Genomic DNA, 54355 nt, shown 5'->3' on the forward strand with positions numbered 1-54355 from the left:
AGGAGTTGCTCGCGTTCGACCCTGTCGAGTGCTGCGCGTGTGTTCGACGCCAGCACTCTCGCCAGCGTGACGCGCTGGTCTGCGAGTTCGCCCGGTTCGAGCGACCCGACGAAGAACACCCCGTAGTCGGGGATGGGGACAATCAACTCCTCTGCGATGTCGGTGTCCGGGTTGTAACGCTGTGGGTTCGACTCGACGTCGTCGTAGAGACGGTGTTCTTGGGATTCGAACACCTCCCACGAGAGACCCGTCCCTCGCGGAAGCGTCGGTATCTCTCCGAACTCTTGCATCGCTCGTTCGGTGAACGTCGTCGGAACGAGTGCGTCGAGCGAGTCGTCGTACAGGAGGACGCCGCTGAGTTCGTAGTCGAGTACCTCGACGGCGGCATTACAGACTTCCTCGGCGACGGCCTCTTTGCTCGTCGCCGCGCTCAACCGCCGTGTCGACACGTGGAGCGCGTTGAGTCGCTCTTCGTATCGTTTGCGTTCGGTGATATCGGACGAGAGGCCGACAGCACCCGTGACCGTCCCTGCGTCGTCGGTGATTGGCGTGATGGTGAACTCGATGACGCGTTCGCTGGTGGGTGACGAGAGCGACAGTTCGAGGCGCTCACCGGTACTCTCGCCAGTGAGGATGTCGTCGAGCGCGGCATCTATCTGCGCGTACTGGTCGTCGTCGAGCAGGCCGTAGTCCTTCGTGACCGAGATGTGCTCGCCGACGAGCGTCTCGGGAGACACGCCGACCCGTTCTGCTGCGGCCTCGTTGATGTACCGAATCGTCCGGTCTGCGTCAGCGACGTAGGCCCCCTGGTGGATGCTCTCGACGATTGTCTCGTAGCGCTGCAGGCGACGTTCGTAGGTTCGCTGTTGGGTCACGTCGCGTGACGTGACGACGAACCCGCCGACGACCGTATCTGCTTGGTTCGCGGCTACCGACTCGAGCCATCGCCACGACCCGTCTGCGTCACGGTGTCGGTACCGAATCGGCTCTCTGGTACCCGTCCCGGACTCTAGCGACTCGTCGAACGCTGTGGTGACTGCATCCCTGTCGTCCGGGTGGACCAGGTCCTCGATGTGCTTGCCGACTAGTTCGTCTTGGTCGAACCCGAGAGTTGTCTCGATGGACGGACTCTGGTACTTGACCCGCCCGTCGGTTCCGACGAGCGTCACGACGTCCTGGGCCAGTTCGATGAGACTCTGGAATCTGGCCTCAGTCGCCCGTTGCTCTGTCACGTCTCGCATCGTGACGACGACACCGTAGTCTCCGTGATATCGGATATCTTGGACGGTCACCGAACACTCGTGAACGTCGCCGTCGGTGTCGACCACGCGGACGTCGTAGTTCGTCGGAACGTCCTCTCCGCGGCGGCGACGCTCCGAGATGTCTGCGACCTTCTGCCGGTCGTCGGGGTGGATGATGTCCAAGACGGCGTTCTCTGCGAGTTCGTCGTCGTTCAGCCCGGTCAGTTCGGTGAGTCGACGGTTCCAAAACTGGAAGTCGCTGTCCTGGCCGATGAAGATGGCGTCGTTGCTCTGTTCGACGATGAGTCGATACAGCGAGTCACCGTCCCGAGACGTGGTCGCCCACTGCGAGAATTCGATGGCGCGTTCGAGACGGGCGGCGAGTGCGCTGGTGTCGGTGGTTGCAGCAGCGCGCTCGATGCCGATTCCCCCGCCGCGGACGGCGGTCGCAGTGGCACGTTCGGATTCGTCGACGAGGACGTAGACTGGAACCGGTCCCACGTGGTCGCGGACCTTCGAGATAAATTCGGCGTCGGAGTCAGCGTTGGCAACAGCGTCGGGTGTCTCGTCGCCCGCACGCTGGTCGGGGGGACAGACGCCATCGACGACGACACCGCCGACTGTCTCGTCGAGTACGTCGAAGACGGCGCTTCGCTCGCTCAGCGTCTCGGCGGATAGCCCGCGTCGTTCGATGCCGTCTCTGAGGAGAGCGGCATCCTCGCCAACGAGAAGGACGCGGGAATCGTTCATACAGGTACGATTTTCGGGGCCGATAAATATCTCACGCCCTCGATTGTCGGCGACGTCCCAGTCCACCGAGACGCGGACCGTCGGTTACATGCGTTCTCGAATAATCGTTCGTGATATGACCGACGAGTTCCCTGCCGACGCCGCGGCTATCGTCCAGCGGCACATCGAGGACGAACACGGCTATCTCTCGTGGCTCAATACGCGGGTCGATGCCATCGAGCGTGGCCGTATCGTGATGACCATCCCGTACGACGAGAAACTCACGAACACTGTCTCACCGCCGACCATCCACGGCGGTATCGCGGCGACGCTCATCGACACGGCAGGCGGCATCGCACTCCGAACCATGCTCGACAACCCACTCTCGGGAGGCGTCGCCACTATCAACCTCAACGTGAACTACCTCCGTCGCGCGTCGGGTGACCTCACCGCCGTCGCAGAGGTGGTTCGCGCGGGTGGGAGCGTCGGCGTCAGCACCATCACCGTCGTCAGTACCGACCCGAAGGACGACGCGGAAGTGGCGAGACGACAGTCGCCGTCGACCGACTGGGACGACGCCGTGGCCACCGGGCAGGGCGCGTATCGACTCTTCCGCGACTGAACTGTTCTCCCTCTCGCCTCACTCGAATTCGATTTCTCCGAGCGTCGTCGTCTCGCCGAACAACCAGTCTGCGTGGTCGACGGCGTACTCCTTGTGCGACTGTTCGATGTAACCGAGGGCGTCCGTGACGAGAATCGGTCGATAGTCGCGGAGCCCGGCGCTTCCGGCAGTGTGGAGGACACAGACGTTTGCGAGCGTGCCGCAGATGAGCAGGTCGTCGACGCCGTGGGAGTCGAGCCACCCCTCCAGTTGCGTCTGGTAGAACGCGTCGTAGGTGTGTTTCTCGACGACCAGGTCGCCGTCTCGCACGTCGAGCGCGTCGAGCAACTCGGCGTCCCACGTGCCCTCGACGACGTGTTCGCCCCAGCGGTCGAACTCGTCGTAGTAGTGAGCGTCGTCGAACTGCTCCGGTGGGTGCACGTCTCGCGTGTAGACGATGCGTGCGCCCGCTTCGCGGGCCGTCGAAACGAGGTCGGTGACGGCCTCGACGGCCGCGTCGCTCGCGGGCGAAAAGAGGCACCCGTCCGGGTGACAGAAGCCGTTTTGCATGTCGACGACGACGACTGCAGTCCGTGTCGGGTCGAGTGCCATACGTGGCCGTTGTGCCGGGACGACCAAAACAGTACGCGCGGTGTTCGGTCGTCTTCTGTCACCTCGGCCTCGCCACCGACCCGACGTAATCCGTCGGTTTCGCCGAACGTATCAGACAAGGTACTTCCCTCAGGAGGCTAAGAGTATGGTATGCGAACGACTGGCTACCGTGCCATCTTCGTCGCTGCTCTCTTGGTCCTCGCTGGGTGTGCTGCCCCCTCCGCGGCACCCGGTGCAACGAGTGGCGACACGTCTCCACCCGTGACGCCGGACCCCGACAGAGAAGGCTTCTCCGACCCCGACCGGGACGTCCTCGGGTGGGAGAACGGGTACTGGTACGACGAACCGATTGCAGTCGACCAGTCTGACGGCCTCAACGACTCCGAACTCGAAGCGTACGTGGCCCGTGGGATGGCGCGCGTCGAACACATCCGGGAACTCGAATTCCAAGAGTCGGTCCCCGTGAACGTCATCTCTCGTGACGACTACCGCGCCGACAACGCCAACCGCTCTGGGTCGCCGGACTCCGAGTTCAACCGCTGGAACGACCAGGTGTGGGAAGCGCTCTTCATCACCGGTGAGTCACAGGGCAGTGCAGACGCAATCTCGGAGACGACCGGAAGCGCCGTCCTCGGGTTCTACTCGCCGAGCGACGACGAAATCAAAATCGTCACCGACTCCACTGGCGCGCCGACCATCGACAACGCGACGCTGATTCACGAACTCGTCCACGCACTCCAAGACCAGCACTTCGACCTGACCGACGAGCGCTACCGCGGACAGACCCAAGACGGTGACCTCGCCATCGACGGTGTCGTCGAAGGCGACGCGAAACTCGTCGAACTCATGTACACAGACGAGTGCGAGTCCGGTGCGTGGGACTGCGTGGCCACGCCCGCCGCGGGTGGGTCCGGCGGGTCTGGCGGAAGCGGTGGTGGGCCGAACCTCGGCATCCTCCTCACTATCTTCCAACCGTACTCCGACGGCCCGGTCTACATGAACAGTATCTATCAGGAGGGTGGCTGGGACGCCGTCAACGACAAACTTCGCAACCCGCCCGTGTCGTCCGAACAGACTATCCACGTCACAGACGAGACGCCGACCCCCATCACGTTCGACGACGAGGGCACGAACGGGTGGACGACGTTCCCCAATCAGGGCGTCGAGGGGTCCGACACCGTCGGTGAGGCGTCTATCTACGCCATGTTCTGGTATCAGGCGCGGACGACCGGTGCCGAGACGGTGCGTCTCCAGACCATCGTCGAGACTGACCAGCAGTACGATACGTACAACTACGCCGCCGCGCCCTCTGACGGGTGGGGTAACGACCGGGTGTTCCCGTACAAGAACGACGCAGGGTCCGAGACTGAGTACGGGTACGTCTGGGTGACCCAGTGGGACTCCGACGGTGACGCCCGCGAGTTCCACGACGCGTATCTGAACATCCTCGACGCGAACGGCGCGACACAGCAAGCAGACGGCGTCTACGTCGTCGAGGACGGAGAGTTCAACGACGCCTTCCGCGTCGTCCGAAGCGGTGACCGAGTCGTCGTCGTCAACGGCCCGACGCCCGCCGACGTGGACGAGATTCGGCCGAGTCTCGCGTCCTGACGTTTCGACCAAACGCGTCCCGCCGTGACGCTTTTTCCTTCCTCTGTCCTTCACTCTCTATGAACCGGCCTCGCCTCGCCGCGCTCCTCTCGGCGCTTCTCCTCGTCGTCTCGGGGTGCGCCGCGCCCGTGATGAACCCCACAGCGACACCAGACGACGGTGCCGCGAGTGAGTGGACGTGGCCCGACGACCCGCCAACAGACCGACTCGGGTGGGAGAACGGGTACTGGTACAACGAGTCCATCGACGTGGACCAGTCTGACGGTCTGAACGCGACCGAACGCGAGGCGTTCGTCTCGCGAACGATGGCCCGCGTCGAAGTCATCCGCGAACTGGAGTTCACCGACCCCGTCCCCGTGGATGTCATCTCGCGCGCCGAGTACCGAAACGAGTCCGACATCGGCGACCCCCCCGAAAACGAGTCTGAGGCCCTTCACGCTGACTGGAACGACCAGGTCTGGGAGTCGCTCTTGTTGGTCGGCGAGGACCGGACTATCACCGAGGTGTTCGGTGACCTCTACGGCGGCGCAGTCCTCGGCTACTACTCTCCCTCGAAGGACCACATCGTTCTCATCAGTACCGACGGCGACCCGGTCATCGACCGGCGAACGCTCGCGCACGAACTCCACCACGCCTTGCAGGACCAGCACTTCGGCCTCGACGAGTCGCCGCCGACGCAGGACGAGCAACTCGCCGAGAACGGTCTGGTCGAAGGCGACGCGCGATACGTGGACCGACTGTACGAGGAGCGCTGTGCGGCGGAGTGGGAGTGCGTGGCCCGCCCGCCCGGTGCCGGGGCGTCCAGTGGGTCGTTCGACTACCCGGTCTTCTTGACTATCTACGCGCCGTACAGCGAGGGTCCAGAGTTCGTCACCGACCTGCGCGAACGCGGCGGATGGGAGGCAGTCGACGACGCCTACGCGAACCGGCCAGTCTCGACGGAACACATCTTCCACCCCGAGACGTACCCCGACGAACGACCAGTCGAGGTGACCATCGAAGACCGCTCGTCGGCCGAGTGGGCCAGATACGACCACGACCCGGTGGGCGACACCGTCGGCGAGGCGTCCATCTTCGCCATGTTCTGGAAACACGGTGCCATCGACAAGCAGAACCTTCAGCGTAACACGGGCAACTACTCGGCGTACAACTACTCTTCGGGCCCATCCGCCGGGTGGGCCGGTGACCTCGTCGTTCCGTACCGACCCGCCTCCGACGCCGACGCGACGGCGGACCCAGACCGCCGCGCCTACGTCTGGAAGACGGTCTGGGACACCGAAGAAGACGCACGGCAGTTCCAGACGGCGTACCTGACGTACACGCTCAAACTCCGCCTCGGGGCGACGTACGCCGCCGAAAACACCTACGTCGTCGAAGACGGTCCGTTCGCCGACGCGTATCGCGTGACGCGAGACGGCGACACGGTCACTATCGTGAACGCGCCGACTGTCGAGGAGTTGGACGCGGTCCACAGACGAGCATAGATTGAAGAAAAATCCTCTTCGACTGCTCGCTCCGATTATGCACCTTTTTCATCGGGCGCGCGGAATCGACGACCAATGACTGAGTTCGACATCGTCGGTCCCGAGGCCATCCGCGAAGGCGTCGCGACTGACGCCTACTTCGAGCGGACCGAGGCCACCCTCCGACACGCGGGCAAGAACCCTCGCGTCGTCGCCGAGGTGACAGCGGACCAGTTCCCCGACGGGGACTTCGAGGTGTTCGCCGGTGTGAAAGACGCCGCGGCACTCCTCGAAGGACACGACGTCGACGTGGACGCCATGTTCGAGGGCCAACTGTTCGACGGCGGCCCAGTGATGCGAATCGAGGGCGACTACCTCGAATTCGCTCGCCTCGAAACCTCACTCCTCGGATTCCTCTCGCACGCCTCCGGGTGCGCGACTGCCGCACTCGAAGCGCGCGTCGCCGCGCCAGACACCCCCGTCTTGTCCTTCGGCGCGCGCCACGTTCACCCGTCTATCGCCGCGATGGTCGAACGGAGTGCGCTCGTCGCGGGCCTCGACGGCTTTTCCCACGTCGCCGCGGGCGACATCCTCGGGAAGGAAGCGTCGGGGACGATGCCGCACGCACTTCTCATCGCCTTCGGGCGCGGAAATCAGGCGGACGCCTTCCGCGCCTTCGACGACGCGGTGCCGGAAGACGTGCCGCGTGTCGCACTCTGTGACACCTACGGCGACGAGACCGAGGAAGTCCTCCGCGCAGTCGAGACGCTCGGTGACGACCTCGACAGCGTCCGACTGGACACCACCTCGTCGCGCCGCGGCGACTTCCGCCACATCGTCCGCGAGGTCCGCTGGGAACTCGACGCACGAGGACACGAGGACGTTGGTATCTTCGTCAGTGGGGGCCTCGGCCCCGCCGAACTGCGGCACCTCCACGACGTGGTCGATGGATTCGGCGTCGGTGGGTACATCTCGAACGCCAACCCTGTCGACTTCGCACTCGACATCGTCGAAGTGAACGGCGAACCGGCGGCCAAGCGCGGCAAACTCTCCGGCGTCAAGCAAGTCTACCGCACGACCGACGGCGGACACCACGTCGGTCTGCGTGGCCGACCCGGCCCGACCGACGGCGAGTCACTGCTCGAACCGTTGATTCGTGACGGTGAAGTCGTCCGCGAGTTCGACCTCGACGCGGCGACCCGACGGACCCACGAAGACGCCGAGACAGTCGGATTCGGCGAGGAGTAGGTTCCTCACCCGAGAATATCTGTAATCTCTGCAGCGATGGCGGTTCCCCGTTCCTGATAGGTTTCACTTCCCGGTTCGTACCAGAACGGCAATCCCCCGACAGACCGACCCATCGCAATCAGTCGATAGAGGTCGCGGCCGGGCATCTCCGCCGAGAACGGAAGCGGGTCGTAGAGCGCTTCTTTGACGGCACTCGTGTCGGAGGTGAATCGCGTCAGGAGGTACTCTACGTTCACTGCCGCGAATTCGGCGGGTGCTAGCTTCGCCCGTTCGAGGTCGATAACGCCCGTTACCCCATTGAGTTGTTCGGGCGGAGTGCCATCGGGACTCAGCAAGTTCTGTGGGGAGAAATCCGTGATGACGACCGACTGGGCGGGCGTCTCCGGGAGGCGGTTGGCGTTCGCACGAAGATACCTCCTCACGTCAGGGACCACCGATTGGACCGCTTCGTGTGATGGTGGGTTCGAGTACAGTTGTGCGGCGTAGTCGAGGAACCACGAGCGACAGTCGTCGTACTCTCCCACCGCACATGGCCCCTCGTGGCGTCGTTCGTGGCTTCGAATGTATCCGTATCCCGCGGCAGCGTGGTCGGGGAGTGTCGCGGATGCGCCGATGACTTCTCCGAGGAGTCGAACCGCATCTGGGTCAGTGACGCGCGCTGTATCGAGGAACCCTGCGGCGAGTTCTTCACCCGGCAGAAACTCCATACCGATAGCCGGTGGTGTGGTCTCGTCGTCCAGTACGGCTCCGTACAGAGTCGGAACCGGAAGGTCAGTGTACGCGCCGAGCAGGCGGTATGCCGCGATGCCGGCGCGAAAGTGTGCCCGCGTCGAGTACGTCGCAAATTTCACGACCAATTTCGGTTCCGTCGAGTGGCGAGGAGTGACGAGGTACACCTCGTTGAACCCAGTAGAGACCGACTCGATGGTCCACGCGCCCGGCGGTGAATCGTCGCGTACGGGAATCGAATCGAGTTGTCGAAGGACGTGAACGACATCCGACGGGTCGGTCGTCGAATTCTCATTTTCCATACTGGGCTGACTCCGTGCGTGGGGATGGTCGATGCGTGCTGGCTGTCTTCGTCGTGTGGTTGTGTTGCTCGTGTGCCATCGTGGCGTATCGTATCGATGTCGCTGTTCGGTCAGCAATCGGTACAGAACGAGTCGGTCGGTTTCGACGGCCAGCGTCTGACTGCTATCTTACCAGCACATCAAACGTGAGCGGGTCCACCCGACGCTGTGGAGTCGTACACGCATCGGATTGACCACTCGGAACACGATTCAGTCTTAAAAAGCAACTGGTAAAAATGTGAGGGTGGAGACAGTACGCCTCACCAGCGCCGAGAAAACCGCACATGCACCGCTGTGTCTGCAAACGACGTGGCAATCAACTGTTGCGTAAAATTGCTCGGTGAACTTACAGCGCTTCGACGCTGCCGCCGTCGTCACGCTCGCGGAAGACCTGCCCTTCGAAGAGCGTAATCATGGTGTCGTCGTCCTGCCACGCCAGCGGCGAGAGGCCGGCCTTGCGGCAGGCGTTCGTGAGGAACTCTTCTTTCGACCAACCGAGCTCGAGTGGAAGCGTCGGGTACATCCACCCGTGGACGCCGCCGGCGTCGATGGCGACGCCGTGTTTCCCGAGTTCGATATCCGCGACAGGGTCGTTAGTCAGCGTATAACTGTTCACGATGCAGACGGAGATGTTGAGGTTCGGAAGTTCCGGTGCCTCGATTTCCGTCTGACAGGAGTCGCCGGACGATGCCTTGATGGCGGCGTCGACGATGGCGTGCCCCAGTTGGTCTTTGCCGCGATACGCCCCTGCACAGCCCCGAAGTCGACCACGCCCACGTGTCGACTTGATACGCACGAACGCCCCCGTTCGTGCGTAGAAGGCATCTCGCATGCTGCCCGGTTGTTCCCGTTGCCCGTGAAGAACGTACGATTCGACCGATTCCCGCGCCAGTTCGACCGCCCGCGCCCCATCCTCGTAGGTGAGGTGTACGGTCTGCGCCTCGGACATATTACTATTCAAGGCCTGTGGTGACTTCAACGCTTCCCTCGAATGTTAATCGATTGTTAGGTGGGTTAATGTCCACATAAGTACCCATATACGGGTCGTTCGACCGGACCAATCGAACCGCTTATCCGACGGACGCGGCTACAATACCTCGGCAGAGAGAGCCCAGTTCCCGTGCCCACTTCGGGCATGAGGAAAGTCCCCCCACCGTCTGGACAGGTGACCGGGCGCAAGCCCGGAGTCGGAGACGGCTGGCTCTGGAACAGAAACGACACCCCTCGACCCGACCGATGATGCGCGCGCGGCGGCCACCGGTCGCCGGCGGTGCGTCCGAGGTAACTCGGTCGCACGCGAACCGACCCGTGAGGGAAGGGAGATAACCCGCGAAGGGAAGACGGTCGAGAATGGATGGAACGGTGAATCCTCACCGGTGCAAGTCCGCGCCGTGAAGGTAGTCCGGACGGCACGCTCGGGTTCACCCGACGTGCCCTCGGGTTTCGACCCGAGAAGGACGCGGACGCTTAGCCGAATGCTGGGACGAACAGAAGGGGGCTTACTCCTCTCAGCCGATTTCGACCAGTGAGCGACTGCGCTGTCTCGTCACCCGTCTGACGAGGACAAACCTTCTTGCCATCTCCCCGCCCCTGTTCGCGTATGCGTGGTCTCCCGATTTTTGTCGTCCTCCTCGTGGCTCTTGCCGGGTGTACGGCACCGGTATCGCTAGACGGTGATTCGCCGACAACCGTCACTCCGACAGCGACGTCGACGCCGACGCCGGCGACACCAGTCTCGACCACCGATTCGACGGAGACCACACCAACGCCATCGACGACGGCCGAGACGACGACATCAGTATCCACCACGTCACCGCCAGCGACAGAGACGACAGCGCCACAGACCACGACGGCGGAACCTGAGGTAGTAACGACGTACCCGCCCGCGTCGGGATATGGTCCGTGGGGGTCTGACCCGGTTATCATCGAGGTACGTGCGCCGAACGACGGGCGAGATTACGAGACACTGGTCCGAGAGGCGACAGTGTTCTGGGAGCGAAACGACGCGCGGTACCTCGGCTACGAAGTCGAATACGCGGTGTCGTCCGACGTTCGAAATCCCGACATCATCCTCCAGTTTTCGGACACTATCCCCGAGTGTAGTGGACAGGCCGACGCCGTCGGGTGTGCTCCCTACATAACCGATGCCAGCCAAATCGACCGCCCGGAGACGGTCTACGTCAAGACGGGATTCGGTGACGATTCGACGGTCGAAATCGTCGAACACGAGTTGGGCCACACGCTCGGCCTCGCCCACGGCGACGAACCGGCCGACCTGATGAACGCGACGGGCATCCTCTTCACGCTCCCCCGGACGGACGCGACCGAGAAGGCGTTCCCGTGGGACGACCCGGAGTTCACCGTCTACGTGAACGAATCCAACGCCAAAGACCCCGACGGAGCACGCGAGCAGGTCGGACACGCCTTCGACTACTACGCTGCGGGTGCACCGGGAATGCCCGACAACCTCTCCTTCACCTACGTCGACGACCCCAAGGCCGCGGACGCACACATCTCGTTTTCCGACACCTCTCCGTGTGGGGCGGGGGCCGCTTCGTGTGCTGCCGTCACCGGATACGACCCCGACGGCGACGGCGCACTCGAGACCTACGACAGTTTCCGAATCGTCCTCGTGGACCTCGATACCGAGGCAGTCGGATGGCACGTCGGATACTGGACGGCCCACTACCTCGGTGCAGAAGACGACGCCGACAAACCTGACCCCTTCCAGAACGCCACGTACACCGAGCGTCGCAGTGAGTGGTGGGCCTAAGTCGAGCGGATAGTCGCTCGCGACGCGACGTGAATTGAAGTATTATCGAGACGAACGTCGGTGATGTGTCTCCCTCTGCGTCACGGTCGCCGCCGCCGACAGTCGTCTCGTGGTCGCGTCGCGACCAGCGCCGACTTGCCGATAGCCTCCGGTATGGCGCGACTGGTCTCGTCGGGGGAACGATTCTCGTCGCCCTCACTCTGGTCGCCGTCGCTGCCGCCGGTGCGGTCCGAACGGGGGAGTACAGACTCGTCGCGTTCGTGGTTCTGGCGCTCGTCTTGGGTGGGCCGTTCTCGCTCGTCGTCCTCGCGGTAGTCGCGTCACGAAGTCGACTACGAGACCTGTTTCCGGGCCTCGACGCGCTTCGACTCGGACCACTCGTCCTCGCAAGTGTCGTCGGTGCTGCTGCGGTGTTCGTCGCGTTCCGGTACCCACCGGTGTTGTTCGGGTACCTCGTCGCCGGTTTGCTCGCCGCCGTCGTCGTCTCGGCCCGGAACGCGTCCGGAACCATCGACGTCGAGACGGGGACGCTCGTCGTCCCGACGGGTACCGGCGAAGAACGGGTGTTCGACTTGTCGGGCCTCCGCTCTGTCACTAGACACCGAGTCGGCGGTGTCGTCGTATTTCGTCTCCGATTCGTCGGAACCAGAGGGTTGTCTGGCCCATCGTTCGTGTCGGTTCCCGCGGAGCGTGCCGAGGACGTCCGGGCGGCGTTCGAGGCCATCTCCAACCGGACGAGCGACGCGTCGGGCGTCTCCTCGGCCGCATCGGCCGTTCTCGCTGTCTTCGGTGTCGGGACACTCGCGCTGGCGGTCGGTTCGTTCGTCCTGTTCTCTCGTGGATACTCCGCCGCCGGGCGAACGGCCCTCGGAGTCTACGTCCCGTCGTTTCTGGCCTTCTTCGGTGTCTTGTTCCTCTTCGTCGCCGTCCGGTCACGTCGGTGAGTCCCTCCGGGTGATGTGGCCGAGCCATTCTTTGTCACAGGCCACATAGAGCGAGTGTGATTCCCACCGATAGGCATGACAACCAACACTCCTCGTTCGACGAGGAATCGTTCCGTGAGGCTCTCGCGGAGTTCGGGGGCACCGACGCGGAGCGCCGGGTCGTCGCACGCCAAGCCCGCGACCTCGCCGACTCGGGGCAAGCCGAAGCAGACCGTGGTGCGGCACTCACGTCCGACGAAATCATCCGAAACCTTCGCGACGCGCCCGAAGGAAGTCCGGCGACGCGCTGGAACTGGTGGCTCGGTGCACTCGAAGCAGCCTACGGGAGTTATCGAGAGTTCCAAGTTCGGCGTATTCCCAAGGCCTGACTCCACGTCCTCGCCCACATCGATTCCTGTTCTGTATTCCCACGGTCGAACTCACGGACACCACACAATTCTGTCGTCACGTGGAGGACGAACGCCAACATATTCACCACTGGGTGAGCGTTCAAAACCAAAGCAGATTACACGCTCGTTTCAGAAAGAGTGTGTAGCGCGTACGAACAACCTACCGGTGATGCCTACTCTACAATGACAGACAACTATGACGTGATTATTGCAGGTGCGGGCCCTGCGGGTGGACAGGCGGCACGAGACCTCGCCTCGCGCGGGTACGACGTGTGCGTCCTCGAGACCGAATCCCGAGACGAATTCCCCTCGCGGAGTAACAAGTCCACTGCAGGGACGTTCCCCTCGACGATGGCCTCTTTCAACATCCCGGACGACGTCGTCATGCACTTCACCGACGACGTAATCTTGGAGTCTCCGAACCACCACTACCGCCGACACCAACCCGGCGCAGTCCTCGAGTTCGCCGACTTCAAGAACTGGTTGGTCGAGGAGTCCGAAGCAGACGGTGCCGAGTACCGCTTCGACGCTCGGGTCTCCAAACCGATTATGGAGGGTGGCGAAATCGTCGGCGTCCGATACAACGGAGACGAAGAAGTCTACGGTGACATCGTCATCGACGCGACTGGCCCGAGCGCACCGTTGGCGAAGGCGCTCGACGTCTGTAACCTGCGACGGGAGAAACAAGCAATCGGTATCGAATACGAGTTCGAAGGGATGAACCTCGACCCCGATGGGTACGCAGACCTCACGGACACGATGATGCTCCGTCTCGACCACGACATGGCTCCGGGTGGCTACTCGTGGATTTTCCACACCGGCGAGGACACCGCGAAGGTTGGCGTCTGTTACATCCAGAACGACGGGCACCGAACCAACGCCAAGTCTGGATTCACCATCGACGACTACCTCCAGTACTGGGTCGACACCGACCCCCGATTCGAGGGCGCCGAGCGCATCGCGGGCAAACAGCACCGCGGGTCCGCACACATCCAACTCCCCGACCGGATGAGCACGGACAACTTCATGGCTATCGGCGACACCGTCCCGACGGTCGACCCACTCTGGGGCGAGGGCATCGACAAGTGCATGCGCTCCGGTCGTGCCGCCGCCGTGACCGCCGACCGCACACTCATGCACACCAACCGCGACACGTCCGCGTCGGAACTCGCCATCTACGACCAACTGTGGCGCGAGCGTGTGGCACCGAAGGTGAAAAACCGACTGTTCATGACGGAGATGCTCTATCGCGCGTCCAACGAACGCTACGACGCACTACTGAAAGACCTCCACCGCTTCTCCGAAGAAGAGTTAGACGCCGCAAACGGCGGCAACCCACTCGCGATGTTCCGGATGCTGAAGCTCGAAGACCTCTCTATCCTCGCTTCGACGGCGAGAGACTGGTTCTCGAACTAATCTGACTACACCTCACGCCTGGCCGCAGGCGTAGACGTCTCGTCCGACGCTCTCTTCTCGCCAACACTGTTGACTCCGGTTCTTCGTCGGTCACTCGCGTCCGTCGAGCACTGCGAGTGCATCGTCGAGGGCGGCACGTGCCGCGGCGACGTGTTCGTCAGCCTCGTCGTCTTCGGTCGCTTCGACGTTCGACAACAGGTGTTCGACGTGACCGAGGCGGGTTCGAACGACGTCGTCCGGGGGGAGTGGACCGACGGTCAGGTCACCGGTGACGGCCTCCGCTTCGCCAAGCCACCTGCTCGCATCTTCTCGAACGGGACGCGTCGCCGTCGCGGCGAGGTGGTCGTGGAGCGTCGTCACCAGCGAGTCGAGAGTGCCGTCGACCATACGCTACGAGAGGCCCTCGACGGAGAAAAACGTCAGTTCTCACCCGCCGACCGGACCGACGGGCAAAAGCCCCTCCAGTCGGTACGGGCCACCAATGCAACTTCAGTTCCTCGGCGGGGCCGGGGAAGTCGGTCGCAGCGCGATTCTCGTCAACGACTCGCTGCTACTCGACTACGGGATGATGACTGGGAACCCACCGCAGTTCCCCGTCGGGTCTGTCGACCCGGACGCCATCGTCGTCTCTCACGGCCACCTCGACCACGTCGGGACGGTCCCTGCGCTCCTCTCCGGTTCCGAGTGGCCGGCAGTCCACTGGACGCCGCCAACGTACGAACTCGCGCTCACGCTCGCGCGCGACACGCTCAAACTCCACGGCGGGACCTACGATTGCCCCTTCACCGAGACCCACATCCGCCGGATGACACAGCAGTCCGAACCCCACGACTACGGTGAGACGTTCGAGGCCGCCGGGCACGAGGTCACGTTCTACAACGCGGGGCACATCCCCGGAAGCGCCCACGTCCTCGTCGACGATGGGGAGACGCGCTTGCTCTACACCGCGGACTTCCACACCGACGACCAGCGTCTCGTCTCGGGAACGACCGACCGCCCGGACGCGGACGTGGTCGTCTGCGAGTCCACCTACTCGGACGTCGAACACGAAGACCGGGCGAGCGTCGAAGAACGGTTCGTCGAGTCGGTTCGGACGACCATCTGGCAGGGCGGCACCGTCGTCGTCCCGGCGTTCGCTATCGGTCGGACACAGGAGATACTGATGGTCCTCGACGCCCACGACATCGACTGCTACGTGGATGGGATGGGGACACAGGTGCTGAAGATGCTCCGCAATCATCCGGACTACGTCCGCGACCCGACTGCGCTCAAGCGGGCGAAGTCGAACGCGCGAATCGTCTCGGGGCGTGACGGCCAGCGTCGCCGTATCGCGCGACAGAATTCGGTCATCGTCACGACGAGTGGGATGCTCTCTGGCGGGCCGGCGATGACGTACATCCCGGAGATTCGCCAGGACCCGACGAACAAAATCTGTCTCACCGGGTATCAGGTCGAAGGGACACCCGGCCGCGAACTCGTCGAACGTGGCAGATGCGAACTCAACGGCGGCGTGGTTCCCGTCGCCGCCCGCGCCGAGATGTACGACTTCTCTGCCCACGCGGACAAACACGGCCTCCGCGAGTTTCTCGCCGACTACCGTGAGACGCCCGTCTTCGTCAACCACGGCGACCGCTGTGCAGCGTTCGCCGAAGAACTCCAGACTGATGGATTCGAGGCAGTCGCTCCCGACGTCGGCGCTGTCGTCGAAGTCTAGCTCGTCTGAAAAATCGGGACTCGGTTACGCAGGCTCGTCGTCTGACTCATCTCGAATCGACCGACTCGCAGCGACACACGCCGAGACGCGGAGCCGGGTTCGTTGCGGCCGGAAACGCTTGAATACGCTGAGTGGACCACCTGATGACGAGTTCGAAGCCATACTTTTAGGTTGGCCTAAATAATGATAGTCGTTTCGGTCAGCAGTCGTCGGAGCGTGACGCGTCTCGTGAACGCCGAGAGTGACGCTCGTCTGTCTTCTTTTCTTCTCTTTTCTTCTCTTCTCCCCTCTCCATTCCGTGCGGACAAACCGCTTGAACCCCCGTCTCACGCCACCTAGGCTGTGTCTAATGGTGTCATAGATTCTATAACTATGGCGGTTCCTCGCCTCTATCCTGTCGTTCAGACGAGAACTTCGGTCTCGTTCTCGTGCGATAGCCCGCTTGACCGCCCCTGCTCCCCGTCACTCGATGGTTCCCATTCGCCTCGTCGTCGTCGTCGCACTCCTCAGTCTTCCAGTGACGGCCGGTGCGGCGGTTTCGTTTTACCCTGCTGCCGTGGTTTCGTCGTTCGACGCCAACACCGGTGACGTCCCAGTGGTGGTGGACCTCTCCAGCGAGGCAGAGCGAACGCCCATCGAAACACTCGACGACGCCGAGTCGTACGTGACAGTGCCCAGTACCGCCAGTGTGGGTACGTCAACGCTAGTCCCCGAACCGACGTGGACGGACACCGACGCCGACGGCCTCACCGACCGTCTGGAAGTGTCGCTCGGAACGGACTCGACCGCCGCAGACACCGATTCCGACGGTCTGGACGACTGGACCGAGGTACTCAGACACGACACTGACCCACTTGACGCCGATTCGGACGGCGATTCTTTCTTCGACGGTACCGAACACCGACTCGGCCTCGACCCGACTGTCCCAGAGCGTCCATCCACGCTCGACACGGACGGAGACGGCCTCCCAGACGATATCGAACGGCGCATCGGGACCAACCGTACCGTCGCCGACACTGACGGAGATGGCCTCAGCGACGGGGCGGAAGTGTACGGCGCGCCGCGACAGTTCCCTGACGCTGACCCACTCCACAAGGACCTCTACTTCGAAGTCGACGCGTACCACACGGTCACGGTGAATCAGACGGCACTCGACCGAACTGCGGCATTCTTTGCGTCGGCACCGGTGGACAACCCCGACGGGACAACCGGCTTTGCGGTTCACTTCGTCGTCGACGAGACAGACCTCACGACGCCTCCGGCGGCGAACGTGCGTGACAACGGCGCAGTCACTGCGCACTTCGACGGGGCGGCGCGCGGGTACCTGTACATCTACCTCGCCGAAACCGTCTCCATCGGTGACCGTGGCGTCCGCGCCTCCGCTAACTACGGTCGCATCGCCATGGCGGGAGACGACCAGACTGACCGACTGTACGTCCACGAGATTGGTCACCTACTTGGCGTCCACGGGAGCGACGGCCCCGGCGTGGACTCCTACGAGGCGTCGGTCGACGAGTATCCGAGCATCATGTCCTACGAGTACCTCAACTCGAACCGAAAACTCCGGATGGCGGCGGGAGACGAATCGCCGAAGTCGAACGACGACTGGGACGACATTAGTCGGCGATTCGCCCGGTGGATAGACACCGCTGGCCTCGACTCGGAACCCGTCGCGAATCGACAGACTGCGTCGGATACGGCTCCACCCTCGCAGGCAACCGACCGCCACACCCGCGAGCAGCACGCTCGATTCCGCTGATTTTCAGGTCGTCAGTCTCGGCCACGCTCCCGTTCGAGACGGGCCTGTCGCCGGTCGAACTCTTCGTCATCGATGTCGCCGCGGGCGTACGCGCGCCGGAGTTCCTCGAGGGCGTCGTCGCCGCCGTTGTCACCGCTTACGACGCGGAACAAGAGGATTCCGCCGCCAGCCAGCACCGCGAGGACGAGCAGTTGGCCGAAGAGGCCCATGCCCCACATCCACCACGGGACGGACCCGCCGGTGCCACCGTGCATCCACGTGTCGTGCATCCATCCGCCGCCCCACCCCATCGGTCCCATACCGAAGACCCCGGACATCCCGAGGAGTGCGGGGAAGACGAATAGTGCAACGAGCGCGAGCAATACGATTCCAATGAGTCGCGTTGAAGATTGTGTCGTCGTCATATGCGTGTCACCTCGGCGGCGCTCCGCCGTCTACACATATCCTTACGTGTTCGACGTTTACGTCGTTTGTTGCTCTGTTGTTGGGCATTCCTCCACACGCTACCTTTGGTATCGAAAGCCCAGATGGTGTTCGAGTTTGCAAATGGGGGCTCGATGACCCGACATCCGCCGATCGGAGACGGTTCAGTGTTCACTCCACGAGCGAACGGAGCAAGACGATGAACCCGGCGGCGATAGCGAGACTCTCGACGGTGTGGACCTGCGTCAACGTGAGCGACGCCACCTGAAAGAGGACACCTTCGACGAAGACGCCGACAGTGATGAGTCCGAATCCGGCCGTCGCAGCACGGAGGTGCGCCGCACCGGTGGTTCGGTACGCTCGGTACGCGACACCCGTCGTTGCGATACCGACGACCAAGAGGACGAGGCGAGCGACGACCAGAACGCCAGTCCACACGTCGATCACGACTCGTCACCATCGATGCCGATACCGTACAGTGAGTAGAGGACCGAGAGCATGCCGAGCGCCACGACGCCCGTCTGGATAGTTCCAGCCTGAAAGAGCGACAGGCCGACGACTTCGAAGAGGACTCCCTCGAGGACCGCGCCGAAACTGATGAGCAAGAATCCGATGGCGACGAAGAGCATCGGTTCGCTGTCGTACTCGGCGTACCCTTTGTACGCTTGATACGCGATGAGGAACCCGAGCGCCATCGTGACGAGTTTTGCCACGACGAGTTCAATGTGCATACTCACTGCCTCCTGATGTCGTCCCAGATTTGCGTGAATCGCTCGGCAGGCGACGGTTCCACGTCGGTGTCGACGCGTATCTCGCCGTCGACCACGTCGATGTCGAGGTGCGTGAGTTTCGCCTCGTAGACGCTGTGGTGACTCCCGTCTGCGACGAGTTCGGTCTGCTCGACGAGTAAGTCGTGGGCGAGCATGTCGTCCAGTCGCCGATAGACCGTCGACTGTGCGACCCCACAACGCTCACTGAGGTCCTTGACGGACTGCGGTTCGAGACTCGCTGCGGCGAGAATCGACCGAACGTACTCGTCGCCGAGGAGGTCGAGCAGTTCGTCGGAATCTTGAGAGCCTGCCACACGCTTCTCACCAGAAGGTGGCTCGGTTTCCTACTTAAACCCTCTCCGGATTTGCCGACCCAGCAAAACAGCAGTGCTTCATAACCACTACCGAATCCAACTCTCACGTGTCGGGTGACCTATCATGACTGACCAACTCTCTCGGCGGCGCGTATTGAAGGCAACCGGCGGTCTGGCCGTGCTTGGCTTCGCCGGGTGTACCGGCAGTGCTGCACCGGACGCAGAAGACGACGGTTCGCACGACGAATCGAACCACACCGAGGAGTCGCACACCGAAGAAGCGACCACCGAGGAGAACGGCGACCACCACCACGAGGGTGGAACTATCGGTGACCCCGCCGAACACGCGACGGTCACGATGGTGACCGAAGACGGGGAGTACCACTTCCACCCGCACGTCGTCCACGTGGAGGAAGGTGGGACCGTCACCTTCGAACTCGAAAGTGGTACCCACACGGCGACGGCGTACCATCCCGACAACGACGCTCCGCGTCGCGTTCCCGAGGGGACCGATGCGTGGGACAGCGGGATGCTCTCGGAGGGCGGTGCGACCTACGAGGTGACGTTCGACACGGCCGGCGTCTACGATTACTACTGCGTCCCGCACGAGGCACTGGGGATGATTGGTAGCGTCGTCGTCGGCGACGCTCCCCTCGACGGCCCGGGGATGTCGGCACCGTCTGACGAGATTCCCGAGGATGCCCACGGGAAGATTACCGAACTGAACGAGATGGTCGAACACGGGGTCGGTTCCGGTTCCTCTGGCCACGACGATGGCCACGACGATGGCCACGGAGAGTAGTCACTGCGGACCTTCCTGAGGGTCCTCGTCTTTCCTGTCTCTTCGACCCACACGCTCGTTCTCGCGCCGTCGCACCGTCCGGTTCATACTTGACCTAGGATTGCGTCTCACCGGTATGTCCGGTAGAGTGAACGTTCTCGTCGTCGCCGAGAACGAACCAGTCTGTGAGCGTCTCGCGGCGTCCCTCCCTTCGGCAGTTGGCGACCAGACAACGACTGTCCACGTCGAGACTGCCGAGAGCATCGACGCTGCACAGACGACGCTCGAACACTCGCGTGTCGATTGTCTCGTCGTCTCGACGGAACTGACGAACTCCGAGGGAGAACCGCTCGCCTCTGCGTTGCGCACAGACGGTGTCCCACTCGTCTCGTTCGAACGGCCGAATCCGTCTTCTCTCGATATCGAAAATCTGGGACAGGTCGTCTACGATGCGGTCCAGAACACGGTCGGGTCGTTGGACCACCGAGCACTGTTCGAGGCAGTGAACGTCGGCCTCGCCGTTCGCGACCCAGACACGCTCGAACTGGTGGATATCAACCAGCACTATCTCGACATCCTCGGTACCACCCGGGACGACGTCATCTCGACGGCACCTGTCGAACTCACTGCCGACGTTCCGGGGTTCTCACGAGCAGACGCTCGCGCGGAAGTCGAACGCGCAATCGAGACGGGGACGAACGTGTTTCCGTGGCCAATCGAGCGACCAGACGGTGACCTCGTTTGGCTTCGAGTGAGTCTCTCGATTGCGGAACTTTCCGGGCATCGACGCCTCGTCTCGACGGTCCAAGACGTGACCGACGAACGGGTTCGCGAACGGGACCTCGAAGCGCTCAAGAGTGCTGTAGATTCGGTCGACGCCGGCATCGCACTCACCGAAGGAGATGGTCATACCTACATCAACGAGACTGGCGCGCACATCTGCGGGTATCCCGATTCCGAGTCGATGGTCGGTCTCTCGTGGCACGAACTCCACACCGAATCCGAGGCACAGCGACTTCAGGAGGAACTCTACTCCTCACTCGACCAGATGGGACGGTGGCAAGGTGAAGCGACGATTCAGCGGCCCGACGGAACGTCCGTTCCGGTTCGTCTCTCTGTCACCTCCCTCTCAGACGACCGGAACGTCGTCGTGTTTCAAGACCTCTCCAAACAGAAAGCACGCGAACGAGAACTCGAACGCAGTCGCGACTTCCTCGAACGGACTCAGCGCATCTCGAAGGTCGGCGGGTGGGAACTGGACCTCGAGGACGAGACGCTCGAGTGGACCGACCAGACGAAGCACATCCACGGGGTTCCGTTGGACTACGACCCGTCGCTCGACGACGCGGTTTCGTTCTACGCCGCAGACGAACGAGACGTGGTTCGTGAACTGGTCGAGCGGTGCCGAAACGAGGGGGCCGCGTGGGAAGACGACTTCCGCATTGTCACCGCCGACGGGACGGAACGCTGGGTTCGGACGCGCGGCGAACCGGTCATCCGGAACGGTCGCGTTGCCGCCCTTCGTGGGACGATTCAAGACGTTACGGCGCGCCGGTCCCGCGAACGCGAATTAGAGCGCACCAACGCCGAGTTGGAGGCGCTCAATCGCATCATCCGGCACGACATCAGAAACGACATGGCCGTCATCGTTGGCTGGTCCGAGTTACTCGAAGACCACGTCGACGACGAGGGGCGTGATATCCTCTCGCGGGTCCTCTCGACTGGGCGACACACCATCGAGATAACCGAGGTCGCTCGTGACCTCATCGAGACGATGAGTGGGGGCGCAGTCGAGACGCGCCCACTCTCACTGGCTGAGACGCTGAACCGCGAACTCGTCGTCCGGCGCGAGGCGTTTCCGAAGGCGACTATCGAAGTCGACGGGGAGGTTCCGGACGTCGCCGTTCGCGCGAATCCGCTTCTCACCTCGGTGTTCGGAAACGTCCTCAACAACGCGATTCAACACAACGGCGACGACACGACTGTCACTATCTCTGTGGACGTAGACAACGACGACGAGGTTGCTATCGTCCGAATCGCGGACGACGGAGTCGGTATCCCCGACAACAGAAAGTCGGTCGTCTTCGGGAAGGGTGAGAAGGGATTGGAGAGTTCGGGAACGGGCCTCGGACTCTACCTCGTCAACAAACTCGTCGAGTCGTTCGGCGGACGGGTCCTCATCGAGGACAACGACCCGTCAGGAACCGTCGTCGTCGTCGAATTACCACTCGCGACGGCGGCGTAAGGACGCGAAGTCGGGTCACACCACGTCTGTCGGGTCGTGTGACTCGGCCATCTTCGTCGCCGCGGCGGCGTACTCCGCCTGTGTCTCCTCGTCGCCGACGTGCCCTAACTCGTCTTCAGGGATGTCGAGCGCGGCGTAGGTGTCGCGGATGTCCGAGTCGAAACTCGTCAGTGACCGCTCTTTTCTGTGATACCTCGTCCCGTCTGTCGTCGCGTACACGAGGATGATGATGTTCTGTTCGTCGTCCGAGTACGTGCGCTCGACGAGCCACGTGGTGACTGTGTCCGACATAGCGGAGAGTACGCGTCAGAACTCCGTAAGCAGTCGGGGGATTCTCAGTCTTCGATTCCGAGTTCGTCGAGAAGGGTCTCCAACGTGTAACTCTGGAGTGCGCGGTGACTGTCTCGCATCGTCGAGATGACGAACGTGGAGTTCGTCCGCTCGACTTCGGGGACTGCCTCGAAGTTGCTGATGAGTCGTTCGACGCGGTCGGAGTCTGCGAGGTGGGCGACGACGATGAAGTCCGTCTCTCCCATCGTGAAGTACAGTTGCGTGACGCCTTCTATCTCCAGAAGTTTGTTTCCGACTTCTTCGTACGGCCCGCTGTAATCGGCCAGCACTTCCACCACGACGGTGACGCCGAGTCCAAACGACTCGAGGTCGATGTCGTAGAGGTCGTTCTCGATGACGCCGTCGTCTTTCAGGTTGTTCAACCGGTAGTGGATGGTCGATACTGGGATGCCGGTCGCGTCGTGTAACTTCTCGGGACTGCCGGTCCCGAGGTCCGCGATGGCCTTCAACAGGCGCACGTCGCGTTCGTCCATACCTACAGTGGGCAGGTGGTGGGACGTAAGTCCTTGTGCTATCCGTCATCTCCAACTGTCCTCTCTCGCTCTCGAACATTCACGGATTATTCAAACACCAGAACAGCAACAGACAGATTTCCAAATGAAAAATCCAACCAATACGATTTCTTTTGTAGAAGGATTTAACAACGTCGGCCCCTGACGGTTGAAGCAGATTCGACCATGACGCATATCTCTTGGAGAAACCTTCCGACGACGCCGCTGATGTTCGTCGCTCTCGCAGCGATGTGGGGGACGTCGTTCGTCGCCATCGAAGTCGGCTTGGAGTTCTTCCCGACGCTGACGTTCGCGGCGATACGCTACGAGGCCGCTGGCCTGATAATGCTCGCGTACGCCGTGTACTCGACCGACCGGTGGCGGCCACAGACCAGAGACGAACTGCTCGCGACGGCCATCAGTGCGGTGTTCATCATCGGTGCGTACCACGGACTGCTCTACCTCGGCCAGAACCACGTCCCCGGTGCCATCGCCTCGATTATCATCAGTCTCTCGCCCATCCTGACCGCCGTCTTCGCGTCGGCCATTCTCTCGGGCGATTCGCTCGGCAAGACGGGTGTCCTCGGCCTCCTCGCAGGCTTCGCAGGTGTCGTGCTCGTCGCCGACCCGGGCGTTGGCATCCTCGGCTCTGCACAGGGCCTCGGTATCGTCCTCATCTTCCTCGGTGCCGTCTCGTTCGCCCTCGGGTCGGTCCTCACCCGGCCGCTTCGAACGGACCTTCCGGTCCAGTCGATGCAGGCGTGGACGATGTTCGGCGGCGGTGTCATCCTCCACGTCTGGGGACTACTCCGCGGTGAGTCACTCGCCGCAATCGAGTGGGCACCCGTCGGTATCGCATCGTTCCTCTACTTGACACTCGTCTCGGGTGCGGTGGCGTTCCTGCTCTACTTCGAACTCTTAGACCGCCTCGGCCCGACGGAACTCAATCTCATCGGCTACCTCGAACCCGTCGTCGCGGCGGTGTTGAGTCTCGTCCTCCTCGGCCACGCCATCGAGACGACCGCGTTCGTCGGATTCGGCGCTATCTTCGTCGGATTCGCGGCGATGAAAAAAGACGCGCTCGTCGACGTCGCTGCCACGATTCGGCGGCGCGTCACGGTCTGAGCGTCGCGGTCGGTCGGCTCTGCGAGCCGATTCTGGGCATCTCTGCTACTCTGTTTCTGCGGGCCGTTTGACCCGCGTCCCGAGGACGTTCGCCACGCTCTCGCGGTGGACCAACAGGAACCCGGAGACGATGACACCGAACCCGAGAACCGTCCCTGCCGAGATGGACTCGCCGAGGAACGCCCATCCCGAGAGTGTCGCCACGATTGGCATCGCGTAGGCGACGAGGTTGCCGCGAACCGGGCCTGCCTCTGCGAGCAGGGCGAAGTACACCGGGTACGCTGCCGCCGTCGCTGGCATCCCCACGTAGAGGATTGCCGCGACGATAGTCGGCGACCACGCCACCTGCGAGGGAAGTTCGCCGAGTCCGAGACTGACGGCGTGAATTCCGACACCTGCGACGGCCATCGCCCACGCAGTCATCGGAATCGTCCCGATGGTCGGGGCAACGCGCTTGAGCAAGACGGTCCCGAAGGCGACAGAGAGTGCCGCACCAGCGACGAGTGCCTGTCCGACACTCCCACCGCCGAGGACGCTCTGTGGGCCGACGATGACGACGACGCCTGCGAGTCCGAAGAGGATGCCCACGGCGTCGACGGCCGAGATTCGCTCGTCGTCGAGGAGGAAGACGGCGAACATCGGCGAGGCGATGGGCAGGATACTGTACATGACTGCCGCAGCGCCCGACGTCGCGTTCTGCTGGCCGAGGAACAACAGGACGTTGTTCGCGCCGAGGACGAACGCGGCACTCACGAGGATACCGAGCACGTCGGCACGTGTCCGGGGACGCCAGTACCCACCGCGGACTGCGACGAGCGTCAGCAAGACGACGGCGGCGACGTCGACGCGGAAGGCCGCGAACAGGACTGGTGGAATCGCACCGATGGCCGCTTTGATGCCGACGAAGGAGGTGCCGAACAGCACCGCGGCGGCGACGAAGAGGACGAGGGTCCGGTGACGACTCACGCCACCACCCCCCGCGCTGTGGCCGGCGTTCGATTCGCCGGGTGAGCGCGGGAGGTAGTGAGGGGTCGACGGGCAATGCGTGGACGGCGTGAAGGCCTCGTCTTTAGCACGACCTATCGTTTGGCTCACTTCGCCATATGTCTAACGATTGGGTGTGTGGGTGGATGAATCATTACCAAACAGAGGTTGTTTCGGGACAATTTGAACCAAATCGAGAGAAAAGTAACCATGGTGCGTGTTGCCAGTGCCCCCTCTGGCTGTCGACTTGGTTCACTGGCGGGGCGGCGAATCAGGAGAAAATCAGGAGGTGTTGGTCAGTCGTCTCTCGCCGCTTCGACGCGGTCGGCGTGTTTTTCGAGGTCGGCCGCCAGCGTTCGCGCTTCGTCGGGTGACAGCGAAACGCGGTCTGCGTGCGGTGGCAGTGCGTCGAGTTGCGTCCCGTCGAGTTCGAGTTCGAGCGTCACGGCGTCGGGGTTCTTCCGCGGTGAGGTGACGTTGAGCACCGCGAACGCGGACTCGTCGAAGTCGTGACCCTGTGCGGTTCCGTCGACCAAGTCGAGGGTGGTGTAGGCGTTGACGGTGAGGATACGGTCTGGCATGGATGGGTGAGTGTGTGGTGGTGTCCGGAGTTACGTGTGGTGTCTGCGGGTTCCGTGTGTGTGGCCTCTGTCGTGCTCGCTTCGGCAGTCGTTCGCGTGCGCGGGTGAAGAACTATCCCGCGGTCGGCCGTCGGGCAGGATATGTCCACCCCCGACGTGCCGACGGAGGGAGAGACGCTCGTCAGAGAGCGAACGTTCACCACGGCGGAAGTCGACGCGTTCGCGGTCCTCTCCGGTGACGAGCAACCGATTCACACCGACCCCGACGACGACGGCCGACTCGTCGTCCACGGGTTGTTGACTGCAACGCTCCCGACGCAAATCGGCGGCGAACTGGAAGTCCTCGCCCGGTCGATGGAGTTCGAGTTCCTCGCCCCGGTGTACACCGGCGAGACGATTCGCTGTGAAGTGACACCGACCAGTGTCGTCGCTCGCGAGGACCGCTACGACGTCGAGACCGACATCGTCTGTCGGAAGGTGGCCGACGAGTCCGTCGTCCTCCGCGGCGGGTTCGAAGGCCTCATCTGGAAGTGAGGCGGTGGCCGGTAGTCAGTCGTCGCTCGTGATGGGCGTCCCGTCGGCCAGACTCGGCGCGGGACTCGCGTCCAAATCGTCGTCTTCGGCGTAGGGGTACCACGTGCGCTTCGTGTTGTGCATCATCGGGTCCTCGTAACTGGTCTCTTCGGGCTCGACAAGGTCGGCGAGTTCGTCGTCGTCATGTCGCAGGACGAACTCGCGGAACGTCTCGTCACCGTCGCGTTGGTCGTCGAAGTTGGCGAGGAGGTTCTCGATTGCGCCCGGCACCTCGTCCACGGGGACGCGCTGGGTGACCCAGCGGGTGAACTGCGGTTCTTCGCCGAGGCCGCCGCCGAGGCCGATGTCGAGGGCCTCGACTGGCTCTCCGTCTTTGCGAGTCTTCATGCCGCGGAGGCTCACGTCCGCAATCTGTGGCTGAGCGCACGAGGCCGTACACCCCGAGAGGTGGATGTGGAACTCGTCGATTCCGTCTGGGAGTTCGACGTTCTCCTTCAGCCAACGCGCGAAGCGCACCTGCCGGTTCTTCGTCTCTACGATGGAGAGCGAACAGAACTCGGTTCCCGTACAGGCGACAGACCCGCGCATGAACGGCGATGGCTCGGGCGAGTAGTGTTCGAGCAGGCCTTCGGCGAGGAAGTCGTCCAGTTCACCGTCCGGGATGTCCGGGACGATGACGTTCTGACGCTGGGTCAAGCGGGCCGCACCCGACCCGTACTGTTCTGCGAGGTCGGCGAGTTCCAACACGTCGTCTGCGCCCATCCGACCGACGAGGACGTTCAGGCCGACGAAGTTCGACCCGTCTTTCTGCTCGTGGACGCCGAGGAGGTCGTTTCGGCCCTCGCCACCGGCGTTGTAGGTGTACTGGTCACGCACGTCTTCGCCAGCGGTCTCCAGTTCGAAGTCCACGTAGTCCGCTTGGAGCGTCTCGCGCAGTTTCTCGGTGCCCCACTCGTCGACGAGGAACTTGATGCGGGCGTTGTAGCGGTTCTCGCGGTCACCGTGGTCGCGGAAGAGTGCAGACAGACCGCCGGCGACGGCCGAAGCGTCTTCTGGTGCGACCCACACGTCGATGTCGCGGGCGAGGCGCGGTTCGTTGCGGGCGAGGCCACCGCCCACGCGGACGTTGAAGCCGACCTGTTCTTCGCCGTCGATTTCCTTGTACGCCGGTTCGAGGGCGAGGTCGTTGATGTCGCCTTGCCCGGACCCGTCGGGCGTCCCCGTGACCGACACCTTCCACTTCCGAGGGAGGTTCGAGTGGTCGTCGTTCCCTTTGAACGTCTCGTTGAGTTCCTGAATCACGGGCCACGCGTCGACGACTTCGGTGGCGTCGTCGCCGGCCATCGGGTTCCCGACGATGTTTCGCCACGAGTCACCACACGCTTGCTGTGCGGAGAGGCCGTGTGCTTCGAGTTTCTCGAAGACTGCAGGCACGTCTTCGAGCTTAATCCAGTGCAGTTGAATCGACTGGCGGGTGGTGAAGTCGGCGTAGGCGTCACCGAAGATGGGGTTCGTTCCCGGCCCCGTCGCGTACTCTTTGGCGACTTCGCCGACGACGCGGAGTTGGCCGGGTTCGAGACGGCCGTTCGGCGTCCCGATGCGCAGCATGAAGTACGACTCCTGTCCGTTCCGCTGGTGGTACAGGCCCCACCACTTGAAGCGCTCGAACCACGCGTCTCGCTCGTCTTCGGGGATGAACTCCCACCCCTCTTCGGCGAACTGGAACAGATGCTCTCGTATCTCGGTACCGTAGACTTCTGACTTCCACCGTTCGACGTCCGTGGGCATTCGTACGAACTCCAAATATTCGCCCACGTAAGGTCCCGAGCGTACCGTCAACCCTTCCCGGTGCTGCCGAACACCGGAGAATGTTGCCGTCTACCTGTCGTCGCCGTCGTACACCGGGAGAACGGTGTTCTCACGGTCGATATCCGCGAATCTCCCGTCAGAGAGGCGGCCAACGGGAACCCACCCGGGGACGCCCGTCTCACCACACCCGATGCACTGGCCATACACGCTCGCGGTGACGGTTCGTCCGTCCACGCCGACCGAGAGGACGTTCTCGACGACGAAGTCTGGCAGGTCACACCCACAGAATGACGGGTCGTCGAGGCGCCAGAGTTCACTTACGCTCACTTCCCTCGCGTCGTTCACGGAGACCCACGCCCCGTCGTCGAGGACGCGTAGCGAGACACTCATACTCCCCACTCCGTGGTCCGAGTACCTATGCGGGACGACGGCCGCAATCCCCGCAGGAGGGCGCGACGGCCTGTCGTCACCGCACGGTGCCTTCGTCGGTCGATTTTGGTCGTAAAACCCTGTCCGAGGTAGTGGCAACCGGTTCCGATACCCGGGAGTACGGGTACACCTTACAGGTGCGGATTCCCTTATGCGTCTCCCCTCGTTACCGAGGAAGTGATGAGTGACCGCCGCACCGCCGCCCGACAACACGCCTCCGCCGACGCCGCTCCCGAACTGTTCGAATCGACGGAGGACGACGAATGACGACGGACGTCGAACTCGAACCTGAACCCGAGCATGCAGACGACGAAGACGACGAACGCGACCCCGCCGCCCACCTCGACGACCTCGAAGACGGTGCCGGGTGTACCGAAATCTGGTCGCATCTCTCGGAATCCCGTGAGGAGTGAGCGCTCGCGCGCGAAACTCGCCACGCAGGGGGACGTTTTTAACCGAGAACGCGAAATCCTCCCGTAGATGACGAACGACGAACACCGACGCACCAGTCGGGCCCCGGCCGACCGGCGAGAACCGGTCGGTGAACCGGTCGTCCGCGGTGACCCTGCCGTCACGGGTGACCGTGCCCGTGAGGCAGTCGGGTTCGACCCGAACGACCCGGCCAGTGTCGAGGAGGCCGCCCGCACAGTCCGCTCGTTCGCCGAATCGTCGGCGGGCGACGACCACGTCTTCATGCTCAGGGGTGCCGCCGCCTGTGCCGCACTGGTCCGTGGTGTCGGTTCCTACAAACAGGCCGCCGAGATGGCCGGCGGCGACGTCTCCGTCTCGTTCATCCGCAAGTGGGCGCGCGTCCACGACCTGCCGCAGTCGGTCCGTCGACACGTCGCGCGCGGCAACATCGCGCCGACGGCCGCGAAACACATCGCTCGCGTCCCCGGTGACGCTCGACTCCACCTCGCGTGGGCGACGCTGGACGGTGACTTGACGGTTCGAGAGGTCCGCCGCCTCGCCAGCGAAGTCAACGACGGCACGCCGGTCACCGACGCTCTCGCCGACCACGGCGTCGCCGTCGGAACGGTAGGCGTGTCGCTCCCACCGGACGTCTACCTCGAACTCCGCCGCCGCGCCTCGTTAGACGACACCGACCCGGGCGACGTGGTTGCCGAGGCACTGTCGGCCTACTTCGACTGAAGGAATCGTTGTGCCGTCTCTCGAATCACGTCGCGGGCAGTCTCGACTTCGGCCCACTCGATAGTCTCGTCGGGGAAGTGCGCTTGGTCGATGTTCCCCGGTCCGAACACGACGGTTGGGATACCCGCTTCTACGTAGAGTCGCGAATCCGCGCCGTAGGTCGCACCCACCGGTTCGTCGCCGAGCGAGTGGTCTCGGAGCGTGGCCCGGAGCGCTTCGACGACCGGTTCGTCGACGTCGACTTCGGCGGGTTCGAACTGGACGGAGAATCGCTCGAACGTCGGCGGGTGCTCGGAGAGCCATTCGTCTTCGGCGACGACCCGTTCGAGTCGCGCTTCGAACGCTCGTTCCACCTCGGCGACGCTCTCACCCGGTGCGACCCCCAGTCGCCACTCCGCGGTGAGCGTCCCGGCGACGCTGGACGCCCACGACCCCGCCTCGACGCGCCCGACGCAGATTGGCCACGGAACCGGGTAGTCGTACAGCGGGTGCGAGACGTGGTCGCAGCGTTCGGTTTCGAGGTCGAAGAAGGCCTCACGAATCGCCTCGAACTTCGGGAGCACGTCCACGCCGCGCCACCGTGAGGCCGCGTGTGCGGTCCGACCGGTCAGGTGGAGTCGCTTCATCACCGACCCTTCGGTGGCGACGACGGGTTCGAGTCGCGTCGGTTCGGCCACGAGTGCGGCGTCTCGGTCGAATGGGTACGGGTTGTCCAGCGCGGCGGCCGCCGCGCCGATTCCACCTTCTTCTTCGCCGACGACGCTCTCTACGACGACACGGCCGTCGAGTTCGAGCGACCCAGATTCGACTGCGTCTTTGAGGTCGAGTGCGGCGAAGACGCACGCTGAAAGTCCCGACTTCATGTCGGCGGCACCGCGGGCACTGACCGTCCCGGCGTCGTCGTCCCACCGCGGCAGGAACGGTGCGTGCGACCACAGTTCCGCGTCGGCGGGGACGACGTCGACGTGGCCGTTGAGGACGATGGTCTTCCCTGCGTCAGGGTCGCCGAACTCCAAGACTCCCGCGACGCTCGGGCGGTTTATCGTCACGATATCGTCGGAGTCGTCCGGAAACGACGGATGCTCGGCGAGTCGACGGGGGTTCGCGCTCCACTCGTACGTCTCGAACCCGAAGTCGTGCAGGCGGTTTTTGAACCACGTCTGTGCGGGCGCTTCGGCGTGGCCGACGCTCTCGAATCGGAGGAGCGTGTCGACGAAGTCGCGTAGGTCCATACATGGGAGACGGGAACGGGGTACAAAGCAGGTGGGGGAACGAAAATAAACGCTTATCAGTATCCCCACCCTCGAATCGGACGAGGGCTGGTAGCTCAGTTAGGCAGAGCGTCTGGCTTTTAACGGGGCTACGCAGGTTGCGTGGTTTCGGAAGACACCAGACGGTCGGGGGTTCAAGTCCCTCCCAGCCCGTTCTTACATTCGCGAGCGACAGCGAGCGATAGTCGAACTACTGGGAGGACTTGAATCAGGGAGCGAACGGAGTGAGCGACTGAGGTTCACGTCTCTCCCAGCCCGTTTTCACACACCTGAGTGATTTCTCCCGGTACAGTCTGTCTGCTGAGTGCCTCTCGCTGATGGCGTTCGCCGAGTCACCCTCGATAGCTCGTTGTGGCACTGCCGAGGTATTCCAATTGCTGATGGGTTTTTCGAGGCCGTGCTGAATGGTGAGCACCTAGTCAGCATCCGGAGTGTGGGTGTGGTGTGCCGAAGGACAACACCTCTAAACACGCATTCTCCGTTTTTTGAATATGCCCTCCAAAACGGCTGAAAAACTCCAGTCAATTCGCACCCAGACAGACCTCCAGACGTTGATTCATGCCCTCGCACTGATTGTACTTGCTGATATTGGATACTTCGTTTCTGATGGTAATGAACACTTTTTCCTGTTTGCCACAGTTGGAATTGTTGTCGGTATCATCGCCGTTAGTGCCGCCATCTCTGTCATACGTCGATTCTGATTCCGTCCGACCGTGGTTTGCAATGCTACGTGAATCGTGCCCGTCGGGTCGATTGACATCCCTCGGTGGTGCTGAACTCACCCTCTCTATTCAGCATGCCATTCTTTTCAGATTCCATATGATTCTGTCTTCTCTGTCATAACCACTTTCGCCGCACGGTAGACATTCATGTATAGTTGGCAAGTTGTGAAACCATGGAGGGTGTGACACATCCAAAACAACGTGGTCAGTGCAGTGAAGCCGCGGTTCTCTTCGAATTCGTTCGTACCGGCGTCACAGTATTGGAGCCATTTGGCGACAACGAGCGGTACGATTTTGTCATCCAACTCTGCGGAGAGTTCTATCGCGTGCAGGTGAAAACTGGACGGCTAACAGATGGACGAGTCCAATTCGAGACACGGAGTTCGGGTACGCTGACCCGACGAGTGAAAAAAGAAGGGTACGACGGTCAAATCGATATATTTGCCGTCTACTCTCCCGACCTCGAACAGTCGTACATCGTTCCCATCGATGAGGCACCAAATACCTCGATGGGTCTTCGTGTAGAAGCTGCACGGAAATCCTCACCGAATATCAATTGGGCCGAAGACTTTCTGCTGGCTGACTGGATTGACCGGAAGCGCTCGCTGTCAGATATGGACCACTGATTCGTGGCCTGTACGACTACTCTTCTCGCTGGATGTGTCCACTCGTCTGTGCCGGCTGAGTCCACTCGAGTACCACCATACTCGAGTGGCCTGCTCCGACGAACCCGACACACCACACCACTACCGTTCTTGCAACGTTGCTTCGACTGGCGGGGTAATCGAGACGAGTTCGTGGAACTCTCCTCGCATCCGAAAGCCGAGGACGATCTCTTCGACTTCGGTTGGTTCGTCTATCATCAGCCGAAAGCAGTCGTCAGTCACGTCTCTATGGCCTCCCGTGATATGTAGACTAGCTAACCTTATGTGATTTGTGGCCGACGACAAAGTAGCCAACTGGCTGGAGACGCGTCTCTCACGTGCTCTCGTGACGAAAAATGGTTGTCGAGGGCCGAACTACCCTCACCCTTGTTTGAACACGACGCCACCGCCAGTCTTCGGGTACTCCCATCTGACGTTGTCGTGGGGGCACCCGAACCGGCAGGTCCCACATTCGAGGCAGTTCTCGTAGGCGATGGATGGAACGCCGTCGCTATCTTCTTCGACTGTCCAGACCGCCGCCGGACAGACCTGCGTACACTCGTTCGACGTGCACTCGACGCAGATGTCCGGGTCCTTGACGCCGAGGTGTGACTCACCGGCGTCGCGGTACTTGACCGTGTAGAGACGGTCCTCGATGCTTACGTCTGGGACGTGGGGTTGTGCTGTGCTCATGATAACATCCTCCGGTAACGCCACGCACGCTTCGCCGCGCCGTACCACCCGCCGGCGGCGTCGAGGAGGCGGTCACGTGCCGCGTCAGTGTGTTCGTCTTTCGCCGTGCGGTCCATCTTGAAGTACTCCGTCTCGGCGTCGGCCAGTGCGCGCGGTAAGTCCTCGAAGAGGAACTTCCGGTCGTCCGCGATGGTCTGTTGGAACCAGTCGTAGTGCCGCAGGTTTTCGACCACGAAGGAGTCCTTCAGGTCGCGCGGATAGGCCGCGAGTGCTGCTTCGTCGCTCCGGCCGTCTGCGAGGGCGGACGCAATCGCCTTGCCGGCGTGGTACCCACTCTCGACGGCCATGTTGGTCCCTTCGAGGTGGACGCCGCTGTTCAGCACCAGTCCGGCGGCGTCGCCGACGACGACGGCCCCGTCGTGGACGAGGTCCGGCATCGCCTTCGCCCCGCCTTCTGGGATGACGTGCGCAGAGTATTCGATGCGTCGACCACCGCGGATGAGCGGTGCGACTGCCGGGTGCGATTCGAAGGCGTCGAGGGTCGCTTCGGGCGTCTGGCCGTTCGCGGCGTCTTCGATGCGGTAGGCCACACCGACGCTGACGGAGCGTTTGTTCGTGTAGACGAACCCGCCGCCGACCGCGTCGCCGACAGCACCTTCGCCGAAGTAGTTGTAGGCCGCACCGGCGTCGCCGTCGAGGCGGAACCGGTCGTCGATGGTCTCTCGGTCGAGTTTGAACACCTCTTTGACCGAGACGGCGACCGCTTCGCGCTCTTGGCGGTCTTTCAGGCCTTCGCCTTCGCTCACGAGCGAGTTCGCCCCTTCGGCGAGGACGACCACCGGAGCGCGAATCTCTCCGTCTGGTCGGTCGGTCTTCACGCCGACGATTTTCCGCCCGTCGCGGACGAGTCCCGTCACCGTCGTCTCGGTGATGAGCGTCGCGCCTGTTTCGACTGCCTGTTTGGCGAACCACTCGTCGAACCGACGCCTGAGGACGGTGTACGAGTCGTTGTGTGGTTCGTCGCGCCACGCGCCGGGCCGCATCGAGACGGCCGTCTCGTCACCGTCCGAGGTGAGCATCGAGAAGCGCTTTTCGGCGATGTAACGCTCTGTCGGCGCACTGTCGACGTCGACCAACTCGCGGATGGTCGGCGTGTAGAGCACCCCGCCGAAGACGTTCTTCGTCCCCGGTGCGGGGCCGCGTTCGAGCATCAGGACGTCGAGTCCTTCGCGTGCCATCGTCAGCGCCGCGGCGGTCCCTGCCAGACCCGCACCGACGATGATTGCGTCGTAGGCGTCGTTGTAGTCCGGCGTCTCGGACTGCATCTTCGGGAGTTGCAGGCTTCCGTTGGTCTCTTGGGCGCTCATACTGCCACCTCCTGTTTCTCGCGAATCATCGCAGTGAGTGCTGGAAGCACCTCGTGGAGGTCGCCGACGATGCCGTAGTCGGCGTGTTCGAAGATGGCCGCGTTCGGGTCGGTGTTGACGGCGACGACGTAGTCGCTGTCGTTCATCCCTTCGAGGTGCTGGACGGCACCCGAGATGCCGGCAGCGATGTAGAGATGCGGGCGGACGGTCTTGCCTGTCTGGCCGACCTGTCGGGCGGGTTCGACCCACCCCTCGTCGACGGCGGCACGACTGGCGGCGACTTCGCCACCGAGGGCCTCAGCGAGTTCGACGATGGGTTCGAAGTCACCTTCTGCCCCCGCGCCACCGGCGACGACTACGTCGGCGTCGGTGATGTCGACCACGTCGCTGACGACGCGTTCGATGACCGTCGAGAGTGTGTCTTCTTCGGTGACGACGACGTTGACTTCTTCGACGGCGGCCGCAGCGTCGACGTCGTCTTTAGTCGCCTCGCTGGCGTCGAAGACACCGGCGCGGACCGTTGCCATCTGTGGGCGGTGCGACGGGCACTTGATGGTCGCCATCGCGTCGCCGCCGAAGGTCGGGCGACTCGCGAGGAGGAGTCCTTCGTCGTCCACGGCGAGTTCGGTACAGTCGGCGGTGAGTCCGGCGTGTGCCGGGACGGCGACGCGGCCCGCGAAGTCGCGGCCGGTGTGCGTCCCGCCGATGAGGACGATACTCGGTTTTCGTTCTTCCACGAGTGCGCGGAACTGCTCGCCGTACGGGTCGGCCCGGTAGGGTTCGAACACCGGGTCGTCGGCGAGGAGTGCGTGGTCGGCACCGCGCGCGACGGCCTCTTCTGCGAGGTGCGAGACGCCGTCACCCATGACGAGTGCGATGAGCGATTCGCCCGTCTCGTCGGCGAGTTCGCGTCCCTTCGAGAGCAGTTCCCACGAGACGGGGGCCGCGTCCCCTTCGTGCTGTTCGACGAACACCCAGACGTCTCGGTAGTCGTCGATGTCGATTGTCATTCAGAGCACCTCCATGATGTGTTCGTACAGGTCGTCCACGTCGTCGACGCGGACGCGTTCGCGTTCGACCGGTGACGCCGTGTCCATGCCGCCGACTTTCGTCGGCGAGTTGGCGAGGCCCACTCGGTCTTCGATGCAGAGGTCCGAGGCAGTCCATTCGACCGGTTCGAACTCCGTCTCGGCGAAGATTTTCCGGTGGAGTCCGGCGGGTCGCGGCCTGTTGGCACCGAACTCCATCGCCACCACGACGGGGAGTTTCGCCGCGACACGCTCGTAGCCACCTTCGACGTCTCGTTTGCCGACGAGAACGTCCTCGTCGGGTCGCGGTTCGAGCGACTCGACGTAGGTGAGTTGTGACCACCCGTTGTGGGCGGCGATGCCGGGCGGTACCTGTCCGGTCGAAGAGTCGGTACTCTCTTCGCCGCAGATGACGACGTCGGCGTCGAGTTCTTCTGCCGCCCGCGCGAGTGCGAGGCTCGTCGGCCACGTGTCACTGCCGCCGAAGGCACGGTCGGTCAGCAAGACGCCACCGTCGGCACCGGCACCGACTGCCGTCTGGAGGACGGCCTTCGCCGGCGGCGGGCCCATCGTAATCGCAGTCACCGTCCCGCCGACCGCTTCGCGGAGTGCGAGCGCCGACTCGACGGCGTTGTGGTCGGGCCTGTTCAGGACCGCGGGCGCGTCGGATCGGTTCAACGTCCCTGTATCGGGGTCGATCGTGACGTCGTCCGCGTCGGGTACCTGTTTGACGCAGACGACGATGTTCCATCCGTCATTCATGATTGGACGGCGCCGTCGTACGCGGCGCTCGGCTCGAACTACGCGCTTTTAGACTACATACCGGGGACATCGTTCTCGAAAAATAGGAACGGAATAAGCGCTATTACCCCCTTCACGACGTATCCCCGTTCAGGAGGGTTACAATGTACACTCACATCCTCGTCCCCGTCGATGGTAGTCCAGAAGCCGAGAACGCCGTGGGCCACGCCGTCCACCTCGCCGACGCCGTCGGCGCGGAGATTCACGCACTGTACGTCGCGGGTCCCCACTCCGGCGACGAATCGGCCGACAAGTCGGTCGCCGAACGCGGACGGCGCGCACTCGAAGACGTTCGCGAACGCGCCGACGAACACGGCGTCACAGTGGATACGACCGTCGCCGAGGGTGACCCAGCGACGACCATCGCCGAGTACGCGGAGACGGGGGACGTGGACCTCATCGTCATGGGAACCCACGGCCGCGAGGGCGTCGACAGACTCCTGAATGGAAGCGTCGCAGAACGCGTCGGCCGACACGTCTCGATTCCCGTGACGACGATTCGACTCGGCGACGGCGAGCAGACGGTGAAGTCACCGCTTCAGGCACAGCAAATCGCCCGCGAGAAACTCCAACTCGCCGGCCACGAAGACGCCGTCGTCGAGTCGCCGTCGCACCAACGGACCGCGTGGGTCGTCCACGCGAGCGACGAACAAGGTGAGTACAACGTCCACATCAACAGCGTCTCTGGACGGGCGAAAATCGTCCAACTCGGCTAACCGCCGCTGTTTTTCGGGCTACAGGTCGAGAAGCGTCTCCGCTTCGGCGAGGAACGACTCGTACACCGACATCGCGTCTTCTATCGGTTCGGGTTCGGTCATGTCCACACCGGCCGTCTTCAGCACGTCGAGGGGATACTCGCTGCCGCCGAGTGCGAGGGCGTCACGGTAGTCTGCGGCCGCAGACTCGCCGTTCTCGCGGATGCGTTCGACGATTGCCGCCGCCGCCGAGATACCCGTCGCGTACTGGTAGACGTAGTAATTGTAGTAGAAGTGAGGGATACGCATCCACTCGCGGGCGATGTGGTCGTCTGTCTCCGCCGGGGCGTAGTATTCGGCCTTCAGGTCGCCGTAGAGTTGGTCGAAGCGGTCCGGGGTGAGCGCACCGTCTTCTTCGACGATTTCGTGAATCTGGAGTTCGAAGTCCGCGAACATCGTCTGGCGGAACAGCGTGGAGCGGAAGCGTTCGAGGTACTCGTCGAGGACGTGCATCCGAAGTTCGTCGTCGTCGACGTTCTCCAACAGGTACTCGGTGAGGAGCGTCTCGTTGACCGTTGAGGCGACTTCCGCAGTGAAGATGTCGTAACTCGCGTCGTGCCACGGTTGGGCGTCGTTGGCGAGTTCAGAGTGCATCGAGTGGCCCAACTCGTGTGCGAGGGTGAACATGGACGCCGCGTCGTCCTGATAGTTCATCATGATGAACGGCTGGGTGTCGTAGGTGCCCGCCGAGAACGCACCGGCGCGCTTGCCACGGTTCTCGTACACGTCGACCCAGCGGGTTTCGAGGCCTTCGGCCATCCGTGACTGGTACTCCTCGCCGAGTGGTTCGACGGCCTCGACGATGTACTCCTTCGCTTGCTCGTATGGAATCTCCGGGCCGTGGTCTCCCGTCAGTGAGACGTAGAGGTCCCACATCTGCAACTCGTCGGCACCGATTGCCTTCCGCTTCAGTTCCGCGTGGTGGTGGAGGTGTTCGAGGTTGTCGCGGACGGTGTCGAGGAGGTTATCGTACACGTCGACCGGCACGTTCGGGCCGTCGAGTGCGGCCTCCCGAGCAGTCTCGTAGTTGCGGATGCGGGCCTTCTTCACGTCGGCTTTGACGCTGTTCTTCAGCGACGACCCGACGGTGTTGCGCACGTCCGCCCAGCGGTCGTAGAACTCCTCGTGGACCGTCCGACGGAACGCTCTGTCGGGGTGCTTCTGGAGTTTCGTGAAGTTGCCCTGCGTAATCTCGACGGCGGTGCCGTCGGGCTTTTCGACACTCGGGAACTCCAAGTCGGCGTTCGCGAGCATCGAGTAGATGTCGCTCGGTGACCCAGTCACGTCCGAGAGGTCGGCGAGGACCGCTTCGACTTCGGCCGAGCGCGTGTGTTCTTTCGTCCGAAGCACGTCGTCGAAGTAGTGTTCGTAGGCTTCGAGCGCCGGTTCCTCGTCGACGAACGCCTGAATCTCGTCGCGGTCGAGTTCCTGCAGTTCGGGGTCGAGATAGCTGACCGCACTTCGGGCTTTCGACGCCAGCGCCTCGGCGCGACCGGACTGCGCTTGGTACTCCTGATTTCGGGTGTCTTCGCTACTTCGGAGGTTGGCGTAGGAGACGACCATCGATACCTCGCGGAGGACCGACTCCATCGTCTCGAGGAGTTCGAGGAGCGTCTCGGCGTCTTCCGTCGCCTGACCCTCGTACGCTTCGAGTTCGGGGATTCGCTCGGCAACGTCCTCGTACGCGCGTTCCCACTCCTCGTCGGAGGTGTAGATGCTGTCGAGGTCCCACTTGTACTCCTCGTCGATGTCGCTCCGCTCGGGAACCGAACTCATGACTCACCCGTCGCACGCGTGGGTGGTAAGCCTTGCCAATCGACCGCCGGCGAGGAGAAGAGTGGGTGAAGTGGTGCCGAGATTAGTGTCGCGTCGCTCGCGCTTGACGGACCTGCGCACCGTCACGAACCATGTCCTCACAGTGAGGGCAGACTCGTGGCTCCTCCATGCCTTCGGGGGCGAACACCCTGACGTAGCCTTCCGTCACGAAAGAACTGCAATTCTGACATTGTGGCATGGTAATCGTCGCTACCACGTCAAATTAGTTAGAAGTTAGGGATAAATTTTTTATCCGAGTTGTCGGCACCTTCGGCACAAGCCACTTGACGTGAGGGAGAGTGGACGGTGCATGGACGACCTCTCTCCTCCCGCCCGTGCGGCGTTCGCTCGAACGTGGACCGATGGCCGCCCGTGGGAGTTCCTCACTCGACTGACCGCACTCGGCGACCGAATGGCGGGTGGACAGGGGGACGCCCGCGCGGGCGACATCGTCGCCGACGCCTTCGCCGACGCCGGCGTCGAACGCGTCGCGTTCGACCCGTTCGAGATGGCTCACTGGACGCGCGGTGAGACGACGCTCGAACTCACAGCACCCGACGAACGGTCCTTCGAGACGATTGCACTCCCGTACTCCCCGCCTGCCGACGTGTCGGGACCACTCGTGGACGTCGGCTACGGGACACCCGCCGAAATCGACGACCACGACGTAGACGGTGCAATCGTCGTCGCGAGTACGACGACACCTCCCGGCGGTCGGTTCGTCCACCGCATGGAGAAGTTCAACTACGCAATCGACTCGGGTGCGGTGGCGTTCGTCTTCGTCAACCACGTCCCGGGGCAACTCCCACCGACGGGTGCACTTCGCTACGACGAGGAGGCACTCGCACCCGCGGTGGGGGTGAGCAACGAGACGGGGTCGTGGCTGCGTGACTACGCGAACCGAGGTGGACAGGCCCGTCTCACGGTCGATGCCGACACCGAACCGGGCGAGAGTCGAAACGTCGTCGGTCACCTCGGCCCGGACACGGACCGCGAACTCGTCTTCTGTGCGCACTACGACGCCCACGATATCGCCGAAGGTGCGCTGGACAACGGATGCGGCATCGCTACCGTCGTCACCGCCGCACGAATCCTCGCCGAGATGGACCTCGCACTCGGTGTCCGCGTCGTTGGCGTCGGTGCCGAAGAACTCGGGTTGACCGGCGCGGAACACCTCGTCGAGACGCTCGACCTCGACCGTGTCGCCGCCGTGGTGAACGTCGACGGCGCGGGACGATTTCGGGACCTCGTGGCGATGACGCACGCCTCAGAGGCGACGGCCGAGGTAGCGACCCGCGTCGCCGACGAGACGCGCCACCCGATTCGTGTCGAACCCGAACCACACCCGTTCAGCGACCAGTGGCCGTTCGTCCGCGTCGGGATTCCGGCGGTCCAACTCCACAGCGACAGCGGTGAACGCGGGCGCGGATGGGGTCACACCCACGCGGACACGCGCGACAAAGTAGACGACCGGAACATCCGCGAACACGCGATGTTGACCGCGCTTCTCGTGCGAGAACTCGCGGCCGATGCGGCCGACGGAACAGTCCCGCGACTCGACGACGACGAACTCGCCGCCGCCTTCCGACGGGAGAACTTCGAGACGGGGATGAAGGCGGCGGGTATCTGGCCCGACGGGTGGAACGAGGGCTGATTACAGGTCAGGAACCACCTGTGGAGTCGCTGTCGTCCCCTTCTGTGTCTGTGTTCCTGCGGTCGGTCCCCGCCTGCTGACGTGTCTCGTCGACGGTCACGACCGACTGTTCGAGTGCGCTCTTCGTCCCCGCCTCGACGACCATTCCGGCACCGACGACGACGTAGAACATCCCGTAGACGAACGTCGGCACCGCCACGAGCAAGTAGAGAGCGAGGCCGAAGATGCCCGTCGTACTCGCGAGAAAGCCACCGACTGCGTTTCCGATTCCGACGACGAAGAGGCCGAAGACGATTCGGAGGGTTGCGTCCCACGCGGTAGACCGGTCCATAGCGACCCGTGGGAAAGCGGAGTAATGTGTCTATCGCCCGACTCTTTACTGCAGTCGTGGGACCTGTCGAGTTGTCAGCCTTCGACGTTCAACGCGCCTTCGTCGGCAGTCTCGGCCGCAGTCCACCACACCAACTCGAACTCGATGCTCTGTTTCGCCTCTGTGTCTCCGTGCGACCAGTCGGACTCGCCTTCGAGTTTGAACGTCACGGGGTCTGTCGGCGTCAACGACACCTGTTGACCACCGAGTTCTAGCGTCACCGCACCGTCACCATCGAGTTGGTCGGCGAGTTCTCGGAGATACGATGCAATCTCTGTACGCGTCATCTCGGCTTCAGTCTCTAGTTCTCCCATACGGAGACGACGCTGCCCACGCGAATAAGTGTCAGTTCAACATCTCTTATAGGTCATCCTTCGGTCACGTTTCGACGTCGGTGTCTGCGCGACTCAGCACACTGCGAGTAACTCGTCGAGTGAGTCGAGTTCGTACGTCGGTTCGGCCGCGAGGGCGTACCCGTCCCTGTGTGGGCGACGGACGAACGCCGAGTCGATGCCAGCGCGATTCGCGGCCACCACGTCGACGTTGCTGTCGCCGACGTAGAGTGCCTTCTCGACGTCGAGTCGGTCCATCGCTCGCTCGATGTAGTGTGGATCCGGTTTCTTCACGCGTGCACCCTCGACTGTCGGGTCGCGCCCGTAGGCAACCTCGAAGTGGTCGGTCATGTCGTACACGTTGAGGATGTGTTCGATGGTCGCGTGCTGATTGTTGCTCACGATGCCGAGTGGGTGGTCGAGTTCGTCGAGTGTCTGCACGTCGTCGTACAGCGGTTTCGTCCCATTCTCCAGACACTCCAGTTGGACTTCGGCGGCGTGGGTCTCGTGGCGTGGCCAGAACTCGTCGACCGAGACTTCGTGGACCGAACAGATGCGTCGCAGGCGCGTGAGGCCGCCGTGAATGACGCCGTCGATTGCTTCGGTCGTCGGGTCGACGTCGAACTCGGCGAACGCTCGTCGGACCGCCTCACGCTGCACTTCGAGCAACGTGGGTTCCGTCAGTACGCCGTCGTTGTCGAAGATGACAGCGTCGTACGTCATACCAGAGCGTTCAGACGCCGAGAACGATAGGCTTGCTATGAGCGAAACCAACCCCTCTGGAGAGCTATTGACCCGTTTCCGGCCGAACCCACGGCAGCGACGCCTCGCTCCCCGGTCCCGAACATCTCGCTACTCGGCCCCGATTCCATCACGGATACGCGACCCGACGCGCCACCCGATACGGTCTTCGAGTGCTCGCTCGCCGAACGCGTCGACGGCACTCTCGGCCGCGTCGGGGTCGGCTTCGAACGCGACGCCGGGATAGTCGACTGCCGTGAGGACGAGTGGTGTGGGTGGGGCGGGCGGGATGCCGTCGGGACCTTTCAGGTGCGCCGGGCCGAGGACGTCGTCAATCTTCGACATTGGGGCCGCTCCCGACGCCACGATGTGGAGGAGCGAGACGAACCGGCGGACGAACTCGCGGGCGAACCCCCCTGCTTCGACGCGGACGACGAGGAAGTCGCCGTCTCTGGTCAGGTCGCCATCTATCGTTCTAACGGTGCCGTGGGAGTCGGGTGTGAGGTTGTGAAAGTCGTGTTCGCCGCGGAGGGCGTCGAACGCGTCTGTCGCTCGCCCGTCGTCGAACGACTCGGCCGGTGCGTGAAGGTCGTAGACGTACTCCCGCCTGTTCGGGCGGTGCCTGGCGTGAAAGTCGCCCGGAACGTCCGCGGCGGCCCACGCTCTGACCGTCCCCGGCAGTTCGGAGTTCAACGCGCGCGGCGTACACCAGTCGGGGCACTCGAACGCGACGGTCTGCGCGAGCGCCGAGACACCTGCGTCTGTTCGCCCCGCGGCGGCGTACCCTGTGGGCACGGCGTCTCCCTCACAGACCCCGAGCGAACGGCAAGCGTCGAGAATCGCGTCTTCGACGGTTGGCACGTCCGGTTGCCGCTGAAACCCGTAGTACGGGCGGCCATCGTAGGCGATACGGAACGCGCGCATGTCTGGGCGTTTCCCCTGACTGTACTTAACGGTCTATCTCTGGGGCGACGTGACTGCGTTCGAAAAATGGGTCGGTTATTCGGACTCCATCGGCGAGTCTTCGCCTCGGATGGTGAGTATCGGGGTATCAGACATCCGCAGGACGCGTTCGGTGACGCTCCCGATGAGGTAACGCTCCAGTCCACGTCGACCGTGCGTGCCCATCACGATGAGGTCCACGTCGTGTTCGTCGGCGTACCGAAGGATGCCGCGATGCGGCGACCCGTGTTCGACTGCCGTGACGACTTCGACGCCCGCCTCTTCACCGGCCTCGGTGGCCTTCGAGACGATTCGGTCGCCCTCTTTTTCGTAGGCGCGCACGAGGCCACCGGCGTCGAGTTGTGTCGCGTGGAGGACGCGTTCGTCGACGATGTAGAGTGCGTGAACCGTCGCGTCGACGGCCTGTGCGAGGTCGAGTGCTTCGTCGAGTGCAGCGTCACTGGGACCACTTCCGTCCAGCGGGACGAGGATAGTGTCGTACATGTCAGTCGTCGATACGCTGGCGAGAGAGAAAAGCGCGTTCGCGACTACCACGCGGCGAGAATCGTGCGCACAGGATGGGTCGAGGGACCACCGAACGAAGGCCGCCGACCCGACTCCCGGTGGCCTATTCGTAGTCTTCGTAGGTGGGTTCGCCGCGGTCACCCGGGAAGTCGTCGACGGGTGCGGTCGTCTGGTCGCCCGATTCCATGTCCTTGATGGTCACTTCGCCGTTCTCTAAGTCGCGTTCGCCGACGATGACGACACTGGCGGCGTTGATGGAGTCGGCGTAGGACATCTGCGCGCCGAAACTCCGACCCGACACGTCCACTTCGACGACGTTGCCCGACGCCCGGAGGTCACGGGCGATACGAGAGGCGACGTCGCGGGTGTCGCCGACGGTGAGGACGTAGTAGTCCGTGCTGAGTTCTTCTTCCCAGACACCGGCGCGTTGGCAGAGGAGTTGGAGCGGTGCAGCGCCGATGCCGACACCGACAGCAGGTGTCGGTTGGCCGCCGAAGGACTCGATGAGGTCGTCGTATCGGCCGCCGCCGAAGGCCGCGCGGGAGACTTCGCCCGTCGAGTCGAAACACTCGAAGACGACGCCGGTGTAGTAGTCGAGGCCACGGGCGGTGGTCAACGACACGTGACAGACGTCGCCGGCACCGAAGTCCTCGGCCGCCGCGAGGACGTTCTGGAGGTTTTCGACCGCCGCCTCGACGTTCTCGCCGCCGAATTCGGCGATTTCGTCGAGGTCACCACGCTCGATGAGCGTGGCGAACTCGTCGGCCTGGTCGTACGAGAGACCCGCGTCGGTGAGCAGTCCGAGGTACTCTTCGCGTTCGACCTTCTCGGACTTGTCGACGGCGCGGATGGCGTCTCGAAGGTCCACGTCGGCGTCGAACGAGCGCAGGAGACCACCGAGGATGTCGCGGTGGGAGACGCGGAACTCGAAATCGTCGGCCGTGAGGCCGAGGTCGAAGAGGGCGTCGGCCGCGAACGCAAGAATCTCGGCGTCGGCCTCCGGTTCGGTCGACCCGAAGATGTCGGCGTTCGTCTGATAGAACTCGCGGAACCGGCCCTGTTGGACCTGCTCGTACCGCCAGAACGGACGGGTCGAGACCCACTTGATGGGCTTCGACAGTTCCTGCTGCTTCGCGACGACCATCCGGGCGACAGTCGGCGTCAACTCCGGGGTGAGAGAGATTTCGCGCCCGCCCTTGTCCTCGAAGGCGTACAACTCGTCGACGATTTCCTCGCCGGACTTGTCGACGTACATCTGCGTCCGTTCGAGGTGCGGCGTCCCGATTTCGCGGAACCCGTACCGGGCCGCGGTGGTCTCGACGGTGTCGAAGACCGCTCGTCGGGCCGACATCTCTTCGGGATAGAAATCACGAAATCCCTTGAGTCGCTCGTACATGGACAGTGGTTGGCGAAGGCCGCGCTTGAAACCTGTTGTTCGGGCGCGCGGACCCCGTGTGGCCTCTTCGGGCTACCTGACGGCAGCGACGAGCATCCCCACGTCGCCGATGGCGATGAGTGCCACACCGGCGACGGCGAGGAACGCCGCGACGAGGCGGGTGCCGAACTGGGATTCGCGGAGGATGACGCCGCCGAGGATGACCGCCACGACGGCCTGCGTGTTGATGATGGGCGACCCGATACTTGCGGGAACCAGCGAGAACGCCACCGAGGTGACGTGCTCACTGCCGGCGACGAGGAGGCCGGCGGCAGCGAATCGCGGGAGTTCCTGTCGAATCGGTCGCCAGTCGCGGACGGCGAGTGGGAACAAGACGAGTGCACCGCCGACGAATAGAATCGGCACCCAGAGCGTCGTCGGGATGGCCAGTTCCTGTAACCCGACGCGCTTTCCCACGTCGCTCGCGGCGTAGCAGGCCGCACTCGCCAGTGCGAACTGCGCTGGCCGAGAGGTTGCGGCCCGGCGAAGCGGGTCGAAGAGGCCGCCGCCTTCGTAGTTGGCGACGTACACCGCCATCGTCGCCACGGCGACGCCACCGAGTTGAAGCGCAGTCAGATGCTCCGACAACAGGAGAATCTCGATAGGCAAGACGAACACCGGGACGAGTTTGTTTATGGGTGCGACGTAGGACACGTCACCGCCGTCGAGCGCGTAGATGAACAAGACGAACCCGAGGCCGATGAACACGATTGTCGCGGCAACGACGGCGATACCGGACACTCCGAGCGTCGCGAGGGAGGGAACCGAATCGGGGTCGAGTCTCGTCGCCGTGACCGGTGCGTACCAGAGGAGGGCGAACGCGTTCACCGCGACGGCGATTTGCGCACCCGAGTACGCACTGAAGAACCGCTTGAGGACGAAGATGTAGACGCCCCAGCCGAGGGCGGCGAGGACGGCGTAGAAGATACCGGGGTCCATGATTTACTCGGTGACGGGTACCGTGAAAAGCGACGCGATACCGATGTGAGCGGAGCGTCTCCCCGACAGCGACCGACTATCGGCGTCCGTGGACGTAACTCTGGACGTGGGCGGGGAACACTTCTTCGACGGCGTCGGGCCCGTGTTCTGTTGCGATGAGGGTTCGGAGTTCGCCTTCGTAGTCGGCCTTGGGTATCTCTTCGGACGGTCCGGTCTCGACGTGGAGGTGGGATTCCACGAGGCGGTCGACCGCACTGCGTCCGAATCCCGACAGGGGAGAGAGGTAATCGACGCCGTGGCGGTCTTCGAGGCTCTGTGCCTGCGCCCGCGAGATGGACGGGACTCGGTCGTCTCGGCGTGTTCCGTCGGCGACGGCGTCGAATCCCATCCCACACACGGATTCGAGAGCGTGCTCGTGGACCTGCTGGATGCCGTTTCGTGGGTAGCCATCTTCGACCATGCGCGTCGCGGCGCTCTCGGCCACGTCGTGGTCCAGTTCGAGCGTCTCGAACTCGTAGCCGAGTTCGAGCGCGGCGTCTCTGGCGTGTTTCCAGTCGTCGGTGACGTCGAAGTGTGCGGTCACGAGCGTCACGTCGTAGAACGTATCGAGAAGCAGTGCGGCGAGCGAAGAGTCCTTGCCGCCGCTGTAGAGGAGCGCGAGGTCCACGTGCTTACCGACGGCGGATGTTGAAGCTCTTGGACTCCGGTTGGAGTTCCTTCAGTAGCGCTTTCATCTTCTCGTCGTCGATGCGGCCCTGAATGCGGCCGCTCTGAGCGAGTGCGACGATTTGGCGTTCGACCTGGTCGGCGAAGTCCGGCTTGGACATCTGGACTGCGTTGAGGCGCTGGCGGGCCTCGTCGGTCAGATACTGTTTGAGCAGGGCCTGCTTCTGCTGTTCGGCACGCTGCTGTGCCGCCTCTTCTGCCTGCTGTTGCTCCGCGGAACCGCCTTGCCCGGCCTGTTCCTGGAGTTCCTGCATCTTCTTGCGTCGAAGCTCCTCCAGTCGCTCGTCGTCTGGGCTGCCACTCATATCCTAGGGCACGGTCTGATGTCTGAAAACCATTACGGACCCGTATAACGACCGCTCTCCGTGGGGTTCACGGTCGAAGAAGAACTCTCGGTGTGTCGAAACGTCTACGCGTAGCGTTCGAGTTCCGGACGGTCGAGGTCCGCGAGAACGTCGGAAGCAGCGTTGTCGAGGAAGCTCGTTCCCTCGGCAGTGATGCGGCGGCCTTCACCCTTGGCGGTCTCGACGAGACCCTCGTCTTCGAGTTGCTGGAGGAGCTTGCGAATGATCTTCTTGCTCCCGGTGTCGCTGTGTGCGCCCGCGACGCTGTAGCGGTTGGAGCCACGCTTGAGGCCACCGTACTCAGTAGCGAGACGGTCGACACCGACTGGGCCGTTCATCGCGACCTTGCGGAGCAGGCTCGCGCCGCGGATGAACCAGAAGTTGTCCTGCTGTGGGGGCAGTTCACGGGTCTGGCCGGTCTTAGCGAAGGCCATCCAGTCGGGTTGCTCGATACGGTCCTCGAGTCGTCCGGCGACCTCTTCGATGAGGGCGTCCGCCGGGACGTCATAGATGGTTACCATGGCTATTGGTTCATAATCGCGGCGTTTAAAGGCATCGTATTCGCCCGATACGGGCAGTTGGAGGCTCCTGCGCCCCGCCCGGCGTGTGTCGGAGACACACCCTGAGACGCGGGTGTTTAGGCTCGCCATCCACGGGCGCTCTCGAGGCCCATCACGAGACCACCGAGGAGTGTCGGCACCCAGTAGACGAACCCGCGGAAGAGGACGACGCCGGCAGTCGCCACGTCGAATCCGACGGCGGGACTGGCCGCCGCGACGAGGATGGCGAGCGTCCACTCGATGCCACCTGCACCGCCCGGAAGCGGTGTCACACCAGCAATCGCGCCGATGGGAACGACGAACAACGCGATGGAGAACGCGATTGGTGCGCCGATGGCGTGGAACGCAGTCCAGAGGCCAATCATCTGACAGAGCCACCCGAACCCAGAGAGGCCCAGCGCAACCGCCAGCCCACGCGGGTTTCGACCCACACGCTCGATAGAGCGGAAGAAGCCGTTGATACGGCGTTCGACGCCGTCCGTGGACGGAACCGAGATGCGCGGAATGTACCGTGCGACGGTCTGGATGACCGGTGTCAGCGCTCGAATGATTTTCTGTTCGAGTTCGTAGCGCCGTTCCCAGACGACGTAGACAGCGGTCGGAACGCCGATTGCGAGGCCGACGACGGCGATAAAGGCGATTTCGAGGTTACGTCCGAGAGTGACTTCGGTGGCGTAGTACCCCACGCCGATGAGGGCGATAGTGATAGACGGGACGAAGTTGAGTGTGTCCACGCTGGCGATTGCGGCGAGTCCCGTCTCGTACTCGGTGTCGGTACTCCGCGAGATGAGGAGGGCGGTCACAGGCTCGCCGCCGGCCTGTCCAAACGGCGTGATGTTGTTGGAGAACATCGCGCCCGTGAAGACGAGGAACGACCGCAACACGGAGATGTCGACGCCGAGGACGCCGAGGACTGTCTTTAGCGAGGTTCCCCACGCGACCAGCCAGACGAGCGTGATGGCGAAGAGGCCGACCAGGAACACGGGGCTCACCATCGTCAACCGGCTGACGAGTTCGTCCACGCCCGCAAAGTAGAACAAGACGGCGAAGACGACGAACGCGGCGGCGAACCCGAGGAGCGTCGCACGAATGTTCTCGCGGGCCATCTGCCTGAAATGTGTCTACGACGAGCATTAAGGCACCGGATTACGCGGCCGAGAACGGCCTTCGGTCCGGCGAAGTGCCGTGTTCTGGCTCGTGGTTCGACGTGGTTTGGACCTACACCGTGCCGGATTCGACCGCCGGGGATAGATGGACATTTCCGCCGGGAGAGACACGTCGAACGTATGGACGAGCGCACCGCCCTCCGACTGCTCGCTGCGGACCTGCCCGGCGCGGGCGACGACGCCGCCATCGTCGATGGTCTCGTCGTCACGACGGACATGCTCCACGAGGCCACGGACTTTCCCGATGGCACGACCCGCTACACTGCCGGGTGGCGGGCAGTCGGCGCATCCTTGTCAGACGTTGCTGCGATGGGGGCCACAGCGACGTGCGCAGTCGCCGTCTACGCCGCGGCCGAACTCGACGAGACGGAACTCCGTGACTTCGTGCAGGGCGCTCGTGACGTGTGTGAGGCCGTCTCCGCGGAGTACGTCGGCGGTGACCTCGACACCCACCGGGAGTTCACGACGGTCAGTACGGCTATCGGTCGCACCGACGACCCGGTTCTCCGGTCGGGTGCGCGTCCGGGTGACCTCCTCTGTGTGACGGGCGAACTCGGCCGCTCGGCCGCCGCCGTTCGTCTGTTCGACGCCGGCGAGACAGAACGCGCAAACGACCTGTTTCGGTTCACGCCGCGCGTCGCTGCCGGCGTCCGACTCGCGGCGTCGGCGACGGCGATGATGGACTCCAGCGATGGACTCGCCCGGTCTGTCCACCAACTCGCCGAGGCGAGCGAGTGCGGATTCGAACTCGACTGGGACGCGCTCCCGGTCCACGACGCCGTCGACGAAGTCGCCACCGACGCCGCCGACAGACGTGACCTCTCTGCGTACTTCGGCGAAGACTTCGAACTCGTGTTCACCATCCCCGAAGACGAACTCGCCGCCGTCCGCGACGACGTGGCCGTTCCGCTCACTGTGGTCGGACGAGTGACGGAGGATGAGACAATCGTCGCCGACGGGGAACCGCTCCCGGACCGTGGGTACACTCACGGCGGTGACTGAGTGCCGACCGCCTGTCGGTTCCAAACCGCTGTTCCCGACGTTTGACACGTTCTCGTGACGAGAGAACCACTGGGGTGTGCTATCGTAATGGCGGGGAATCTTCTAGTATGGCTTCTGAATCCACGCTTCAGCGGCAGGTGTCCCGGTTCACGCAGAGTGCCGCGTGGACACCACGAGACGCGTTGTTCGTCGCAGTGGGTGTCTACGCCCTCTGGGTTATCGCGACGTTCGTCTTCGAAGGGCGAATCCAGACGCTCTTACGGCCGGACGCGACGTTCGACAGGTTAGTGTACGCTGTCGTGGCGAACCTCCTCGTAGGAACTGTTCTTGCGATGTGGGTAGTCCGGCGCATCGTCGCAGCAGACGTGGTCGAACAGGTGCGAGCCGGCTTCCAGTCGGCCCTTCGAACTGTCGGTGGTGTCGTCGTCGCCGCCGCAGTCGGCCTGACGCTATACGTCGTACAGAACCCACCGTCTACGGACCCGATGGTCGTCGGAAACGTCTTCGCGCAGGTCCTTCCGACTTCTATCGCCGAAGTGGTCGTCTGCTGGGTACTGGTCGGCGCGACTGTCGAGGCGGTTCTCCGCGGCCGTGGGTCGAACAGGTACCTCGCAATCGGTGTCGCAATCGTGACTGCGAGCGTCCTCTTCGGTGTCTACCACGTCGCACATAGCCCACCGTTCAACACGCTCTCACAGGTCGTATTGCTCACCGTCGTCGGCGTCGTCACGAGTCTCGTGTTCTTCCTGACCCGAGACGTGTACGCGACTGTCGTCTTCCACACGATGCTGGCCCTCACCGGTGTCACGCAGTCGCTCGCGGACGCTGGACGACTCGGGACGTTTACCGACCCGGTAGTCCCACTGTTCGTCGTTGCACTCGTGGCAGTGGCCGTCCTCGTCGCGGCCGACGTTGGATTCGTTCGGCGCGCGCGGGGCGAACTGCACGCGTAACGTGCCCCGAACGCCCCAGAAAACGCCCCTCACTCACGCCGTGGACGACATCACTGCCCGCTGATTATCCCGGAATCACTTGAATCGGCACGAGCAGGAAGCACGCCGCACCGAGGGCGAACGTGAACAACCCGATAGCGATGCGACCCGCACCGAGGGGCGTCTCGTCCACTGGGTCCGCCGGTCCGTTGTAGGCGATGAACGTCGAGAGGAGGCCCCAGAAGAACCAGAGGCCGACAGACTCGTTGATGCCGAGGCCACGAACGTAGTGAAGGTAGCCCGCGATTCCGAACAGGACGAGCGGGACGGCCGCAGCGAGTGATTCCTGTCGCTCACCGAGCATCGCGCGGACCATGTGCCCCCCGTCGAGTTGGCCGACCGGGAGCAGGTTCAAGACGGTGAAGAACATCCCCACCCATCCGCCGATGACGACGGGGTGGACGACGGTTCGCGGGTCGGGGTACTCCGTCGGGCGGCCGAGGAGCGTGGCGATGGCGTCCAAGAGCGGTGGATTGTTGAAGATGATGACGTCACTCGAACTCGAAAAGGCCCACGCCGGGACCGTCATCGGTTCGAGCGAGAGGCCGACGGCGGTGACCACGATGGTCGCCGCGAGACCAGCGAGGGGGCCGGCGACACCGATATCGAACAACGCCTTTCGGTCCGGCATCTGTCCGCGCATGCGAATGATTGCACCCAGCGTCCCGAACGGGAAGATGAACGGGATGAGGTACGGGAGCGAGACGTTGACACCGTGGTACTTTCCCATGAGGTAGTGGCCCAGTTCGTGGACGGAGAGGACGCCGAGGATAGCGGCCGTGAAGGGCCACGCTTGGAGGGCGAGAAGCGGGTTGGCGGCGAGGTCAGACAGCGGAACGTAGTACCACCCAACCGCCCCGACGAACAGTGTCGAGACGATTGTCGCGACGAACAGGGCGAGGTTCTTCCACGGAACACCGTCGATGCCATTCGAGATAGGTTCGGCGACGACGACGTCGGTTCCGCCGAATCCGGTCGTCTGTGCCTGTACTTCGTACCCGGCCCGTCGGAATGCCGGCCAGACCTCCCGGACGAGCATCTGCTCCGGGACCAACGACTCACCGTAGTAGACCAGTCGCTCTCCATCGGTCCGTGTCTCGTGAACGTCGAAGACAGCACGAAGTGCCTCGACCGGCGGCCCGTCCGCCGATTCGACCTGTTCCATTACCCATCGCTAGGGGTGCAACGTGCATAAATCCCGTGACGGTATACCTCCCCGCGTGACCGGTCTCAGCAGTGCGACTGTGGGGTGTCAGGAGAAGGGAGACTGTCCGCGAGGAGGTCGTCAGGAACCACCCGGGTCGTGGGGGGTGCGCCGAGTGGTCGGGGGAACGAGGTTTGGGTGGGGTGTGTGGGTATTCGAACGGAACCGTGTGTTCTGTCGGTTGGTGTGGACTGGGCGTGAGTTCGTGGTGCGCCTTCAGGCCCGAGGTGGTCTCTATCAGGGCCGTGTGGGGGCTATTCGGGGCTTCAGGACGGTACATCCACTGTCCGAGTTAGGCAGACTCGACGCGCCACGTGGTCGCACTCGTGTACGACCACTTCTCGATGGTCAACTCCGTCGCAGAGTCGCGGAGTTTGACCATCAGCGCGCCGATCTCCTTGGGCGACAGCCCGACGTCGTCGGCGATGAACTTACTCTTGAAGTACATCTCGCCGTCTTTGGCGCGGTCAAGCAGATACTGCTTGAGGCGGTCTTCTTTGGAGCTGCCATCGGTGGAGGGGGATGCTGTAACGCTCATCTGATACACCTCACTCCACTGTATCCCCCAGAAGGTGTTATAAAGGAAGGACCGTTGAGATTAGTTCGACCGCTTTCAGCCTGAATCTACGAAAAGGGTTCATTTCACGACTCTTTTAGAATCCTTTAGATATTTTAGAAAGGAATCTGAGAGATTATTTCATTGTGCTTTTTGGTGGTTCTATATACCGAAAACACGCCTCGAATCCGGTCGAAAAACCGCCATTTCACGGCAACATCGCCCGCAAACGGTCCAAAATGTGAACACCGCGTCGCCACACGACTCACATCGGCGCTCGTCGGCGGCCTCACCGCTCGTGGACCCAGAACTGCTCGTCGACTGTCGTCTCCTTCTTGAATATCGGAACTTCGTCCTTCAACCGGTTGATGCCGTCTTCGACGGTCCTGAACGCTTCCGTCCTGTGTCCGGCGAGGACGACGACGAACACGATGTCTTGTCCGTCCTCGATGACGCCGACTCGGTGGTGCATGAGAACCCGGTAGACTCCGTCGCGTGATTCGAGTTCTTCGGAGATGGTCGCCATCGTGGACTCGGCGACGCCGTCGTACTTCTCGAATTCGAGGCTCGTGGTCGGCGCGTCGTCTTCGGACTCCTTCGCGCGGACGCGACCAGTGAACGTCGCAATGGCTCCGGCGTACTCCGCTTGCGGGTCTGTTTTGGCCTGCTCGACGAGGGCTTCGAGCGAGATGTGTGGTTCGAACGACTCGATGTCGGCTGTGAGTTTGTCGAGGTCCACTTCGTTCGTGCCGTCTGCCGACACGACCACGTTTTCGGCGTCAGTGTCGCCGAGAGAGAGTGTCGGGATGTGTGCGTCGGGGAACCCGGAGAGAAGCGCGTAATCGTATCGCGTCGAGAGTTCGTCGAGCAGGCCGTCGAGGTCACGGTCCGCTCCGACGGCAACCCACTTTCCGGCGGGTGTGAGACCGTAGGCACCGCTCACTGAGTCGGGTGCATCAGACTCGGCCGCATCGTGCGGCAGCGATTCGACGGTTGCGACGCGCCCGTCCAAGTGTGGAGCGAGTCGCTCACAGAGGACGGTCGCGCCCGGACCGACCACGCCAAGTACGTGCATACTGTGGGTCACGTCCCGCGTCGGTTTAAGATTGCTCCGAGTGGTGGGTGTCGTCGGATGCTGTCGGTCGTGTTCGATAGAGGTGGACGGCGATTCCGACACCGACGAACCCGATTGCGGTGGCGACCCATGGGGCCAGCGCACCGACGAGAGTGTCGGCCGTCTGGGGGAGTGTATCGTACTGCCAGAGTGCCCATCCGACGGAGAAACACGCCACCATCGCCCAGTTGAGGGTCGAGCGCCGACCGAACTCGCCGCGGCGCTGGCGGACGTAGAGTGCGCCGAGTGCGAGGACCCACCCGACGACGATGAGGGTGACCGTCTCCACGGTGACGAGTCGCATACCGGTAGTCACCGCGAGACTGGTTTAAACCCCCCGACACGGGCGTCTCGCACTTGATAACCCTTAAGATGCGCTCCCGGATATCCGTGTGCAATGAGAGTCGTCATCTCCATCGGCGGAAGCGTACTCGCGCCGGACCTCGACTCAGAACGCGTCGAAGCGCACGCGTCGGTCGTCGAGACACTCGCGCGAGAGGGGTGCGAAATCGGTGCAGTCGTCGGCGGCGGCGGTGTCGCCCGCGATTACATCGGTGCGGCCCGTGAACTCGGCGCGAACGAAGTCCAACTCGACCAAATCGGTATCGACGTGACCCGAATCAACGCCCGTCTGCTCATCGCGGCGCTCGGGTCGCAGGTGGACCCGAAAGTCGCCCACGACTACGAAGATGCAGGTGACGCCATCCGCCGCGGTGACATCTCCGTGATGGGCGGCGTCATGCCCGGGCAGACCACCGACGCCGTCGCGGCGGCGTTCGCGGAGTACGTCGACGCCGACCTGCTCGTTTACGCGACGAGCGTGGATGGCGTGTTCAGCGCCGACCCGAAGAGCGACCCCGACGCGACGAAATTCGAGGAGATGACCGCTGGCGAACTCGTCAACGTCATCGCCGACATCGAGATGAGTGCCGGGTCGTCCGCACCGGTCGACCTCCTCGCCGCGAAACTCATCGAACGCGCGAAGATGCGGACTATCGTCCTCGACGGAACGGACCCCTCGCGCATCGAACCCGCGGTTCTTCGCGGCGAGCACTCGGGGACGGACATCATCCCCGAGGGCGGCGACGAACCGACGTA

61 protein-coding genes, 1 tRNA gene and 1 other RNA gene (2 of these 63 only partly in view) are annotated in these 54355 nt (G+C 63.2%); 25 read left to right on the forward strand and 38 right to left on the reverse strand.

The window, feature by feature from the left end; translation table 11 throughout:
* Window positions 1-1991, reverse strand: partial view of a PAS domain S-box protein gene (locus GJR96_RS06050; RefSeq protein WP_151162113.1) — the 5' portion only. 655 nt of this gene lie to the left of the window's left edge; only the first 1991 of its 2646 coding nucleotides appear in the window; the start codon lies at window positions 1989-1991; its stop codon lies off the left edge, out of view.
* 115 nt (window positions 1992-2106) lie between these two features.
* Here GJR96_RS06050 and GJR96_RS06055 point away from each other — a divergent pair, with 115 nt between their 5' ends.
* Window positions 2107-2592, forward strand: a complete 486-nt coding sequence (locus tag GJR96_RS06055; protein ID WP_191965813.1) for a PaaI family thioesterase — start codon at window positions 2107-2109, stop codon at window positions 2590-2592.
* A gap of 18 nt (window positions 2593-2610) precedes the next feature.
* Here GJR96_RS06055 and GJR96_RS06060 read toward each other — a convergent pair whose 3' ends face one another.
* On the reverse strand, window positions 2611-3183 hold the full coding sequence (locus tag GJR96_RS06060) for a cysteine hydrolase family protein (RefSeq protein ID WP_151162115.1): 573 nt from the start codon (window positions 3181-3183) through the stop codon (window positions 2611-2613).
* Between the two features lie 150 nt (window positions 3184-3333).
* Between GJR96_RS06060 and GJR96_RS06065 the strand changes: the two genes are divergently transcribed.
* From GJR96_RS06065 to GJR96_RS06075, 3 genes are all read left to right on the forward strand, one after another.
* Window positions 3334-4794, forward strand: coding sequence for an Hvo_1808 family surface protein (locus tag GJR96_RS06065; protein WP_151162116.1), 1461 nt, complete (start codon window positions 3334-3336; stop codon window positions 4792-4794).
* A 59-nt stretch (window positions 4795-4853) separates the two neighbouring features.
* On the forward strand, window positions 4854-6278 hold the full coding sequence (locus GJR96_RS06070) for an Hvo_1808 family surface protein (protein ID WP_151162117.1): 1425 nt from the start codon (window positions 4854-4856) through the stop codon (window positions 6276-6278).
* A gap of 75 nt (window positions 6279-6353) precedes the next feature.
* Complete coding sequence (locus GJR96_RS06075) at window positions 6354-7505, forward strand: nicotinate phosphoribosyltransferase (RefSeq protein ID WP_151162118.1); 1152 nt, start codon at window positions 6354-6356, stop codon at window positions 7503-7505.
* 5 nt (window positions 7506-7510) lie between these two features.
* Here GJR96_RS06075 and GJR96_RS06080 read toward each other — a convergent pair whose 3' ends face one another.
* Window positions 7511-8536: a phosphotransferase family protein gene (locus tag GJR96_RS06080; RefSeq protein ID WP_151162119.1), complete on the reverse strand. Its 1026-nt coding sequence runs from the start codon at window positions 8534-8536 to the stop codon at window positions 7511-7513.
* 385 nt (window positions 8537-8921) lie between these two features.
* Window positions 8922-9524, reverse strand: coding sequence for a TIGR00296 family protein (locus GJR96_RS06085; RefSeq protein WP_058570850.1), 603 nt, complete (start codon window positions 9522-9524; stop codon window positions 8922-8924).
* Between the two features lie 150 nt (window positions 9525-9674).
* Between GJR96_RS06085 and rnpB the strand changes: the two genes are divergently transcribed.
* The 5 genes from rnpB to GJR96_RS06110 all read left to right on the forward strand — a co-directional run bounded on the left by rnpB (window position 9675) and on the right by GJR96_RS06110 (window position 14097).
* Window positions 9675-10089: RNase P RNA component (gene rnpB, locus GJR96_RS06090), an RNA gene on the forward strand.
* 86 nt (window positions 10090-10175) lie between these two features.
* The gene (locus GJR96_RS06095) at window positions 10176-11348 is read left to right on the forward strand and encodes a matrixin (protein WP_151162120.1); all 1173 of its coding nucleotides are present in this window, start codon (window positions 10176-10178) and stop codon (window positions 11346-11348) included.
* 65 nt (window positions 11349-11413) lie between these two features.
* Window positions 11414-12292 (forward strand): hypothetical protein, encoded by an 879-nt coding sequence (locus tag GJR96_RS06100; protein ID WP_151162121.1) that lies wholly within the window; start codon window positions 11414-11416, stop codon window positions 12290-12292.
* A gap of 56 nt (window positions 12293-12348) precedes the next feature.
* Window positions 12349-12660, forward strand: a complete 312-nt coding sequence (locus GJR96_RS06105; protein WP_151162122.1) for a hypothetical protein — start codon at window positions 12349-12351, stop codon at window positions 12658-12660.
* 204 nt (window positions 12661-12864) lie between these two features.
* Complete coding sequence (locus GJR96_RS06110; protein WP_151162123.1) at window positions 12865-14097, forward strand: digeranylgeranylglycerophospholipid reductase; 1233 nt, start codon at window positions 12865-12867, stop codon at window positions 14095-14097.
* Window positions 14098-14187: 90 nt separating this feature from the next.
* Here GJR96_RS06110 and GJR96_RS06115 read toward each other — a convergent pair whose 3' ends face one another.
* Window positions 14188-14484 carry a hypothetical protein gene (locus GJR96_RS06115; protein WP_151162124.1) on the reverse strand — a complete coding sequence of 99 codons (297 nt, stop codon included), beginning with the start codon at window positions 14482-14484 and terminating at the stop codon, window positions 14188-14190.
* Window positions 14485-14578: 94 nt separating this feature from the next.
* Here GJR96_RS06115 and GJR96_RS06120 point away from each other — a divergent pair, with 94 nt between their 5' ends.
* Both GJR96_RS06120 and GJR96_RS06125 read left to right on the forward strand, forming a co-directional pair.
* Complete coding sequence (locus GJR96_RS06120) at window positions 14579-15811, forward strand: MBL fold metallo-hydrolase (protein ID WP_151162125.1); 1233 nt, start codon at window positions 14579-14581, stop codon at window positions 15809-15811.
* 469 nt (window positions 15812-16280) lie between these two features.
* The gene (locus GJR96_RS06125; protein ID WP_151162126.1) at window positions 16281-17570 is read left to right on the forward strand and encodes a hypothetical protein; all 1290 of its coding nucleotides are present in this window, start codon (window positions 16281-16283) and stop codon (window positions 17568-17570) included.
* An 11-nt stretch (window positions 17571-17581) separates the two neighbouring features.
* Here the strand turns inward: GJR96_RS06125 and GJR96_RS06130 are convergent, their stop codons facing one another.
* The 4 genes from GJR96_RS06130 to GJR96_RS06145 form a co-directional block, all read right to left on the reverse strand.
* A complete protein-coding gene (locus GJR96_RS06130) occupies window positions 17582-17974 on the reverse strand; it encodes an SHOCT domain-containing protein (protein ID WP_151162127.1) in 393 nt (130 codons plus the stop codon).
* 190 nt (window positions 17975-18164) lie between these two features.
* Entirely contained in the window at window positions 18165-18440 is a 276-nt protein-coding gene (locus GJR96_RS06135) for a DUF7521 family protein (RefSeq protein ID WP_151162128.1), read from the reverse strand.
* Window positions 18437-18724: a DUF7521 family protein gene (locus GJR96_RS06140; RefSeq protein ID WP_151162129.1), complete on the reverse strand. Its 288-nt coding sequence runs from the start codon at window positions 18722-18724 to the stop codon at window positions 18437-18439. The genes GJR96_RS06135 and GJR96_RS06140 overlap by 4 nt, the downstream gene beginning before the upstream one ends.
* Window positions 18725-18726: 2 nt before the next feature.
* Window positions 18727-19077 (reverse strand): winged helix-turn-helix domain-containing protein, encoded by a 351-nt coding sequence (locus GJR96_RS06145; protein WP_151162130.1) that lies wholly within the window; start codon window positions 19075-19077, stop codon window positions 18727-18729.
* A gap of 124 nt (window positions 19078-19201) precedes the next feature.
* Between GJR96_RS06145 and GJR96_RS06150 the strand changes: the two genes are divergently transcribed.
* Window positions 19202-19879: a plastocyanin/azurin family copper-binding protein gene (locus tag GJR96_RS06150; protein ID WP_151162131.1), complete on the forward strand. Its 678-nt coding sequence runs from the start codon at window positions 19202-19204 to the stop codon at window positions 19877-19879.
* 115 nt (window positions 19880-19994) lie between these two features.
* A complete protein-coding gene (locus GJR96_RS06155) occupies window positions 19995-22103 on the forward strand; it encodes a sensor histidine kinase (RefSeq protein ID WP_151162132.1) in 2109 nt (702 codons plus the stop codon).
* A gap of 15 nt (window positions 22104-22118) precedes the next feature.
* Here GJR96_RS06155 and GJR96_RS06160 read toward each other — a convergent pair whose 3' ends face one another.
* Both GJR96_RS06160 and GJR96_RS06165 read right to left on the reverse strand, forming a co-directional pair.
* On the reverse strand, window positions 22119-22394 hold the full coding sequence (locus tag GJR96_RS06160) for a hypothetical protein (protein WP_151162133.1): 276 nt from the start codon (window positions 22392-22394) through the stop codon (window positions 22119-22121).
* A gap of 44 nt (window positions 22395-22438) precedes the next feature.
* Window positions 22439-22927: an Lrp/AsnC family transcriptional regulator gene (locus GJR96_RS06165; RefSeq protein ID WP_058570862.1), complete on the reverse strand. Its 489-nt coding sequence runs from the start codon at window positions 22925-22927 to the stop codon at window positions 22439-22441.
* A 204-nt stretch (window positions 22928-23131) separates the two neighbouring features.
* Here GJR96_RS06165 and GJR96_RS06170 point away from each other — a divergent pair, with 204 nt between their 5' ends.
* The gene (locus tag GJR96_RS06170) at window positions 23132-24070 is read left to right on the forward strand and encodes a DMT family transporter (RefSeq protein WP_151162134.1); all 939 of its coding nucleotides are present in this window, start codon (window positions 23132-23134) and stop codon (window positions 24068-24070) included.
* 45 nt (window positions 24071-24115) lie between these two features.
* Here GJR96_RS06170 and GJR96_RS06175 read toward each other — a convergent pair whose 3' ends face one another.
* Both GJR96_RS06175 and GJR96_RS06180 read right to left on the reverse strand, forming a co-directional pair.
* The gene (locus tag GJR96_RS06175) at window positions 24116-25036 is read right to left on the reverse strand and encodes a DMT family transporter (RefSeq protein WP_151162135.1); all 921 of its coding nucleotides are present in this window, start codon (window positions 25034-25036) and stop codon (window positions 24116-24118) included.
* A 314-nt stretch (window positions 25037-25350) separates the two neighbouring features.
* Entirely contained in the window at window positions 25351-25635 is a 285-nt protein-coding gene (locus tag GJR96_RS06180; protein ID WP_151162136.1) for a DUF6360 family protein, read from the reverse strand.
* A gap of 141 nt (window positions 25636-25776) precedes the next feature.
* Here GJR96_RS06180 and GJR96_RS06185 point away from each other — a divergent pair, with 141 nt between their 5' ends.
* Window positions 25777-26169 carry a MaoC/PaaZ C-terminal domain-containing protein gene (locus GJR96_RS06185; RefSeq protein WP_151162137.1) on the forward strand — a complete coding sequence of 131 codons (393 nt, stop codon included), beginning with the start codon at window positions 25777-25779 and terminating at the stop codon, window positions 26167-26169.
* Between the two features lie 15 nt (window positions 26170-26184).
* Here the strand turns inward: GJR96_RS06185 and GJR96_RS06190 are convergent, their stop codons facing one another.
* Both GJR96_RS06190 and GJR96_RS06195 read right to left on the reverse strand, forming a co-directional pair.
* The gene (locus GJR96_RS06190; protein WP_151162138.1) at window positions 26185-27957 is read right to left on the reverse strand and encodes a nitrite/sulfite reductase; all 1773 of its coding nucleotides are present in this window, start codon (window positions 27955-27957) and stop codon (window positions 26185-26187) included.
* 90 nt (window positions 27958-28047) lie between these two features.
* The gene (locus GJR96_RS06195) at window positions 28048-28368 is read right to left on the reverse strand and encodes a hypothetical protein (RefSeq protein WP_151162139.1); all 321 of its coding nucleotides are present in this window, start codon (window positions 28366-28368) and stop codon (window positions 28048-28050) included.
* A gap of 302 nt (window positions 28369-28670) precedes the next feature.
* On the opposite strand from GJR96_RS06195, the gene GJR96_RS18055 reads away from it, so the two are divergent.
* Both GJR96_RS18055 and GJR96_RS06200 read left to right on the forward strand, forming a co-directional pair.
* Window positions 28671-28820, forward strand: coding sequence for a hypothetical protein (locus GJR96_RS18055; RefSeq protein ID WP_191965814.1), 150 nt, complete (start codon window positions 28671-28673; stop codon window positions 28818-28820).
* Between the two features lie 67 nt (window positions 28821-28887).
* Window positions 28888-29559 carry a DUF7119 family protein gene (locus GJR96_RS06200; protein WP_151162140.1) on the forward strand — a complete coding sequence of 224 codons (672 nt, stop codon included), beginning with the start codon at window positions 28888-28890 and terminating at the stop codon, window positions 29557-29559.
* Here GJR96_RS06200 and GJR96_RS06205 read toward each other — a convergent pair.
* Window positions 29547-30791 (reverse strand): M20/M25/M40 family metallo-hydrolase, encoded by a 1245-nt coding sequence (locus tag GJR96_RS06205; RefSeq protein ID WP_151162141.1) that lies wholly within the window; start codon window positions 30789-30791, stop codon window positions 29547-29549. The two genes, GJR96_RS06200 and GJR96_RS06205, sit on opposite strands and share 13 nt — an antisense overlap.
* Before the next feature lie 84 nt (window positions 30792-30875).
* On the opposite strand from GJR96_RS06205, the gene GJR96_RS06210 reads away from it, so the two are divergent.
* The 3 genes from GJR96_RS06210 (at window position 30876) to GJR96_RS06220 (ending at window position 32178) form a co-directional block, all read left to right on the forward strand.
* A tRNA-Lys gene (locus tag GJR96_RS06210) sits at window positions 30876-30983 on the forward strand.
* 338 nt (window positions 30984-31321) lie between these two features.
* On the forward strand, window positions 31322-31531 hold the full coding sequence (locus GJR96_RS06215) for a hypothetical protein (protein WP_151162142.1): 210 nt from the start codon (window positions 31322-31324) through the stop codon (window positions 31529-31531).
* Window positions 31532-31725: 194 nt separating this feature from the next.
* Window positions 31726-32178 carry a group I intron-associated PD-(D/E)XK endonuclease gene (locus tag GJR96_RS06220; RefSeq protein WP_151162143.1) on the forward strand — a complete coding sequence of 151 codons (453 nt, stop codon included), beginning with the start codon at window positions 31726-31728 and terminating at the stop codon, window positions 32176-32178.
* A 120-nt stretch (window positions 32179-32298) separates the two neighbouring features.
* On the opposite strand, the gene GJR96_RS06225 is transcribed toward GJR96_RS06220, so the two are convergent.
* The 5 genes from GJR96_RS06225 to GJR96_RS06245 form a co-directional block, all read right to left on the reverse strand.
* Complete coding sequence (locus GJR96_RS06225) at window positions 32299-32439, reverse strand: hypothetical protein (protein ID WP_154326183.1); 141 nt, start codon at window positions 32437-32439, stop codon at window positions 32299-32301.
* Window positions 32440-32577: 138 nt separating this feature from the next.
* Window positions 32578-32889, reverse strand: a complete 312-nt coding sequence (locus tag GJR96_RS06230) for a ferredoxin family protein (protein ID WP_151162144.1) — start codon at window positions 32887-32889, stop codon at window positions 32578-32580.
* The gene (locus tag GJR96_RS06235) at window positions 32886-34256 is read right to left on the reverse strand and encodes an FAD-dependent oxidoreductase (RefSeq protein ID WP_151162145.1); all 1371 of its coding nucleotides are present in this window, start codon (window positions 34254-34256) and stop codon (window positions 32886-32888) included. Before GJR96_RS06235 ends, GJR96_RS06230 begins: the two co-directional genes overlap by 4 nt.
* Window positions 34253-35266, reverse strand: a complete 1014-nt coding sequence (locus GJR96_RS06240) for an electron transfer flavoprotein subunit alpha/FixB family protein (RefSeq protein ID WP_151162146.1) — start codon at window positions 35264-35266, stop codon at window positions 34253-34255. The genes GJR96_RS06235 and GJR96_RS06240 overlap by 4 nt, the downstream gene beginning before the upstream one ends.
* Window positions 35267-36046: an electron transfer flavoprotein subunit beta/FixA family protein gene (locus GJR96_RS06245; protein ID WP_151162147.1), complete on the reverse strand. Its 780-nt coding sequence runs from the start codon at window positions 36044-36046 to the stop codon at window positions 35267-35269.
* A 143-nt stretch (window positions 36047-36189) separates the two neighbouring features.
* On the opposite strand from GJR96_RS06245, the gene GJR96_RS06250 reads away from it, so the two are divergent.
* Window positions 36190-36801 carry a universal stress protein gene (locus GJR96_RS06250; protein ID WP_151162148.1) on the forward strand — a complete coding sequence of 204 codons (612 nt, stop codon included), beginning with the start codon at window positions 36190-36192 and terminating at the stop codon, window positions 36799-36801.
* A gap of 18 nt (window positions 36802-36819) precedes the next feature.
* Here GJR96_RS06250 and pepF read toward each other — a convergent pair whose 3' ends face one another.
* Window positions 36820-38616 carry an oligoendopeptidase F gene (gene pepF, locus GJR96_RS06255; protein WP_151162149.1) on the reverse strand — a complete coding sequence of 599 codons (1797 nt, stop codon included), beginning with the start codon at window positions 38614-38616 and terminating at the stop codon, window positions 36820-36822.
* A gap of 82 nt (window positions 38617-38698) precedes the next feature.
* Window positions 38699-38854, reverse strand: a complete 156-nt coding sequence (locus tag GJR96_RS18605; protein WP_449271778.1) for a DUF7563 family protein — start codon at window positions 38852-38854, stop codon at window positions 38699-38701.
* Between the two features lie 111 nt (window positions 38855-38965).
* Between GJR96_RS18605 and GJR96_RS06260 the strand changes: the two genes are divergently transcribed.
* Window positions 38966-40309: a M28 family metallopeptidase gene (locus GJR96_RS06260; RefSeq protein ID WP_151162150.1), complete on the forward strand. Its 1344-nt coding sequence runs from the start codon at window positions 38966-38968 to the stop codon at window positions 40307-40309.
* A gap of 7 nt (window positions 40310-40316) precedes the next feature.
* Here GJR96_RS06260 and GJR96_RS06265 read toward each other — a convergent pair whose 3' ends face one another.
* The 11 genes from GJR96_RS06265 to GJR96_RS06315 all read right to left on the reverse strand — a co-directional run bounded on the left by GJR96_RS06265 (window position 40317) and on the right by GJR96_RS06315 (window position 48329).
* The gene (locus GJR96_RS06265) at window positions 40317-40640 is read right to left on the reverse strand and encodes a hypothetical protein (protein ID WP_151162151.1); all 324 of its coding nucleotides are present in this window, start codon (window positions 40638-40640) and stop codon (window positions 40317-40319) included.
* 74 nt (window positions 40641-40714) lie between these two features.
* Window positions 40715-40993, reverse strand: a complete 279-nt coding sequence (locus GJR96_RS06270; RefSeq protein ID WP_151162152.1) for an amphi-Trp domain-containing protein — start codon at window positions 40991-40993, stop codon at window positions 40715-40717.
* A gap of 93 nt (window positions 40994-41086) precedes the next feature.
* A complete protein-coding gene (locus GJR96_RS06275) occupies window positions 41087-41734 on the reverse strand; it encodes an HAD family hydrolase (RefSeq protein WP_151162153.1) in 648 nt (215 codons plus the stop codon).
* A gap of 129 nt (window positions 41735-41863) precedes the next feature.
* Window positions 41864-42676, reverse strand: coding sequence for a tRNA pseudouridine(38-40) synthase TruA (gene truA / locus GJR96_RS06280; RefSeq protein ID WP_151162154.1), 813 nt, complete (start codon window positions 42674-42676; stop codon window positions 41864-41866).
* Window positions 42677-42751: 75 nt separating this feature from the next.
* A complete protein-coding gene (locus GJR96_RS06285; protein WP_151162155.1) occupies window positions 42752-43198 on the reverse strand; it encodes a universal stress protein in 447 nt (148 codons plus the stop codon).
* A 124-nt stretch (window positions 43199-43322) separates the two neighbouring features.
* Window positions 43323-44615 carry a histidine--tRNA ligase gene (gene hisS / locus GJR96_RS06290; protein WP_151162156.1) on the reverse strand — a complete coding sequence of 431 codons (1293 nt, stop codon included), beginning with the start codon at window positions 44613-44615 and terminating at the stop codon, window positions 43323-43325.
* Between the two features lie 72 nt (window positions 44616-44687).
* Window positions 44688-45593 carry a DMT family transporter gene (locus tag GJR96_RS06295; protein WP_151162157.1) on the reverse strand — a complete coding sequence of 302 codons (906 nt, stop codon included), beginning with the start codon at window positions 45591-45593 and terminating at the stop codon, window positions 44688-44690.
* Window positions 45594-45669: 76 nt separating this feature from the next.
* The gene (locus GJR96_RS06300; protein WP_151162158.1) at window positions 45670-46260 is read right to left on the reverse strand and encodes a DUF7411 family protein; all 591 of its coding nucleotides are present in this window, start codon (window positions 46258-46260) and stop codon (window positions 45670-45672) included.
* 4 nt (window positions 46261-46264) lie between these two features.
* Window positions 46265-46624: a DNA-binding protein gene (locus GJR96_RS06305; protein WP_151162159.1), complete on the reverse strand. Its 360-nt coding sequence runs from the start codon at window positions 46622-46624 to the stop codon at window positions 46265-46267.
* A 104-nt stretch (window positions 46625-46728) separates the two neighbouring features.
* Window positions 46729-47184 carry a 30S ribosomal protein S19e gene (locus GJR96_RS06310; RefSeq protein WP_058570889.1) on the reverse strand — a complete coding sequence of 152 codons (456 nt, stop codon included), beginning with the start codon at window positions 47182-47184 and terminating at the stop codon, window positions 46729-46731.
* Between the two features lie 116 nt (window positions 47185-47300).
* Window positions 47301-48329, reverse strand: a complete 1029-nt coding sequence (locus GJR96_RS06315; RefSeq protein WP_151162160.1) for a lysylphosphatidylglycerol synthase transmembrane domain-containing protein — start codon at window positions 48327-48329, stop codon at window positions 47301-47303.
* A gap of 180 nt (window positions 48330-48509) precedes the next feature.
* Here GJR96_RS06315 and thiL point away from each other — a divergent pair, with 180 nt between their 5' ends.
* Both thiL and GJR96_RS06325 read left to right on the forward strand, forming a co-directional pair.
* Window positions 48510-49391, forward strand: coding sequence for a thiamine-phosphate kinase (thiL, locus tag GJR96_RS06320; protein WP_151162161.1), 882 nt, complete (start codon window positions 48510-48512; stop codon window positions 49389-49391).
* Between the two features lie 107 nt (window positions 49392-49498).
* A complete protein-coding gene (locus GJR96_RS06325) occupies window positions 49499-50344 on the forward strand; it encodes a CPBP family glutamic-type intramembrane protease (protein ID WP_151162162.1) in 846 nt (281 codons plus the stop codon).
* A gap of 64 nt (window positions 50345-50408) precedes the next feature.
* Here GJR96_RS06325 and GJR96_RS06330 read toward each other — a convergent pair whose 3' ends face one another.
* The 4 genes from GJR96_RS06330 to GJR96_RS06345 all read right to left on the reverse strand — a co-directional run bounded on the left by GJR96_RS06330 (window position 50409) and on the right by GJR96_RS06345 (window position 53561).
* Window positions 50409-51548 (reverse strand): site-2 protease family protein, encoded by a 1140-nt coding sequence (locus GJR96_RS06330; RefSeq protein ID WP_151162163.1) that lies wholly within the window; start codon window positions 51546-51548, stop codon window positions 50409-50411.
* 331 nt (window positions 51549-51879) lie between these two features.
* Window positions 51880-52125, reverse strand: a complete 246-nt coding sequence (locus GJR96_RS06335; protein ID WP_058570893.1) for a DUF7123 family protein — start codon at window positions 52123-52125, stop codon at window positions 51880-51882.
* A gap of 307 nt (window positions 52126-52432) precedes the next feature.
* Complete coding sequence (locus GJR96_RS06340) at window positions 52433-53218, reverse strand: molybdopterin synthase (RefSeq protein WP_151162164.1); 786 nt, start codon at window positions 53216-53218, stop codon at window positions 52433-52435.
* A gap of 25 nt (window positions 53219-53243) precedes the next feature.
* Window positions 53244-53561 (reverse strand): hypothetical protein, encoded by a 318-nt coding sequence (locus GJR96_RS06345; protein ID WP_151162165.1) that lies wholly within the window; start codon window positions 53559-53561, stop codon window positions 53244-53246.
* Between the two features lie 93 nt (window positions 53562-53654).
* Here GJR96_RS06345 and pyrH point away from each other — a divergent pair, with 93 nt between their 5' ends.
* On the forward strand, window positions 53655-54355 hold the 5' portion of the coding sequence (gene pyrH, locus GJR96_RS06350; protein WP_151162166.1) for a UMP kinase. Its footprint extends 13 nt past the window's final position; 701 of the gene's 714 nt are visible here — the first part of the coding sequence; its start codon is at window positions 53655-53657; its stop codon lies off the right edge, out of view.

Origin of the sequence: Haloferax litoreum, from assembly GCF_009674605.1 — an archaeon.
In the GTDB taxonomy this organism is placed as follows: domain Archaea; phylum Halobacteriota; class Halobacteria; order Halobacteriales; family Haloferacaceae; genus Haloferax; species Haloferax litoreum.

What these genes read in the sequence shown, in the direction of transcription:
- GJR96_RS06295 (WP_151162157.1), bottom strand. Translation starts at nt 45,593, where the DNA reads ATGGACCCCGGTATCTTCTACGCCGTCCTCGCCGCCCTCGGCTGGGGC.
- GJR96_RS18055 (WP_191965814.1), top strand. Translation starts at nt 28,671, where the DNA reads ATGACGACGGACGTCGAACTCGAACCTGAACCCGAGCATGCAGACGAC.
- GJR96_RS18605 (WP_449271778.1), bottom strand. Translation starts at nt 38,854, where the DNA reads ATGCCACAATGTCAGAATTGCAGTTCTTTCGTGACGGAAGGCTACGTC.
- GJR96_RS06130 (WP_151162127.1), bottom strand. Translation starts at nt 17,974, where the DNA reads ATGACGACGACACAATCTTCAACGCGACTCATTGGAATCGTATTGCTC.
- GJR96_RS06310 (WP_058570889.1), bottom strand. Translation starts at nt 47,184, where the DNA reads ATGGTAACCATCTATGACGTCCCGGCGGACGCCCTCATCGAAGAGGTC.
- GJR96_RS06160 (WP_151162133.1), bottom strand. Translation starts at nt 22,394, where the DNA reads ATGTCGGACACAGTCACCACGTGGCTCGTCGAGCGCACGTACTCGGAC.
- GJR96_RS06185 (WP_151162137.1), top strand. Translation starts at nt 25,777, where the DNA reads ATGTCCACCCCCGACGTGCCGACGGAGGGAGAGACGCTCGTCAGAGAG.
- GJR96_RS06110 (WP_151162123.1), top strand. Translation starts at nt 12,865, where the DNA reads ATGACAGACAACTATGACGTGATTATTGCAGGTGCGGGCCCTGCGGGT.
- GJR96_RS06235 (WP_151162145.1), bottom strand. Translation starts at nt 34,256, where the DNA reads ATGAGCGCCCAAGAGACCAACGGAAGCCTGCAACTCCCGAAGATGCAG.
- GJR96_RS06120 (WP_151162125.1), top strand. Translation starts at nt 14,579, where the DNA reads ATGCAACTTCAGTTCCTCGGCGGGGCCGGGGAAGTCGGTCGCAGCGCG.
- GJR96_RS06065 (WP_151162116.1), top strand. Translation starts at nt 3,334, where the DNA reads ATGCGAACGACTGGCTACCGTGCCATCTTCGTCGCTGCTCTCTTGGTC.
- GJR96_RS06180 (WP_151162136.1), bottom strand. Translation starts at nt 25,635, where the DNA reads ATGCCAGACCGTATCCTCACCGTCAACGCCTACACCACCCTCGACTTG.
- GJR96_RS06335 (WP_058570893.1), bottom strand. Translation starts at nt 52,125, where the DNA reads ATGAGCGTTACAGCATCCCCCTCCACCGATGGCAGCTCCAAAGAAGAC.
- GJR96_RS06190 (WP_151162138.1), bottom strand. Translation starts at nt 27,957, where the DNA reads ATGCCCACGGACGTCGAACGGTGGAAGTCAGAAGTCTACGGTACCGAG.
- GJR96_RS06315 (WP_151162160.1), bottom strand. Translation starts at nt 48,329, where the DNA reads ATGGCCCGCGAGAACATTCGTGCGACGCTCCTCGGGTTCGCCGCCGCG.
- GJR96_RS06340 (WP_151162164.1), bottom strand. Translation starts at nt 53,218, where the DNA reads ATGCACGTACTTGGCGTGGTCGGTCCGGGCGCGACCGTCCTCTGTGAG.
- GJR96_RS06275 (WP_151162153.1), bottom strand. Translation starts at nt 41,734, where the DNA reads ATGACGTACGACGCTGTCATCTTCGACAACGACGGCGTACTGACGGAA.
- GJR96_RS06060 (WP_151162115.1), bottom strand. Translation starts at nt 3,183, where the DNA reads ATGGCACTCGACCCGACACGGACTGCAGTCGTCGTCGTCGACATGCAA.
- GJR96_RS06240 (WP_151162146.1), bottom strand. Translation starts at nt 35,266, where the DNA reads ATGACAATCGACATCGACGACTACCGAGACGTCTGGGTGTTCGTCGAA.
- GJR96_RS06260 (WP_151162150.1), top strand. Translation starts at nt 38,966, where the DNA reads ATGGACGACCTCTCTCCTCCCGCCCGTGCGGCGTTCGCTCGAACGTGG.
- thiL (WP_151162161.1), top strand. Translation starts at nt 48,510, where the DNA reads ATGGACGAGCGCACCGCCCTCCGACTGCTCGCTGCGGACCTGCCCGGC.
- GJR96_RS06080 (WP_151162119.1), bottom strand. Translation starts at nt 8,536, where the DNA reads ATGGAAAATGAGAATTCGACGACCGACCCGTCGGATGTCGTTCACGTC.
- GJR96_RS06140 (WP_151162129.1), bottom strand. Translation starts at nt 18,724, where the DNA reads ATGCACATTGAACTCGTCGTGGCAAAACTCGTCACGATGGCGCTCGGG.
- GJR96_RS06125 (WP_151162126.1), top strand. Translation starts at nt 16,281, where the DNA reads ATGGTTCCCATTCGCCTCGTCGTCGTCGTCGCACTCCTCAGTCTTCCA.
- GJR96_RS06305 (WP_151162159.1), bottom strand. Translation starts at nt 46,624, where the DNA reads ATGAGTGGCAGCCCAGACGACGAGCGACTGGAGGAGCTTCGACGCAAG.
- GJR96_RS06165 (WP_058570862.1), bottom strand. Translation starts at nt 22,927, where the DNA reads ATGGACGAACGCGACGTGCGCCTGTTGAAGGCCATCGCGGACCTCGGG.
- GJR96_RS06150 (WP_151162131.1), top strand. Translation starts at nt 19,202, where the DNA reads ATGACTGACCAACTCTCTCGGCGGCGCGTATTGAAGGCAACCGGCGGT.
- GJR96_RS06075 (WP_151162118.1), top strand. Translation starts at nt 6,354, where the DNA reads ATGACTGAGTTCGACATCGTCGGTCCCGAGGCCATCCGCGAAGGCGTC.
- GJR96_RS06055 (WP_191965813.1), top strand. Translation starts at nt 2,107, where the DNA reads ATGACCGACGAGTTCCCTGCCGACGCCGCGGCTATCGTCCAGCGGCAC.
- GJR96_RS06170 (WP_151162134.1), top strand. Translation starts at nt 23,132, where the DNA reads ATGACGCATATCTCTTGGAGAAACCTTCCGACGACGCCGCTGATGTTC.
- GJR96_RS06200 (WP_151162140.1), top strand. Translation starts at nt 28,888, where the DNA reads ATGACGAACGACGAACACCGACGCACCAGTCGGGCCCCGGCCGACCGG.
- GJR96_RS06330 (WP_151162163.1), bottom strand. Translation starts at nt 51,548, where the DNA reads ATGGAACAGGTCGAATCGGCGGACGGGCCGCCGGTCGAGGCACTTCGT.
- GJR96_RS06250 (WP_151162148.1), top strand. Translation starts at nt 36,190, where the DNA reads ATGTACACTCACATCCTCGTCCCCGTCGATGGTAGTCCAGAAGCCGAG.
- truA (WP_151162154.1), bottom strand. Translation starts at nt 42,676, where the DNA reads ATGCGCGCGTTCCGTATCGCCTACGATGGCCGCCCGTACTACGGGTTT.
- GJR96_RS06220 (WP_151162143.1), top strand. Translation starts at nt 31,726, where the DNA reads ATGGAGGGTGTGACACATCCAAAACAACGTGGTCAGTGCAGTGAAGCC.
- pepF (WP_151162149.1), bottom strand. Translation starts at nt 38,616, where the DNA reads ATGAGTTCGGTTCCCGAGCGGAGCGACATCGACGAGGAGTACAAGTGG.
- GJR96_RS06285 (WP_151162155.1), bottom strand. Translation starts at nt 43,198, where the DNA reads ATGTACGACACTATCCTCGTCCCGCTGGACGGAAGTGGTCCCAGTGAC.
- GJR96_RS06085 (WP_058570850.1), bottom strand. Translation starts at nt 9,524, where the DNA reads ATGTCCGAGGCGCAGACCGTACACCTCACCTACGAGGATGGGGCGCGG.
- GJR96_RS06205 (WP_151162141.1), bottom strand. Translation starts at nt 30,791, where the DNA reads ATGGACCTACGCGACTTCGTCGACACGCTCCTCCGATTCGAGAGCGTC.
- GJR96_RS06215 (WP_151162142.1), top strand. Translation starts at nt 31,322, where the DNA reads ATGCCCTCCAAAACGGCTGAAAAACTCCAGTCAATTCGCACCCAGACA.
- GJR96_RS06095 (WP_151162120.1), top strand. Translation starts at nt 10,176, where the DNA reads ATGCGTGGTCTCCCGATTTTTGTCGTCCTCCTCGTGGCTCTTGCCGGG.
- GJR96_RS06345 (WP_151162165.1), bottom strand. Translation starts at nt 53,561, where the DNA reads ATGCGACTCGTCACCGTGGAGACGGTCACCCTCATCGTCGTCGGGTGG.
- GJR96_RS06155 (WP_151162132.1), top strand. Translation starts at nt 19,995, where the DNA reads ATGTCCGGTAGAGTGAACGTTCTCGTCGTCGCCGAGAACGAACCAGTC.
- GJR96_RS06265 (WP_151162151.1), bottom strand. Translation starts at nt 40,640, where the DNA reads ATGGACCGGTCTACCGCGTGGGACGCAACCCTCCGAATCGTCTTCGGC.
- GJR96_RS06270 (WP_151162152.1), bottom strand. Translation starts at nt 40,993, where the DNA reads ATGGGAGAACTAGAGACTGAAGCCGAGATGACGCGTACAGAGATTGCA.
- GJR96_RS06230 (WP_151162144.1), bottom strand. Translation starts at nt 32,889, where the DNA reads ATGAGCACAGCACAACCCCACGTCCCAGACGTAAGCATCGAGGACCGT.
- GJR96_RS06325 (WP_151162162.1), top strand. Translation starts at nt 49,499, where the DNA reads ATGGCTTCTGAATCCACGCTTCAGCGGCAGGTGTCCCGGTTCACGCAG.
- hisS (WP_151162156.1), bottom strand. Translation starts at nt 44,615, where the DNA reads ATGTACGAGCGACTCAAGGGATTTCGTGATTTCTATCCCGAAGAGATG.
- GJR96_RS06070 (WP_151162117.1), top strand. Translation starts at nt 4,854, where the DNA reads ATGAACCGGCCTCGCCTCGCCGCGCTCCTCTCGGCGCTTCTCCTCGTC.
- GJR96_RS06195 (WP_151162139.1), bottom strand. Translation starts at nt 28,368, where the DNA reads ATGAGTGTCTCGCTACGCGTCCTCGACGACGGGGCGTGGGTCTCCGTG.
- GJR96_RS06245 (WP_151162147.1), bottom strand. Translation starts at nt 36,046, where the DNA reads ATGAATGACGGATGGAACATCGTCGTCTGCGTCAAACAGGTACCCGAC.
- GJR96_RS06115 (WP_151162124.1), bottom strand. Translation starts at nt 14,484, where the DNA reads ATGGTCGACGGCACTCTCGACTCGCTGGTGACGACGCTCCACGACCAC.